Origin of the sequence: Marinobacter santoriniensis NKSG1, assembly GCF_000347775.1 — a bacterium.
Taxonomy (GTDB): domain Bacteria; phylum Pseudomonadota; class Gammaproteobacteria; order Pseudomonadales; family Oleiphilaceae; genus Marinobacter; species Marinobacter santoriniensis.
In genome coordinates, this window is the sequence record NZ_APAT01000005.1 from 1 (window position 1) to 56,501 (window position 56,501).

At 52.7% G+C, this 56,501-nt stretch carries 55 protein-coding genes and 2 tRNA genes (1 of these 57 running past the window's edge); 38 read left to right on the plus strand and 19 right to left on the minus strand.

Annotated features, from left to right (window positions below):
* Nucleotides 1-194: 194 nt before the first annotated feature.
* Both MSNKSG1_RS00720 and MSNKSG1_RS00725 read right to left on the minus strand, forming a co-directional pair.
* Nucleotides 195-530, minus strand: a complete 336-nt coding sequence (locus tag MSNKSG1_RS00720) for a hypothetical protein (protein WP_008937310.1) — start codon at nt 528-530, stop codon at nt 195-197.
* A gap of 108 nt (nt 531-638) precedes the next feature.
* Nucleotides 639-715: transfer RNA gene (locus MSNKSG1_RS00725), tRNA-Met, on the minus strand.
* A gap of 360 nt (nt 716-1,075) precedes the next feature.
* Here MSNKSG1_RS00725 and MSNKSG1_RS00730 point away from each other — a divergent pair.
* From MSNKSG1_RS00730 to MSNKSG1_RS00740, 3 genes are all read left to right on the plus strand, one after another.
* Nucleotides 1,076-2,323: an integrase family protein gene (locus MSNKSG1_RS00730; protein ID WP_040886504.1), complete on the plus strand. Its 1,248-nt coding sequence runs from the start codon at nt 1,076-1,078 to the stop codon at nt 2,321-2,323.
* Nucleotides 2,324-2,450: 127 nt separating this feature from the next.
* Nucleotides 2,451-2,774, plus strand: a complete 324-nt coding sequence (locus tag MSNKSG1_RS00735; RefSeq protein ID WP_008937312.1) for a hypothetical protein — start codon at nt 2,451-2,453, stop codon at nt 2,772-2,774.
* On the plus strand, nt 2,771-3,067 hold the full coding sequence (locus tag MSNKSG1_RS00740; protein WP_008937313.1) for a hypothetical protein: 297 nt from the start codon (nt 2,771-2,773) through the stop codon (nt 3,065-3,067). Before MSNKSG1_RS00735 ends, MSNKSG1_RS00740 begins: the two co-directional genes overlap by 4 nt.
* A gap of 794 nt (nt 3,068-3,861) precedes the next feature.
* Here the strand turns inward: MSNKSG1_RS00740 and MSNKSG1_RS00755 are convergent.
* A complete protein-coding gene (locus MSNKSG1_RS00755; protein WP_008937316.1) occupies nt 3,862-4,746 on the minus strand; it encodes a V-type ATP synthase subunit I domain-containing protein in 885 nt (294 codons plus the stop codon).
* A 481-nt stretch (nt 4,747-5,227) separates the two neighbouring features.
* Here MSNKSG1_RS00755 and MSNKSG1_RS19060 point away from each other — a divergent pair, with 481 nt between their 5' ends.
* From MSNKSG1_RS19060 to MSNKSG1_RS00785, 6 genes are all read left to right on the plus strand, one after another.
* Nucleotides 5,228-5,629 carry a hypothetical protein gene (locus MSNKSG1_RS19060; RefSeq protein ID WP_008937317.1) on the plus strand — a complete coding sequence of 134 codons (402 nt, stop codon included), beginning with the start codon at nt 5,228-5,230 and terminating at the stop codon, nt 5,627-5,629.
* 13 nt (nt 5,630-5,642) lie between these two features.
* Nucleotides 5,643-6,989: a relaxase/mobilization nuclease domain-containing protein gene (locus MSNKSG1_RS00765; protein ID WP_008937318.1), complete on the plus strand. Its 1,347-nt coding sequence runs from the start codon at nt 5,643-5,645 to the stop codon at nt 6,987-6,989.
* A gap of 200 nt (nt 6,990-7,189) precedes the next feature.
* Nucleotides 7,190-7,933, plus strand: coding sequence for a PDDEXK family nuclease (locus MSNKSG1_RS00770; protein ID WP_008937319.1), 744 nt, complete (start codon nt 7,190-7,192; stop codon nt 7,931-7,933).
* Between the two features lie 324 nt (nt 7,934-8,257).
* Nucleotides 8,258-8,734: a hypothetical protein gene (locus tag MSNKSG1_RS00775; RefSeq protein WP_008937320.1), complete on the plus strand. Its 477-nt coding sequence runs from the start codon at nt 8,258-8,260 to the stop codon at nt 8,732-8,734.
* A gap of 35 nt (nt 8,735-8,769) precedes the next feature.
* Nucleotides 8,770-9,495, plus strand: a complete 726-nt coding sequence (locus MSNKSG1_RS00780) for a hypothetical protein (RefSeq protein ID WP_008937321.1) — start codon at nt 8,770-8,772, stop codon at nt 9,493-9,495.
* Nucleotides 9,496-9,565: 70 nt separating this feature from the next.
* Nucleotides 9,566-9,985 carry a hypothetical protein gene (locus MSNKSG1_RS00785; protein ID WP_008937322.1) on the plus strand — a complete coding sequence of 140 codons (420 nt, stop codon included), beginning with the start codon at nt 9,566-9,568 and terminating at the stop codon, nt 9,983-9,985.
* Nucleotides 9,986-10,136: 151 nt separating this feature from the next.
* Here MSNKSG1_RS00785 and MSNKSG1_RS19675 read toward each other — a convergent pair whose 3' ends face one another.
* Entirely contained in the window at nt 10,137-10,307 is a 171-nt protein-coding gene (locus MSNKSG1_RS19675) for an integrase core domain-containing protein (RefSeq protein WP_406564587.1), read from the minus strand.
* A 1,075-nt stretch (nt 10,308-11,382) separates the two neighbouring features.
* Between MSNKSG1_RS19675 and MSNKSG1_RS00795 the strand changes: the two genes are divergently transcribed.
* The 9 genes from MSNKSG1_RS00795 (at nt 11,383) to MSNKSG1_RS00830 (ending at nt 22,366) form a co-directional block, all read left to right on the plus strand.
* Entirely contained in the window at nt 11,383-12,780 is a 1,398-nt protein-coding gene (locus MSNKSG1_RS00795) for a hypothetical protein (protein WP_008937324.1), read from the plus strand.
* Nucleotides 12,781-13,597: 817 nt separating this feature from the next.
* Entirely contained in the window at nt 13,598-14,281 is a 684-nt protein-coding gene (locus tag MSNKSG1_RS18790) for a Fe(II)-2OG oxygenase family protein (RefSeq protein ID WP_083870897.1), read from the plus strand.
* Nucleotides 14,282-14,285: 4 nt separating this feature from the next.
* A complete protein-coding gene (locus MSNKSG1_RS00800; RefSeq protein ID WP_040886506.1) occupies nt 14,286-15,245 on the plus strand; it encodes a hypothetical protein in 960 nt (319 codons plus the stop codon).
* Between the two features lie 142 nt (nt 15,246-15,387).
* Nucleotides 15,388-15,873, plus strand: coding sequence for a hypothetical protein (locus MSNKSG1_RS00805; protein ID WP_040886507.1), 486 nt, complete (start codon nt 15,388-15,390; stop codon nt 15,871-15,873).
* A gap of 109 nt (nt 15,874-15,982) precedes the next feature.
* Complete coding sequence (locus tag MSNKSG1_RS00810) at nt 15,983-16,615, plus strand: DUF2971 domain-containing protein (protein WP_008937327.1); 633 nt, start codon at nt 15,983-15,985, stop codon at nt 16,613-16,615.
* A 596-nt stretch (nt 16,616-17,211) separates the two neighbouring features.
* Nucleotides 17,212-17,778 carry a hypothetical protein gene (locus MSNKSG1_RS00815; protein WP_008937328.1) on the plus strand — a complete coding sequence of 189 codons (567 nt, stop codon included), beginning with the start codon at nt 17,212-17,214 and terminating at the stop codon, nt 17,776-17,778.
* A gap of 171 nt (nt 17,779-17,949) precedes the next feature.
* The gene (locus MSNKSG1_RS00820) at nt 17,950-18,762 is read left to right on the plus strand and encodes a DUF1837 domain-containing protein (RefSeq protein WP_152638682.1); all 813 of its coding nucleotides are present in this window, start codon (nt 17,950-17,952) and stop codon (nt 18,760-18,762) included.
* Nucleotides 18,759-21,203, plus strand: a complete 2,445-nt coding sequence (locus MSNKSG1_RS00825; protein WP_008937330.1) for a DEAD/DEAH box helicase — start codon at nt 18,759-18,761, stop codon at nt 21,201-21,203. The genes MSNKSG1_RS00820 and MSNKSG1_RS00825 overlap by 4 nt, the downstream gene beginning before the upstream one ends.
* A gap of 830 nt (nt 21,204-22,033) precedes the next feature.
* Entirely contained in the window at nt 22,034-22,366 is a 333-nt protein-coding gene (locus tag MSNKSG1_RS00830; RefSeq protein WP_008937331.1) for a hypothetical protein, read from the plus strand.
* A 2-nt stretch (nt 22,367-22,368) separates the two neighbouring features.
* Here the strand turns inward: MSNKSG1_RS00830 and MSNKSG1_RS00835 are convergent, their stop codons facing one another.
* Complete coding sequence (locus tag MSNKSG1_RS00835; protein ID WP_008937332.1) at nt 22,369-23,058, minus strand: hypothetical protein; 690 nt, start codon at nt 23,056-23,058, stop codon at nt 22,369-22,371.
* A gap of 196 nt (nt 23,059-23,254) precedes the next feature.
* On the opposite strand from MSNKSG1_RS00835, the gene MSNKSG1_RS00840 reads away from it, so the two are divergent.
* The 4 genes from MSNKSG1_RS00840 (at nt 23,255) to MSNKSG1_RS19540 (ending at nt 25,569) form a co-directional block, all read left to right on the plus strand.
* Nucleotides 23,255-24,064, plus strand: a complete 810-nt coding sequence (locus MSNKSG1_RS00840) for an HNH endonuclease family protein (protein ID WP_083870900.1) — start codon at nt 23,255-23,257, stop codon at nt 24,062-24,064.
* 347 nt (nt 24,065-24,411) lie between these two features.
* Nucleotides 24,412-24,741, plus strand: coding sequence for a hypothetical protein (locus MSNKSG1_RS00845; protein WP_008937334.1), 330 nt, complete (start codon nt 24,412-24,414; stop codon nt 24,739-24,741).
* 99 nt (nt 24,742-24,840) lie between these two features.
* Nucleotides 24,841-25,392 (plus strand): hypothetical protein, encoded by a 552-nt coding sequence (locus tag MSNKSG1_RS00850; protein WP_152638683.1) that lies wholly within the window; start codon nt 24,841-24,843, stop codon nt 25,390-25,392.
* A gap of 42 nt (nt 25,393-25,434) precedes the next feature.
* Nucleotides 25,435-25,569, plus strand: a complete 135-nt coding sequence (locus MSNKSG1_RS19540; protein ID WP_264622948.1) for a hypothetical protein — start codon at nt 25,435-25,437, stop codon at nt 25,567-25,569.
* Here the strand turns inward: MSNKSG1_RS19540 and MSNKSG1_RS00855 are convergent, their stop codons facing one another.
* From MSNKSG1_RS00855 to MSNKSG1_RS00875, 4 genes are all read right to left on the minus strand, one after another.
* Nucleotides 25,570-25,881, minus strand: coding sequence for a hypothetical protein (locus MSNKSG1_RS00855; RefSeq protein WP_152638684.1), 312 nt, complete (start codon nt 25,879-25,881; stop codon nt 25,570-25,572).
* Nucleotides 25,882-26,824: 943 nt separating this feature from the next.
* The gene (locus MSNKSG1_RS00865; RefSeq protein WP_008937338.1) at nt 26,825-27,241 is read right to left on the minus strand and encodes a transposase family protein; all 417 of its coding nucleotides are present in this window, start codon (nt 27,239-27,241) and stop codon (nt 26,825-26,827) included.
* Complete coding sequence (locus tag MSNKSG1_RS00870) at nt 27,238-27,552, minus strand: hypothetical protein (protein ID WP_201764932.1); 315 nt, start codon at nt 27,550-27,552, stop codon at nt 27,238-27,240. Before MSNKSG1_RS00870 ends, MSNKSG1_RS00865 begins: the two co-directional genes overlap by 4 nt.
* A gap of 112 nt (nt 27,553-27,664) precedes the next feature.
* Nucleotides 27,665-28,186: a hypothetical protein gene (locus tag MSNKSG1_RS00875; protein WP_008937340.1), complete on the minus strand. Its 522-nt coding sequence runs from the start codon at nt 28,184-28,186 to the stop codon at nt 27,665-27,667.
* A 1,116-nt stretch (nt 28,187-29,302) separates the two neighbouring features.
* Here MSNKSG1_RS00875 and MSNKSG1_RS19545 point away from each other — a divergent pair.
* On the plus strand, nt 29,303-31,777 hold the full coding sequence (locus MSNKSG1_RS19545) for a hypothetical protein (protein ID WP_008937342.1): 2,475 nt from the start codon (nt 29,303-29,305) through the stop codon (nt 31,775-31,777).
* A 365-nt stretch (nt 31,778-32,142) separates the two neighbouring features.
* Here the strand turns inward: MSNKSG1_RS19545 and MSNKSG1_RS19680 are convergent, their stop codons facing one another.
* Nucleotides 32,143-32,451 carry an MbcA/ParS/Xre antitoxin family protein gene (locus MSNKSG1_RS19680; RefSeq protein WP_008937343.1) on the minus strand — a complete coding sequence of 103 codons (309 nt, stop codon included), beginning with the start codon at nt 32,449-32,451 and terminating at the stop codon, nt 32,143-32,145.
* A 58-nt stretch (nt 32,452-32,509) separates the two neighbouring features.
* Here MSNKSG1_RS19680 and MSNKSG1_RS18615 point away from each other — a divergent pair, with 58 nt between their 5' ends.
* Nucleotides 32,510-33,220: a hypothetical protein gene (locus MSNKSG1_RS18615; RefSeq protein ID WP_008937344.1), complete on the plus strand. Its 711-nt coding sequence runs from the start codon at nt 32,510-32,512 to the stop codon at nt 33,218-33,220.
* Between the two features lie 392 nt (nt 33,221-33,612).
* Here the strand turns inward: MSNKSG1_RS18615 and ychF are convergent, their stop codons facing one another.
* The 8 genes from ychF to MSNKSG1_RS00940 form a co-directional block, all read right to left on the minus strand.
* Nucleotides 33,613-34,704 carry a redox-regulated ATPase YchF gene (ychF, locus tag MSNKSG1_RS00905; RefSeq protein ID WP_008937345.1) on the minus strand — a complete coding sequence of 364 codons (1,092 nt, stop codon included), beginning with the start codon at nt 34,702-34,704 and terminating at the stop codon, nt 33,613-33,615.
* Nucleotides 34,705-34,788: 84 nt separating this feature from the next.
* Nucleotides 34,789-35,379: an aminoacyl-tRNA hydrolase gene (pth, locus tag MSNKSG1_RS00910; RefSeq protein ID WP_008937346.1), complete on the minus strand. Its 591-nt coding sequence runs from the start codon at nt 35,377-35,379 to the stop codon at nt 34,789-34,791.
* A gap of 21 nt (nt 35,380-35,400) precedes the next feature.
* Entirely contained in the window at nt 35,401-36,045 is a 645-nt protein-coding gene (locus tag MSNKSG1_RS00915) for a 50S ribosomal protein L25/general stress protein Ctc (protein WP_008937347.1), read from the minus strand.
* A 152-nt stretch (nt 36,046-36,197) separates the two neighbouring features.
* Nucleotides 36,198-37,148, minus strand: a complete 951-nt coding sequence (locus MSNKSG1_RS00920) for a ribose-phosphate diphosphokinase (protein WP_008937348.1) — start codon at nt 37,146-37,148, stop codon at nt 36,198-36,200.
* 52 nt (nt 37,149-37,200) lie between these two features.
* A tRNA-Gln gene (locus tag MSNKSG1_RS00925) sits at nt 37,201-37,275 on the minus strand.
* A 19-nt stretch (nt 37,276-37,294) separates the two neighbouring features.
* Nucleotides 37,295-38,158, minus strand: a complete 864-nt coding sequence (ispE, locus tag MSNKSG1_RS00930; protein WP_008937349.1) for a 4-(cytidine 5'-diphospho)-2-C-methyl-D-erythritol kinase — start codon at nt 38,156-38,158, stop codon at nt 37,295-37,297.
* Complete coding sequence (gene lolB, locus MSNKSG1_RS00935; protein ID WP_008937350.1) at nt 38,155-38,796, minus strand: lipoprotein insertase outer membrane protein LolB; 642 nt, start codon at nt 38,794-38,796, stop codon at nt 38,155-38,157. Before lolB ends, ispE begins: the two co-directional genes overlap by 4 nt.
* Nucleotides 38,796-40,550, minus strand: coding sequence for a tetratricopeptide repeat protein (locus MSNKSG1_RS00940; protein WP_008937351.1), 1,755 nt, complete (start codon nt 40,548-40,550; stop codon nt 38,796-38,798). The genes lolB and MSNKSG1_RS00940 overlap by 1 nt, the downstream gene beginning before the upstream one ends.
* A gap of 234 nt (nt 40,551-40,784) precedes the next feature.
* Between MSNKSG1_RS00940 and hemA the strand changes: the two genes are divergently transcribed.
* From hemA to MSNKSG1_RS00960, 4 genes are read left to right on the plus strand one after another with little or no spacing between them, the layout of a single operon-like run.
* Nucleotides 40,785-42,074 (plus strand): glutamyl-tRNA reductase, encoded by a 1,290-nt coding sequence (hemA, locus tag MSNKSG1_RS00945; RefSeq protein WP_040886508.1) that lies wholly within the window; start codon nt 40,785-40,787, stop codon nt 42,072-42,074.
* A complete protein-coding gene (gene prfA, locus MSNKSG1_RS00950; protein WP_008937353.1) occupies nt 42,071-43,159 on the plus strand; it encodes a peptide chain release factor 1 in 1,089 nt (362 codons plus the stop codon). Before hemA ends, prfA begins: the two co-directional genes overlap by 4 nt.
* Nucleotides 43,149-44,012 (plus strand): peptide chain release factor N(5)-glutamine methyltransferase, encoded by an 864-nt coding sequence (gene prmC, locus MSNKSG1_RS00955; RefSeq protein WP_008937354.1) that lies wholly within the window; start codon nt 43,149-43,151, stop codon nt 44,010-44,012. Before prfA ends, prmC begins: the two co-directional genes overlap by 11 nt.
* Before the next feature lie 15 nt (nt 44,013-44,027).
* Complete coding sequence (locus MSNKSG1_RS00960; protein ID WP_008937355.1) at nt 44,028-44,774, plus strand: HesA/MoeB/ThiF family protein; 747 nt, start codon at nt 44,028-44,030, stop codon at nt 44,772-44,774.
* Nucleotides 44,775-44,823: 49 nt separating this feature from the next.
* Here MSNKSG1_RS00960 and phrB read toward each other — a convergent pair whose 3' ends face one another.
* Nucleotides 44,824-46,227: a deoxyribodipyrimidine photo-lyase gene (gene phrB, locus MSNKSG1_RS00965; RefSeq protein WP_008937356.1), complete on the minus strand. Its 1,404-nt coding sequence runs from the start codon at nt 46,225-46,227 to the stop codon at nt 44,824-44,826.
* 148 nt (nt 46,228-46,375) lie between these two features.
* Between phrB and MSNKSG1_RS00970 the strand changes: the two genes are divergently transcribed.
* From MSNKSG1_RS00970 to MSNKSG1_RS01015, 10 genes are all read left to right on the plus strand, one after another.
* The gene (locus MSNKSG1_RS00970) at nt 46,376-47,188 is read left to right on the plus strand and encodes a hypothetical protein (RefSeq protein ID WP_008937357.1); all 813 of its coding nucleotides are present in this window, start codon (nt 46,376-46,378) and stop codon (nt 47,186-47,188) included.
* A gap of 17 nt (nt 47,189-47,205) precedes the next feature.
* Nucleotides 47,206-48,126 (plus strand): mechanosensitive ion channel family protein, encoded by a 921-nt coding sequence (locus MSNKSG1_RS00975; protein WP_008937358.1) that lies wholly within the window; start codon nt 47,206-47,208, stop codon nt 48,124-48,126.
* Nucleotides 48,077-48,574, plus strand: coding sequence for an ATP-dependent zinc protease family protein (locus tag MSNKSG1_RS00980; protein ID WP_008937359.1), 498 nt, complete (start codon nt 48,077-48,079; stop codon nt 48,572-48,574). The genes MSNKSG1_RS00975 and MSNKSG1_RS00980 overlap by 50 nt, the downstream gene beginning before the upstream one ends.
* Entirely contained in the window at nt 48,571-49,476 is a 906-nt protein-coding gene (gene rimK / locus MSNKSG1_RS00985) for a 30S ribosomal protein S6--L-glutamate ligase (protein ID WP_008937360.1), read from the plus strand. The genes MSNKSG1_RS00980 and rimK overlap by 4 nt, the downstream gene beginning before the upstream one ends.
* Entirely contained in the window at nt 49,473-50,543 is a 1,071-nt protein-coding gene (locus tag MSNKSG1_RS00990) for a succinylglutamate desuccinylase/aspartoacylase family protein (RefSeq protein WP_008937361.1), read from the plus strand. Before rimK ends, MSNKSG1_RS00990 begins: the two co-directional genes overlap by 4 nt.
* 18 nt (nt 50,544-50,561) lie before the next feature.
* The gene (locus tag MSNKSG1_RS00995) at nt 50,562-50,987 is read left to right on the plus strand and encodes a secondary thiamine-phosphate synthase enzyme YjbQ (RefSeq protein WP_008937362.1); all 426 of its coding nucleotides are present in this window, start codon (nt 50,562-50,564) and stop codon (nt 50,985-50,987) included.
* A 249-nt stretch (nt 50,988-51,236) separates the two neighbouring features.
* The gene (locus MSNKSG1_RS01000; RefSeq protein WP_008937363.1) at nt 51,237-52,214 is read left to right on the plus strand and encodes a TAXI family TRAP transporter solute-binding subunit; all 978 of its coding nucleotides are present in this window, start codon (nt 51,237-51,239) and stop codon (nt 52,212-52,214) included.
* 85 nt (nt 52,215-52,299) lie between these two features.
* Nucleotides 52,300-54,486, plus strand: coding sequence for a TRAP transporter permease (locus MSNKSG1_RS01005; protein ID WP_008937364.1), 2,187 nt, complete (start codon nt 52,300-52,302; stop codon nt 54,484-54,486).
* A gap of 116 nt (nt 54,487-54,602) precedes the next feature.
* Nucleotides 54,603-56,381: a sensor histidine kinase gene (locus tag MSNKSG1_RS01010; RefSeq protein WP_051067750.1), complete on the plus strand. Its 1,779-nt coding sequence runs from the start codon at nt 54,603-54,605 to the stop codon at nt 56,379-56,381.
* On the plus strand, nt 56,378-56,501 hold the start of the coding sequence (locus tag MSNKSG1_RS01015; RefSeq protein WP_008937366.1) for a sigma-54-dependent transcriptional regulator. The gene runs 1,229 nt beyond the window's last position; only the first 124 of its 1,353 coding nucleotides appear in the window; it begins with the start codon at nt 56,378-56,380; its stop codon lies off the right edge, out of view. Before MSNKSG1_RS01010 ends, MSNKSG1_RS01015 begins: the two co-directional genes overlap by 4 nt.

Below are 56,501 nucleotides of genomic sequence, written 5' to 3' on the forward strand. Positions count from 1 at the left end.
TAGAAGGCTGGATCAAGCGCGCCTACATCCCGACCCACAAGATTGGTCGTCACCGCATGGTCAGCATTCCCCGTTTCGTGGAACAGATGAAGGCAGAGGAGATCTGACCTGATGCCATTCCACTGTCACGACCGCGCACCTGTCCCCGGATCACCTGGAGTCCGCTGTCAGGCTCTCGCCCTTGGCTGCGCTGGTTACTTCAGCGGCGTAACCCGACGTTTTGCGTCGCAGAAGAAGTCCTTTTGATTCTTCATCTTGCGGCGAACTGAGCCGGTTGTGTTTTTCATGTCGTAACCGAGCTGCCAGCACTGCACCGCAAAATGCCACTGTGCATAGCGTCGGCAACCTTTCCAGTCGAGCCCGCTGTATTCTTTGCAAACACTCGACGGCACGACCCGTCCGTTACTGGCGGTTTGGTAGCTAAAGCGATAAGCCTCGGGAGGGTTCTTCGCAAGTTCGGTTCCCGCCCAGGTAAGGGGAGGTGTGAGAACCAGGGCGAGGGTCAGAAATGCAGTACAGATTCCTTTCATTACAGCTCCATGTGATCCAGCCAGATCGGCCCGGATTTGTCCCTTTGACCACGGTGTAGTCAACCCATAAAAAAAGGGTCACGACGTGAATCGTGACCCTCTGAATACTGGTAGCAAGGGGCGGAGTCGAACCGCCGACCCCAGCATTATGAGTGCTGTGCTCTAACCAACTGAGCTACCTTGCCATGGCTCCATCTCGGGAGCGGGGCGTACTATATGTGTCCACCGATTAGGTGTCAAGAGCACACCACTCAGATCTATCTCTGAGTTGCCTGACCGGGTACGTCCTATACCCTACAAAGCCTTTGTAATCAATGATTAAGGACTGTTGGAGCCAACCAAAAAAACTTCATTCTAAGCCTCAAATCTTTACCATTCTGATCCATCATTGTCAGATTATTTCGCCTAGATTTTTTGGTTCCAACCCTGTTTTTTGATCGCAAATCGGATATTTTGGACCCCCGGTGGACCCCCAAATTGGACCCCCAGAAGCCCGTTTTTTGGAAAATTTGGACCCCCAGTGGACCCCCAGATCGGAGATTTGCATGAAAGAAAAGCTGACGGAAAAGCTTGTGAAGGATCTCGCGGCTACAGGCAAGCGATACGAGGTGCGTGACTCAGTTATGCCTGGGTTAATGGTGCGTGTCGCTGTGTCCGGATCCAAATCTTACTACTTTGATTATCGGTCGCAGGACGGCAAGCGCAACAAATACCGTATCGGATCCACTGATGCCGTAGCTCTCTCCGATGCTCGTGAGGTGGCCCGCAAGAAGGGTGGAGAGGTTGCACACGGAAAGAACCTCAACGCAGAGAAGAAAGAAAAGAAGCGTAAAGCTGAAGTAGAGAAAATCCAGAAGCTGGGCATCTTCATTGAAGAAGTATGGGAGCCCTGGAGGAAGGCAGAGCGTAAGAGAGCAGAGGAGGACATCAGCCGGCTGAAGCTGCACTTTGGCTCTTGGTACAAACTGCCGGTATCTCAGATCGATAAAGTTCGAGTTGGCAAATGGAGACAGAAGCGACTAGAGGCCGGGATTAGCCCAAGGACCATCAACAAGGATGTGGCCATATTGATGTCGGTGGTATCCAAGGCTACTGAGCATGGAGTCGTCAAAACCAACCCCCTCAAGGGATGGAAGCAGTTAAAAATCGACACGCGGGAAAAGGTGCGCTTTCTATCTGATAAAGAAGAAGAGCGGCTGCGGGAAGTGCTGGAGAGAAGAGAGGCTGATGCTAGAAAGGGAAGGGATAATCACAACTACTGGCTATATAAGCGCAGAAAGCCTCTGAGGCCCATGCTCACAGATCAGATGTATAGCGATCACATCTACCCGCTTATTATGCTTGCTATCCATACTGGGCTCCGGCCTGAAGAGCTACTCTCTATAGAGTGGAAAGACATCGATTTAAGACACAAGACGGTCACTGTGCGGGGTGAGATCGCTAAGTCAGGAAGGACAAGACATGTGCCGCTTAGCAGCGAAGGGTGCCAGGTGGTGCGTCGTTGGCAGCGTAGCAAAGATGGTCAGCAAGTCGGCCTGGTGTTCCCGGGTAAAACTGGAGGAATTATGGATCGGATGCCCAGGGCGGTCACTAAAACTATCCGAGAAGCGAAAATCAAAGACTTCAGGCCATATGATTTTCGGCATACCTTCGCATCACGTCTAGCCCTTGGGGGAATTGATCTAAATACGATCCGAGAGCTGATGGGGCATGAGGACATCAGCCAGACTCTGATCTATGCTCATCTTACACACGATCATCGGAAGGAAGCTGTGGCGAGGGTCTTCGGTTAAAAGAAGGACTGTGTTCCCGCTAATCGCTCAAAAGTGGGATTATAGTCCAACCGATTGAAATTAAACAAAATATAACTGACTGAGCTATACTCATACAGATCAATTTGAGCCAGTCAGGATCTGATGTATGAGTGAGAAAGAAGTCAGGATGGAGCTGTCGCACTGGAGCATCATCTCTTTTGAGCACAACGGCAAGCATGTCGGGAGAGTGCTTTTCGGGCATCCTGTTAATGACCCCGAGCACAGCTGGAATACGAGTCTCATCGTCTCAGTGGATGGAGAGTATGTGACCACTCAAAATTCGGTCTATCGTGTGGTCGGTGAGGGCTCAGAGGTTACGCTGCCGCTTAGCGATATCGAGTACATACGGGCCGGCATGTCGCCAGAGGCCTGTGAAGAAATGAGAGGCCTTGAAGGCGAGGGTTTCAAATTCAAGGGAGGGATATTTTGAGCACCAGGGCGTCTATATCAGGAAACGAGAAATACCATCTGTACACAGAGGAGTTGCTCTCAGACGATCCTCGCTCGGTCTTTTTGGATCTAACTCCGCCGCCGTCTTTCCAGGTCTCGAAAGAGGTGTATGGAGGCAAGATGATCGAGCAGCTGAGGGCGGAGATTCCGACTGAGGTCATGGATGAGATTGCGATAGCTTGGATCAAGCATCGGAAGCTTCAGAGTCAGCTCGGTATTGAGGGCGGTCCGGTCGGTGCTGAGCTGGGTAGTCCGGATAACCCATGGGAATGAGGGGGATTTGATGGAGAAGTCATGGATGGCGGGTTTTTGTTGCATGGGGCTATTAGCATCTCAGACTGTACTAGCTGACACCTATCTGTGCGTTGCAGAGGGAGCCGCAGGCGTGAGGCATACGGCTGATGGAGACATATCGGCCAGTGTTTATGATCACAAGAGTCTTCAGTTCATTCAGTCCAACTTGAGTGGAGAGTGGGTCGTAAAAGTGCCCGGTGACGATTCTGCGATTTTTGACTCCTGCGTGTCAGAATTCCTGTGCGAGAGCAGTAGAGGCGCTGCTGGGTCATTTTTCCGCACGACAGAAGGTCTTTTTTCGGCAACGATCATCCTAGGAGATGGCACGGCTTGGGATACTGTCGTAGCTAAGGGCTATTGCACAAAGCTGGACTGACCATGCCTGCAACCGAAGCACAGCTACAAGAGCACATCGAGAGCCAACGTGTCTATATCCGCGACTGGCACTACATCAGGCTCCTCTCTGACGAAGGATCACCAAGCCGGGGGCTACACGTGACTGGCATCATCGACAAAGCCCCAGAGCCCTTTGAGCCCGGACAGGCTTTTGTATCCAAGCAGGTAATGGAGCAATGGGAAGGGTGGTGCGCTACGTACTATATGCGTATTGAGCTAGTAGGATCTGGAGGGGATGATCAGGTCATGACTCTTGGTGAGCTAAGAGCTTTTGCGTCTGATAAGCAGTGCGGAGTATAGCTACATAAAACACAGCCAGAGCCCACCACCACACCTGGCTTATTTCCCGAGCGTAGCGAGGGGCCTGGTTACTGTCTTTATGACTTGAGACTGTCCGGATCAATTCCCAGCTGCCTCGCCTGTTCCTCAAGCTCTTGAGCTTCCTTTTTGAGCTTGATCATACGACGCAGTCGCTCTTGATATATCTCCAGCTCTTGCAACTCATCATGTTCGCTTTCTTTTTTATCATCCTTGGCATCGATGCCTGCCTCAAGCATCGACATCCTAACCTCTTTTTTAGTGATTTCCGCATTTACTTTGTCTAGCTCAGTACTGATCTGATCTGCATCATCGTACTTACGAATCACGCCCTTCGACTGACTGTGCTCAGGATTTCGCAGGGCCATCTTGAGCTGCCGTCTGTCGGTCTTGAGATCATGCAGCTCATGCCAAAGTCTCTCCTTCTCGGTCATCTCTGAGTACAGATCGAGCAGCTCTGACTTGGCTTTTGCGATCAGGTTTTCGTAATGCTTAACCTTCATTGCGCGAGACATCGGAGGTCGACCCAGGCCGGATCTTTGCTGAAAGTCAGACTCAGGGGCATCGATCGTATCGTCGATCTGTCTCTCGATGCGTCTGATGTACTTTTGAAGCGCTATAGCACGACCACCTGCTGGCCGACCTTTTCCTTTTTGCTGAGCATCAACAAAAGCTTTCACTTCGTCCTCAGGCATGCGCTTCTTGTGCTTCTTAGACTCGTAGTCACGCAGCTCTGCCAAAGCGTCTTGATATCTGTCCTTTGCACGCCGCTTCTGCGTCTCCAAAGGTACTGGGGGCCGACCTGTGTAATTTTTACCGGCTATGACTACATGCCGATCCTCTTCGCGCTGAGCGTACTCATCGGAGCATATCCACTCGTAATGTCGCCATGCCTTTGATGCGTCAGCGATCTTGCGCTCATACTCTGTGTACTTCCTCGCCATCTTTGTATCCCTGCCGCCAAATTTCAGTATCACTTATTATTGGTTAGTTTCTATTTTCTGTCAAATAAACGCGCTGCAAAATTTCAATAAAAGCTATACAAATGCGCAATCGATGTATTGCTTTAATTGACTCTACGCAGAAGCACAATATCTATGAAAGTGTTCAATTCTTACACACCTGGTCTGTGGCAGACCTTTCACAGTCTTGTCTGTACACTTGCTTCATGTTTTCTGGTCATTTTTTTACACAACGCGAGTGTGGAGCCCGCATAGATACTGGATTCTTTGTTTTTTTGTTTCTGTCAATCAAAAAAGCGAATGAAAACGGAATGTATATGCTATGGTATTAATTAAGTGTAGTAAAAGAAGGAGGCCAGCTATGTACCCAGTTACTGCGTAACTGTCTACTGGCTGGCTGCTCAAAGCCTTCGGCTTCTGCGCTGTTGACAACAATAATCACAAAAACGTCAAAGGTGAGACTATGACAACTGATAACAACAACACTCAAAATCCGTCTGTCGATATCGATGTAAAGCCGAAAAAGGGCAGGCCACCAATCCCACTCGATCAAAAGCGTCGCTCTTTCGTGATGCTGCGTCTTAACTCCCCTGAGATCGAACGCTTCTATACATTGAAGAAAGACCGGCAGTGGACAGGAGACGATGCGAGCTTCGCTCGTGACTTGATCTTGTCCAAAAGAAAGGGCCAGGGCTCGTCCGTCGATCTGCTTAAGCTGGAGGAAGTGCTGTCAGCTCTGTATCAGGGCATCCCAGATGTCATGAGCGAAAGCTATACGCAAGAGCAGCGCAAGTATGTCGTCGAGACTGTGCAAGCACTGCTTAAAGATGCTTTACGCATTATTTACCGTAGCAAAAAACAATAAAAAGGAGGTCGATATGATACACAAAAAGATGGCAGCGCGTGGGTCCAGTGGAGGGACTCTCGCCTATGTATATAGAGGGGATGGACACGAGCACGAAGTCGAGCATGTCTATCACATAGCGTCTCAGTGCATCTCAGACGATCCGATCGAAAGAGATGATGAGGGCAACATCAAAGATATCGACATCTCTGATATGGAGGCAGAGCTGGACCACCTTGGATCCAAAAATAACCGGTCAGACCTCAAGTTTGCTCATTACGTCATCTCTCTCCCGCCTGGTGAGTCGCTCAACAAAGAGCAATGGAAAGATGTCGTGCACACATATATGCAAGCCATGGGCTACGACAAAACCACAAAATGGACCTGCGCTCTGCACGCGGAAAAAGAGCATCAGCACGTCCATATAGTCGCTTGCCGAGTGCGCAACGACCCCAGAACTCAGGCTCCGGACGGCTCGAAGATCAAGGCATACAACCTGGTCAGCGACAGCAACGACTACGCGGTCGGGATGAAAGTCATGCGAGATATGGAGATCAAATACGGACTCTCACGCACGCCAGATCCAAGTGATACCTGGGGCAGGGATGAGCATCGCGCAGACTTTGAAAAAATGGTCAACGACGCAGAGGCCGGTCGTCCAACAAAAGCTCCCTGGAAAAGCCGGATTCTCGGGCGTCTACATGCAGCTGTCGAGCAGAGCAAGGGCAAGAGCTTCACACACTTCTTGGAGGCGTGCAGAAGGAAAGGCGTCGAGCCCATGGTCACAGTCAACGACAAGGGGTACCCGATTGGCATCTCATACAGCATGGATGGGCGGAGTGAGAGCGGGGCGAAGCTCAAGGGCACCCGCCTGACTTTTAGCGCACTCACAGGCCAAAAATACGATTCAGCAACCGAAAGCATGCAACCAACAGGAAAGAAATCGGAGGGCATTACCTATGCGCAAGAGAGAGATATTAAAGCGTGTCTTGAAACAAGACAGAGTCCGCGATCAATCGAAAGCTTCCGAAAATCAGAAGAAGCAAGGTCATCGCACCCGCACCAAAAAGCGTCATCAGAAGAGCGCTCAGGAGTAGAGCATAAGCACGAAGCGGCTACGAGCAGCGTCGACTGGTCAGATTTGGATGGCCCTATGACTATACACAATATGGCGTCTTGGAAAGGCAAGATCGACCAGGCGGCAAGCGAGGAAAAATCACGACTCGACAAGCAGCTCGAAGATCTCGAAGCCCGAATGCGTGAGTCACGCAGAGCACTTTTTGACTGGATAATGACGCCATCTCCTAAAACACTGGAACAGATCCTGGGCGAAGCTAAAAAGAAGGCCCTGGAGGATGACTTCGATATCAGGCCAAAGTGATTTTGATTTCAGAGATCACACAGAAAGCCCTGGCATCAGCTGGGGTTTTTATTGACATAAAATTAGTTTTACCTATAAATGGCAATATTTTTAATAGTTACTTTAAATAACTAGTTCAGAAGGTTATAATTTGATCAAGTGGATCGGAAAAGTGATTTGAATTATTGGGTTGTCACGAGAAATTCGAGTTTGATTTTGCGATGTTGCATGACCTGGACATCGAAAATCTTACAGAAAAGCAGATGCGGAGCGTGCTTAATAAGATGAAAGAGCACGCTATCGTTCGTGACTCAGCAAAAGCGTTAGCCTCAGCCTCAGCCTCAGCCCAAAGAGAAATCCTCAGACCATACGACCAAGTCGATATCCCCCAAGCTGACACCAAAACTAAATGCAGCTACGCAAGAGACCTCAAGAGAGCCCAGGATCTCACTGACTACAACGAATACCTCTCTCTATACCGCAACCCCTACCTGACCCGCTATTTCCCGCCTATTTCAAGGATTGGCAAGATCGATGGGCACAGAGTCGATAGCGCTCTCGAAGTCCGTGTCATGACAGGAGAGAGCCCACTTGCAAAGCTCAAACTGTACACACAGCGTCATGAGGTTCGATATACAAAACAGTGCCGATACGTCAGCGACGGACTCCTCCCAGGAACTCGCATCGCGGTTGAGATCAAAGGTTTTTTGAGAGATAGCGAGGAGGCGCGGAAGTATAAAGAAGTCTGCGAGCAAAACGACCTAGCCATTCTCTTCATCTTCTCAAGCCGAAACCTCGAATGCAGCTTTGCGACACCGAGGAAAGATGGCTCAAGGTACACGCACGAGGAGTGGGCTGAGCGTCAGATCAAGCAAGGTCTGAATATCGCATACACTTTTGAAGGCGAAATGCCTGATTTCTTCCGCAGCGCAAAATTCAAAAACTTCTATCGCCGCATACAATAGCAGAAAGTATCGCTCTGTAGATATATCAGTAATACTTACTGATCAAATGAGCATCACTTTCGAAATAGTTTTGTAATTTTTTGTAACAGAGAAAGTATCACTTTCCTTATCCAAAAGTTGACGTCCTGTCAAAAAAGCATAGCCAGACACCTTGCCATTACTGACATTCAATAAATTTGTTTAATAGGTAATTTTGCCCTAATTGTCAATATTTAGGAGGTTTTGCCATTTCTGACAAGACTGGCGACATAATATCGGCGTTGATATAGTGGAGTTAAGTGATTGATTAAAAACTATTTCCGTAAACTAAAAAGGTGACAAATTATGAAGTATCACGAATTCGAGGCCAGGGACGTCATGGAAAAAAAGAAGCTGACATGTAAAGTTGCTCCTGCCGATGTCCTTACAGGAAATCTCATCATCGAAGGTCTTGAGCTTAAGAAGATCGAGCAGATAACCGTCGATGGCAGCAGAATGGTCAACGCTTGTATAGAAGCAAAATTTGTGATTAGGAAAGATCGGAAAGATTACAAGGTTGTAGTGCCGATCGACGTGAGCAATGTCTCAGACGATGAGATCCGCCTCGACCTGGAAATTGCTGAAGATGAGATGATCGAAACCCCTGGCTGGATCTTCCGATCTGCTTGCACTGGAGAGATTATCGATTGCGACCTGATTTCTGAAGAGATCTACATCTCACGTCACGATGAAATCATTCGACTGTGCTATGCACACGAAAACTGGGACAAGCTGCGCCTCTGGCTCCGCAGCCAGTTTCGCAATCGACTTTCGAACCACTAACAATAACATATAATAAACAAAAAGGTTGACAACTTATGTACACAAAACTTAATTCCGACGCTGACCATGTAATCGTCCTCCAGACTAAGTGCAGGGTTGCAAAAGAGATCGAAGGCTTACGTGGTACTCGCAAGCTTTATAGCAATACCACTGAGGAAATTTGCCGCTTCGACTTGATCCTTGGTCCAACCGATGAGCAGCGCGAGCTACTGGGCGACGAAGCTGGCAAGATCGAAACTTGGGCTGACGAGCAGCACAAAAAGATCATGAAGGCCTTTTCTGCGAACCTGGAGCAGATGCTCGTAGGCGGCCGCCCGGTCATCGTTGGAACCAAACTTTCAAAAGAGATGGCTGACCATCCCGACTTCAACAAAGAGGCAAAAGTAGGGGAGTTCTCTGGAGTAATTGCTGGGGCTCGGGATGCGATGGATGTCTTACCTCATATCACTGAGCAACAAGAGGTTATACACGACACTCGTGAGAGAGCTACTCGCAGTCCTGCCGAGGTCTCTCATGCAGTGCGTGAGCTTGCTCTTGAGCTACTCGACTCTGTAGCCATGCGCGGTGATATTACTGACGCAGAAGCTTTTGAGCTTTATGAAGCTGAGCGCCAGCTGTACTACATCCTTACGCGTGGCATGGGGTATCGTGCAAAAGTGCTCGAAGACGCGTCTCGTAAGTCTGCCGAGCAGCTTTTTGGACAGTCTAAAAAAGGTGATAGAAGCAAGGCTCTGAAGCTGATCTCACAGAGACATCGTTGAGATAGTGTGGCAAATAATAGAAAAAAATCCAATATCAGATGGATGTGATAGATCTAAAAAGGTGAGAGACATGATAGAGCAGAGAAAAGAAATTTACGTACCAAACGGGATCCGTTTGTCCAGCTGGCGCTTTGAGGATGCTTGTGAGACTGGATATAGGCGCTGCTTGGACGGCGTTGAGGATGGGTTCACGATATATGCGATGTCACCCGACAAAGGGGATTCGTATGTATCTAGACTCGATGTGACTCTTGAGACTCGCAAAGATGGTCAGCGAGTTGTTGGCGATGTGCTAATCACATTTGACGCAGCAAAAATGGTCAACTTGCCGACGAATTTGCTTAGCAAAACGATTGCAGGACGAGGCTATCGATGGTGGCTTATTTGCGGCATGCTCAACGCCGGGGCACGACAATTTATCACTGACGCGCTCAAAGTGCTGTACGAGACTGATCACATCGATGTCCAGATCAAGGCTGACATCAGGTAAGTCCAGCTACGCTGGAATGGCCAGGTGGGGGACACTCAATGACGTATATCACAGGCATTAAAGCTCTCAGTATCTCGATACTTGGCCTCCGCTAAAGCATCATGCCCAGGATCTGCGCACTAACGCTTGGTGCTGGTGATCCTGACCCGCTTTAGTACCACTCATTGCCAGAAAAATCCGCCTGTAATTGCGGTTTTAGGTGACCTGAAGCAGAGTGTTTTCGGGCGTAGCCATAGGGTTTGGACCAGCTCAGTGCGGAGTGAGGCCTGACTTGATTATAGAGCGTTCTGTAAGAGTCACTCTTCTGTTCGGAATCGGTCAGTGACGGGAACTAGTTCTCGATCAAGCATTCCTGACGGAGTCTGCCGTTGAATGACCTCCCAAGTTGCATTTTCGCTGGGCTTGCCGGGCCGAGGAAAACAACTTCTATCTGTCTCTCATAGGACCACCGCTCCCTGACGTTGCCGGCCTGCTGCCTCAATCGGACGCCTCGACTGATCCGCTGTAAACAAAAGCGAACAGTCGCCCTGCGATCTCACACTCTCGGCCTATGCCCCTTGGCTTGTTGATAAGCGGATAGTCCGTCGGAAATTTTTACAACTTTTTTCAAGAAATAAACCGCTTTTATTTTATCTCCATGAAAAGAAGAAGGTTTTTTAAATCGGCTCATTTTATGCTTTTTCAGGTTTTACCTAAAACGGAAACGAAAAATGAATAAACTGAACTGCGCATTTAAAAATGATTGGGAGAAAATAGGTCAAAGGAGATACAGCAACCCGGGCTTTTTTTAACGTGAATATTTTAATATTTAAATGAAGCTTGCTTCCCCCCCCCCCGCCCGCAATTTCCGCGTAGTCGCTTGGAATATGGGGCATGGAATGTATGCTTCGGATACCGAATAATGATTTTCAAGGGTCTCGATTTAAATCCATTTTCAAATAACAAGGAACAGTAAATTTGAAATACTTTTTTATAGCATGTATCGCGACAACCCTATTGTCGGGATGTGCTCATACGATTACCTTAAAGCCAGATTCTAAATGGCACACTGTGTGGAGTGCTAATCGCCAAGATTCAGACATAAATATTAACGTCCAGAAAGATAATCATTGCGATGAACCTGCGTTAGCGCAAGATACCCAAATAAGATTGATTCGGTTAACTCATTTCATGGATCTTGATAACCTTCCTGACTCCCGAGAAGAGACAGAAGAATTTTACGCGGGCACTGAACACTCTGGCGTGCCATTAAGGCTACTTGATAGTGGCCCGTTAGACATGTCGCAAAATGGATCGACGTATCAGATTAGGATTACTAAAGGCATGGCTTTGGTCTCACGAACCAAAGAGAAATGTAGCGTGCTTTTGATTGAAAAGCCAAAAAAGAGGGACGATAAATGAGTGACAGCAATGTGATGGATGCACTAATGGGCAAACTATATGAAATTGTATCTGCGAAAGATACGATTACAAATGTAGAAAGGGAAGAACCATATGTATCATTTACCAGGCCTGGGATTCCCCTATCAGAAGATTCGCTTGATTTCGGTTTTGTAACTATGACGGCTGACCAGAATGCTCTGGCAGCTGACTTTTCAGAGCTTGTTAATGGTGTTCCGGTTCAATCATCTTTTTGGAATCCTACTGGTCGTAAAGTTTACGATGAATATTTTAAGATTATCGATCAACCTGTATTGCCTACAGTAACACTATCCAGCGATGAAGAAGCGCAACTCCTAAGAGCGAAGCAATTTCTTTTTCGAGAAGAGCAATACCAAGATCCGATTACTGGTGAAATGGTTACCACTTATGTCGAGTCCTTGATTTTAGAACGATATAAAGCTTACGAGACAGCCTGGGAGACTGCATTCACAAGCTATCAAACACAGCTAGAAGATTATTTATTGAGGCGAGATACAGATCCATTGGCAGCGGAAATCTGGGCCAGGAAAGGCCCAATACTAAAGCAGAAAGTCCAGCGAGCATACCAAGCGTGGGTTTCAGCTGGTAAAAATAGAGTAGAAGAAGTACAAGCGTTAATTGGAAATCTGGAAAGGCGAGGGCCTAATAGACTTTGGTCGGATCGCAGAGAGCGCTATAGATCTCATATTCGAGATGATTTCCAAGGGGGTAACTACCTCCTAACTAAATACTTTCCGCAAAAATTTTGGTCTACAGAAAACGGATCAAGTTGGATGGAGTTTAGTTTTCGGCATGATGAAGTTCACAAAGTCGACACTAGCAAGAAGGAAAGATATGGAGGTGGAACTAGCGGTTCATTTGGATTGTGGTCTTGGGGCGGGAAGATGCAGAGAGAAACCACTGATACGTATAGCGGCGCTGATACAAGTAATTTTAGTTTGAAGGTTGAAATCGCGAAGATCCCTCTCAGAAGAACATGGATGGATGCAGGAGTCTTTTCGAGTAGAGCATGGATGTTCGACGAAGAAATGAACCCTGAGTCTGAATATTTGAGTAATGGTGAAATTCCCCCGACAGGAACAATGGTCGCTTATCCTAGTTCAATCCTCGTTGCAAGAAATCTGGAATTAATCATTGATATGAGCAGTCAACAAAACAGCTATAGTCATGAAAAGATTACCGGTAGCGCCCGCGCAGGCTGGGGGCCATTCTCGGTGAAGGGGAATTACTATAAAGAAACATCGCGGCAGACGCATGATTTTGTTTCAGATCATAATGGTATCAAAGCGCCAGGAATGCAGATCATTGGTTTCATTAATCAGCCATTGCCAAAATGTCCAAACCCAGATGAAAATCTAAATTGGCCTCAATAGTACTAAACGCGATCAGCCGCCGTAATAAGGCTAACCAGTGAGACGCAGCAAAGCTGCGCCTCTGCTCGCGCCACCAAATGTAAATAGGATGATTCTGCTGCCCGACACTTCAAGAGAATTCGAGCTTGGTCTTGTTTTCTAGGAAGGCGCACCTACGTGGTCTTGTGTGTTCACTAACGAGGTTTTGGGCACAGAATGGGATGTGCATGTTCGATGCTGGGGTTCGTCGGTTCCGCTGGGATTTGTATAGACTATATGAAGCACTGAAAGGCCAAGAAACTCTGACTTCTGTCTCGCTGGGGCAGCTCTATAGTCGGCTATAACCGATTGTTGCTCTAGGCAACGTCTCGGTAATCGCGACTTCGGATACCATATTCCCACTTGTCGCTCGTCTCATTGGCATTTTGTCGAAATTGGATTCGAAATCGAAGCTCATCACTTGGGCCGGGCCCCAAGGCCTGCGTGAGTGCAGAAGTATGGTCTTTCACAAGTAACGGTCGCTTGTTCGCTCTGAATGTTCGCTTTGCGACCCAGGAGCACCTAAACAAAAGCGAACAATCGAGTCAGGGTTTTCCTCCAGTGCCTCCAATCTGATTACAGCCATTTCATCCAGTATGATTGGCGGAGCAAATTGCAGGCGCTGAATGATTACATGGCAGAGATGGCCATGTTCGGCTAAGCTGTTGTTTTATCAATTTATGTGCAGCGCGATTGATGGTTCAAAGTCAGTAATAATGACGCAGTCAAATTTCTGCAATGGTAAAGCGCGCTGCCCAATTGCTGTTGGGCCTTCTAGCCTCGAGTACGGTCGGTATAGATGATGAACATTCGCCAAACAATAGATTCGGCTGGCTTTCTCTTTCTGAGGAAATGGAGACCGGAACTAACGACTGCCCAAGCTGCTCATCTAATTGGTATTGCTGTGGAAATTGAAAGTTTTCTCCCTGCGACAGGAATACCTAATGTCCAGCTGCTATCACCGAAACGACAGGAGAATGCACCCGCGAATCACTACAGCGGTTCTTTTGGACTAGAGGAATTTCCTCTTCACTCTGATTTGGCTCATTGGTCCATTCCTCCACGCTATTTTGTTTTACGCTGCCTGCATGGATCACCGACCGCCTATACAAATCTGCTTCCAGTTAGTTCAATTTTTAGTGCTATTCCTGAGCAATATATGCGGAAGGCTGTTTTTATACCTCGAAAGCGGAGTCCAGCTGGCCATTGTTGCCCACTCCCAATGTGGTTTCGTCAGAAGAGAGATACGGGCGTGCGATGGGACTCTTTATTTTTGACTCCTTTAAACAGCTCCGCGAAAAAGGTGGCGCATGTTTTCTCAACGAAAAAATGGAGCAATTCTCTAAAAGCAGTAAATTTATTGGAGCCCGGTGACACACTGATTGTCGACAATTGGCATATGTTGCATGGACGCTCCGCTGTAGACGACGATTCAATAGATCGAAGAATTGAGCGCGCCTATCTAAGCGCCATTAAAGGTTAATAATATGAATCCTACTGTTGCTTCAAATACTTGGTCGGAAGAGGCGTTATTTTCGAAAGCACAGGTTTATATGGATCAAATGGAAAGCACTGCGGCAGAGGAATGGCAATTTGGTCTTTGGTCCGCGTTGTGCCTGGAGCTTTTGTCGCGGGCTGCTCTGGCCCACATATCACCAGTACTTCTTGCTGACCCCAGAAACTGGCGCAATCTCACACACGCACTTGGTAGCGCGCCCACGGCAAAAAAGTTTTCACCATCGTCTATCCCAACTAAAGAGGTGCTTGCACGTCTGTCCGAGCTGTTGCCGGAATTTACAGATGAGCTGGCTGGGTTCTGTAGTCAGCATGTAGAGCGCCGGAACGCTGAACTACATTCAGGTGAGGCGGTATTCGCTGGACTCGGAACAGCGGACTGGCTCCCTAAGTTTTACAAAGCCTCGCAGACCCTGCTTGAGTCAATGGGTAAAGAGCTTGCGGACTTTGTATCAGACCCGGTTAACGCAAAAGAGATGGTCGATTCGCTAGAGGATGCCGTTGCCAAATCTGTTAAACAAGACATAGGTGCTCATTCGAAGGTGTGGTCTAACAGGAATGAGAAAGATCGAGAGGAGGCCGCCCTTCAGGCATCAACTTGGGCCAGTCGTCACATGGGGCACCGCGTGCAATGTCCATCATGTGGTTCGCAAGCATTGCTTCATGGCACAGCCAGTGGTCCTGTTGCAACTGAGGTCGGCGAAGATGAGGTGGTTCAGAGGCAGACGATGCTGCCATCCTCGTTCGAGTGCATAGCTTGTGGGCTAAAAATAACCGGCTACTCCAAGCTGTCCGCGTGTGGTCTTGGAGATGTATTCTCTGAGAAAACAACCTATACCGCAGCTGAGTTCTTCGAACTATATACGGAAGAAGAGTTGGAAGAGGCGCGAGCTGAGATGCCTGAGTATGAACCGGATTTCAATGAATATTGAGGGAACTGTGGTGACTACTCACCAGTGCCAATAAAGCCCAACAAGTCATTGCAGTTCTTTATGGCCCTTACGGGCCTCCACCGGACGGCCTTAGCTCCGCAAAGGCCGCCGCTGAATTTTAGCATTAAGTCTGATTCGAATTATGAAAAAGTCAATAAATACATACGGGTACCTTTACAGCGCATCGGTGAGCACGGAGAATACGGGTCGAAATGAGGCCGAGGGCTCGTTTTATCAATACATGGCCTCTTTAGTATTTTCAGCGTTCACATTGGAGGCGTACCTCAACCATCTGGGTTTCCAGGTGATTGGGTACTGGAACCATATAGAGTCTCTCAGTCCAATCAAAAAATTGGATATATTGTCCGAAGTTACGGGTGCAAAGTTTGAAAAAGGCGCTCGCCCTCACCAAACGGTTGCTGAACTTCTCAGATTTCGTAATGAAATGGCACACGGAAAATCTCGATTCCCCTCACAAATCGGCGGTCCAGACGATCCTTGGTGGTTGGAATATTGTAACGAGGAAAATGCTAGTCGGGCCCGTGAAGCGGTAGAGCAGATTATTAATACGTTAAATCATGAATCCGGCGTCAAAGACCCATGGACCTTCAACCATGAGTCATACTGAGAATTTAACAAGGCTAAGCACGGCGACGGCTATTACATTGCGGCTTCGCCTACATTCCGTAGCCGCGTATGCTGGCTGGCGCTGGTTTAAGGGAGAAGGGTGACGATTCATGCGACTGTATAAATTTAGGGGGCCGTCCCAGATTGAGTTTACGCTCGACATCATGTTTAACGACCGTCTTTACTGTGCAGATTGGACAACGCTCAATGACCCCATGGAAGGTCAGTTCGTATACTCCCACAGGGCCACTGACGAAGTAGATCGTTCGGCCTATTTAGATGATATTCGAATGGAGAAAAAGAAAATCCGGATCTGTTCGCTGTCAAGCACCTATGACAGCCATTTGCTTTGGGCTCACTATGCAGACGGTTTTTCTGGAGTGGCAATTGAGGTCGATATCCCCGACAACCATCCAAGCTTGATGAAGATGGAGTATGGTGGAGTATTCGCCAATGTGAATTTTCAGGATGGTGATGTGCCACGCGAGACTGCGCGGCGAATATTTGCTTCAAAATACATTGATTGGAAATATGAAAAAGAATTCCGGATTTTGCACGGAGAGCACTTTTTTGAGCTGCCTAACCCCGTGAGAAGGATCATCGTTGGTCATCGAATGAATCCATCCCTTTTCGAAGCGCTACGAATAATTTGTGAGCGAAAAGATATTGAGATAAACCGAACGGGCATTGGAGATGAGGGGATAGATGCAGATCCGGTGCCGGCTCTTGGAGAACCTTGGTAAAGACCAATAACAATTCGCGTAAGGCAGACAGCCCTGACGGGCCGGCGCTTCGCTCCGCGTTAAATGCCAAACCTGAATGTTCGCTTTGCGACCAAGGGCTACTCTGGACCCAGCTAAACAAAAGCGAACATTCGCACCGTGTCTTGCAACCCTATTTCCCTGTCCCCGCGACGGACCGAAATTTATCCTTGCGATCTTAAAAACTCGGGCCAGAAACCTCGTTTTCATTTGGCAACTAGTCTGGCGTTAAAGTCCTTTGCTTTTCTGGAAGTCTAATGAAAATGCCCAGCCGTACGCCAAATTCACTGACTCTAATTAGCCAGTCGCTGCACATACTTTGACAAGGCAACTCTGTAGGTGGATGTTTCAAATTGGAAAAGCTGTTGTGGTTTTGATCTGACTAGCTAAACCTGACGGGATAAAGCCGCGTGCAAACTCTTCACAATACCCGTAGTCCGAATTTTGTTTTGGATTGACCCCTAACGGCCTGAAAAGTAGGCTGTATTGGGACTGTGAAGCGGTTCCGAACGAGGTGCTGGCGTTACGCTTTAAAAAGAATTCAAACTAATAAGCTGTTAAGACTCGGGTTGGTATCTATGGAATTTCATGCTTTCAAGAAGGTCAGGGACGAGTTTCAGGATCATGCCAAGACGCTGACTGAGGCTTGGCAGGACACTGGAAAACCTGTCAACGCACGCTTTCCGAGGGGATATATCCGGTCCTATTCTGAACTTCGCCCTCGTTGGCCCTATCTGGATGATGCGCACAAGACACTGGTATGTCAGGTGCTCCAACTTTGTGATGTTAACCGCTGGAATCTATTCATCTGGGACTTATCTGGTCCTGCTGGGGCTGCATCGGTCTGGCATGCCACCTTACCGGTTGTCGCAGTGATGGAAGTTCTCTGTCGCGAATTCATTAAAAAGAAAGGCCTGAGGCCAAAACAGAAGAACTTCTTTAGCTACATTGAGTTGTTGAAGGCAAATAAAATAATCAACGAAGCGCTCGCAGACAAAATACACCGTCTACGACGATACCGGAATATAGTGCATTTGAACGCAGATGAGACACCAGAAATTGAGGGTAATGGTCTGCCGGTGCATTGGAATCAAGCTTGTCGGGCACTTCAAGAACTCGAAGATTGCCTAACCAAGAACTTTTAATTCGTCGAGCACCTCCGACGCACAGAAGAGTGCCGGTGCACTTCGTCTTAGCTACGAGAATAGCGCGAGATGATACCTTTGAATGTCAATCACTTTTCTGATGACTGATTATCAAGCTCATGAAATACTAAATCTTCAGATTACAACCTGTTGTGTTGTTCGGCGCGGGCCATGGAAGCAGGGGGCGTGATGATTGCTGGAATAACAACGGAGAATACCGAACTTGCAACTGTGTGCAGGATCGAAATATTCACTGATGAGTTGAAGGCCGAAATCAGAAATAGATTGGCGGCTATATGTCATGGCAAAGACAAGGTCGAGGCCGGGAGTATAATTGCGTCATACAGAGAAACGCTGAAAGTGTTTCTAGATATCTACGCCAAAAAGTCCGAGGATACCCGAAAGGGAATGATAGGAGAGTTACTAACCCACATTCTCCTGCTTAAGGAATTCCCCGATTATGAATCCGCTAACCCATACTTCAATATGGAAGAGGCAAGCATAAAAAAAGGCTTTGATCTCATTGTCTTCGACCAAACTTGTAATGAGTTGAAAATTGTCGAAGTGAAATCTGGTGGTGCGGGACCGCATGCTTCTGATAGAGCGAATAAGGCGCTATTAAACACAGCGAAAAATGATTTGAAAGGAAGGTTAAACGACAACAAAATCCACATCTGGATGAATGCGATTAATGGAGCAAAAATTGCACTATCTGATGGAAAAATTAAAAACGAAATAAATCGCATATTGGAAGAGTGTTACATGGAAGTCGCTGATAAGTCTCCAGATAGCAAATCTAAGCGCGTAATACTAGTTTCCGTACTATATAAAACATGCGCTGATCCGATATCCATTGACGCAACGCATGAGAAAGCTGAAAAGATCATAAATGAGGAATTATTTAAAGAAGCGATCGTCTTTTCGATTCAAAAAGAAACCTGGGAGCATATCGTTGCATTCCTTGAGCAGGAGGCAGCAGAGTGAGTTCGATATCTCTTAAGACACTTCGTAATACCAACCTTTCAAAATTGTACTTTAAACTCTTGCGACGAGAAGATCTCGATAACCGGGAGCAAGAGGCAATACTTAAGATCGCGTTGCTGCTTTTAAATGCTGGCGATGAAAATTGTCAAGAGCTTGGGTACAGGATTGTCGTTCTGTATTCCAATCATTTTTCTGATTACAAACCTTTATATGATATTGCTATTAATAAGGGGTTTATACCAGTCGCTAAATCCATTGAAAAAGTGGAGGCATTATCCCATCATTTCCAGAACGATTTTTTCTCTCTGTTCCTGTCGAGTTTTTCAGAGACCTATCGATCTAATGGAATTTATCAAACTTCAGAGCAAGCCAGCCTGTCGCGCTATTTTTCGGAAGAAGCGGATCGCGGTGTTGCGGTTGTCGCTCCGACATCGTATGGAAAGTCTGAGTTGTTTGTGCGCTTTTGTAACAGTAATGCTGGCAAAACGATAGCAATTATCGTTCCAACAAAAGCACTCTTGTCTCAGATGAAACGCCGAGTTCTCCACGGTTCTGACGAGCTGAATCTTGATCGAAAAATTATCACGCATCCTGAGATGTATAACGAAGGAGATAGAGGGTTTATTGCTATTCTGACCCAAGAGCGGCTGTTACGAATTCTTCAAGATGATGCTGCTTTGGTCTTTGACTATGTCTTTGTAGATGAGGCGCACAACCTCCTTTCTGGTGACAGTCGAAATACACTTTTAGCAAAGGTAATCACTTTGTTGGGGCGACGAAGTAAGGATACGTCGTTTAGTTTCCTTACTCCATTCCTTGTGAATTCCCGAAACCTCCACACGCGATTTGTAGACCCCAGTTTTTCGGAGTTCCGTATCGGCGAGCACTTAAAGACGGAACGCTATTATGCTATTGATCTTAGGGATGATGGCGACCGATTGCTCAAGCTTTACGATCAGTATATGAATGAATTTACGGTGCTGGGTGCCTCGCATAAAGAAAATGAAGTGCAGTTCTTGCAGGAGAACTCCGGAAACAAAAATATTGTCTATTTGAACTCTCCTCCGCGGCTTGAAAAGCTCGCGGCCATGTTGTCGGCTCAAGAGTCGCCGATTGATTCCGATGAGTTGGATGCTGTCTGTGAGGATATTTCAGAATTTCTCCATCGCGACTATGGTTTGCTTGACTGTCTGAGAAAGGGAGTGATTTACCACCACGGTTCTGTTCCAGATGTTGTTAAGCTTTTCATAGAAGAGCTTTATTCGGTTGTCCCAAGTATCAGATATATTGTATCTAGCTCGACCTTACTTGAAGGAGTGAACATTCCTGCGGAAAAACTTTTCTTGTTGGAGTGTAAGAAAGGACGATCTAACCTAACGGCGTCTCAATTCAAGAATCTGGTGGGTCGAGTATGTCGTTTCGGTGAAATATTTAATGATTCTGAAGGCTCTCTGTATTTATTGGAGCCTGAGATATATGTTGTTGCCTCCAGATACGTTCATCGAAATGCTAATGTAGAGAATTTTCTAAGAGAGCGAGTAAAGGTCGATAAGAAAATTAAAGATGAGCTGAAAAATGTTTTACTCGAAAATACCGAGATAACGGATAAGAACGTGGAAGATTTGGAAAAAGCAGTTGAGGTATTGGAAAACCTCTCCCCTGGAGTTACCGGCAGGGAAATTAAGTATGTTGAAACGCTTGTTGGTAAGACCTGCTACCTAAACAACATAATTGAATTTCCGATCTTGGATTGTGAGTTTGAGATTTCAGAGTATTTGGACGAAGTGCGCGTGGATCAGCATTTGATTGATGGGCTCGAAGAACTTTTGGATGTTATTCATCATGGATTCATTGACCATATTCCCGATGACAGCTATAGAAATCTTCAGCGTTTAAGAGAGGCGTCAGCTAAACGTTTTTATCGAATGTTTCTTTCGTGGCGTATGCGGAACGCGTCTTTTAATGAGATGATCAAGCGTTTTCTGGATTACTGGGCGGAGATACCCGACCCGTTAGTTTATGTTGATAAATGGGGTGATACGTCACGTGATGGAAGCTACAGTGAGAGCTGGGTCAACATTAGCGAGAAATCCCATAAGGAACGTGTGAACCTAGCAATAGTTCGGATTAAGGAAGAGCAAGATTTTTTAGATAATCAGATAATGAAGTTTGTCGAAATATTGAATGACCTTGAGATGCTTGATGAAGATTTTTACAAAAAAATCAAATATGGGACAGCTGACGAAAAGAAAATTACTATGATGAAAAATGGGTTCAGTGCCGGACTCGCCTCACTCTTATTGCAAAAATATTCTAACTACGTTGAGGTTGATTCTGCGGCAAATATTGTTAATCTCAGAGCTGAAGTCCAAGAGATTATGAAGAGAAATAACGAGAGCCGAATCTTTATATTCGAGGCAGGATTCAATACGCGCGGATAATCACAATGAGCTTCGTAAAGTACCAAAAACCAAGAGAATATCAAGATTCGAAATCTTGCCAGATTTCAATGGCAGTAGTTAATTGTCCATGCAAACTACTGCATGCGGAAAAATTACTAGCTACGCTCGAAATTTTCCGGTGAGCGCTGCTTTATCACCCAACCCGAATGTCCGCTTTGCGACCACAGGACAATTTGTGGTTTCAATTTCCGGACACGCAATAGCGACATGACCAGCAGGCTGATCCATTGCTTAAATGTTGTCTCGGAGTCTTTCGCACTTAACGACTTCAGGCGTATGTCGGTAGATTAAACTCGATATACAAGGAAGGTCGGTAGAGCCTATCTTTCGAAATGGGTTGATTGTTAATACTCCTCATCCCTGGTCAGGGTAGTAGCCCCCCAAGGCCAATTCTGGATCCTACGCAGCTTTAAGATATATCTCACACGAACCCTGCATTGACAATGATAGGGTTAGAGCTGAGTCACTTGGTCAAGACGACTGGGACTCAACGCCGGCATGGATGCCAGGCAAATGCGACACCTGCCCAGTGGTGTGACGCGCCAGGGAGAGACTTGGCACCACCCGCGCTTGCCACAATTTGCCCCACTTTGATCGACGCACTATTGACCTAATGGATCAGGCTCACCAAAATACTGTCTTTATATACAGTATTGAGTCAGAGGCATTCCATCACTCTCCCCGAGAATCGGTTGCCGTACGCATTGTTTTCGAAAGCGTTAGGTATTTGCCGTCTAACAATACTGATTTGCCACTCTGCGTGAACGGGGATTAGCGGGCTGGGGATGGAGTTTCGTCGCCGACACAATATGGCATATGCCACCCTTCAAGCGTTTGCTTCGATGGAAACCGTCGGCATCGTTACAGAAGATGGTATTGAGCTTTGTCATTGGCTCGGCGTGGCAGACCGAAGAATTCTAAGATTAGTTCCGGAGTTAAAGTCGGTTCTATTGGATATCGAAGCTTGGCGAACGATGATTCTTGAACCTTACAAATGGCTTGGCCCAAGTGTCTACGTGGTAGGGGCTTTTATTGGAGATGGCAGAGTCGTTGGCGTCATGGAAGGACGACAGCCAATGGTTAGGGTTTTGTCGTCTAAACCGGACGCGCTGGGCCGGTCCTTCGGCTACGACACGGAATAGATCTAATTGCGGAACTCTGACACCTGGCGTTCCAGGTTAGCGTACATTGCCAGAAGATCGTCCTCGTTGAGCTTTCCTCTGGTGGTTTTCTCAGCCCTATGTTTTTCCAGCTGGCTTCGCTGTTCGGCGTAGACATGATGGAGCACGCTGGCTTGATAGTCGCAGCCCTCCCGATCGTTCAGTTGCTTGCGAAGCGATTTGAACTGATCAGGACTGGGAACCTGCTCTAGCTTTTTAGCGATGTCTTTGGGTCGGATATCGAACACTTCTCCCCAATGTTTTACGGCCTGCTCCCATGCCTGAGACAGAGATGCCCGCTCATCAATGTAGAATTTCGTGGCAGCGCCTCGTTTGTTTACGGAGAAATAGCAGGTTTCTTGTGCAGCACTTTTCCCGCTTCCGATCCCAAGCGTGATGCCCTGAAAGCCAACACCGCGACAGGGGAGGGTTGTGGGATGGTCTTTTCCAATGAAATCCAGATATTGAAGTGCTGCGGAGCGGGCCATGTAACGGGCCTCATAGTACTTGGCTCTGGTCTCTTGATATTGGTACCAGAGTTCTTGAGTAATTCGGGCGTTCGGCCTCTTGAGAGAGAAATACTTCTGATAGCGTTTGCCTCGGATGGTGGCAACAACTCGCCAGCCGTGGAAGCCAGAGGTTAGCTCCCCTTTTTCATAAAAGCTAATAGCCATGGATAGTCGATCTTTCCCGTTCAATTCACGTTAAAGATATAAGCAGACAAGTAAGCGTCACCGCTTTGTTCGCAGGCTGATGCCAGCTTGCTGCAACTGATAATGGTAAATAAACTTCTCAGCCTTTTTGGGCGGCAAATTCGTAACACCGACCGTTGGTTAGTCGTTGTCATTTCCTTGGAGTGGAGCATCGTCCATGAGGCGTCAGGATGCGGGGGATGATACGTTTGCACCCCAAGGCAAGTTTACACCCCAGAGGACATTTACACATCATGGTTTGCGTTTTAAGAATCCTGCCCCTCTTCTTTTTTTGGTGGTGGGGTTCGTCAGTGTTCCGGCTCATGCGTCCGTTATAAAAAAGTCAAACAGTGGCCTTTGCCATCCACCACAAAGCAGTTGGTATGAGCGAACCAAAAATTATCAACCCTACGACTCTCTTGATGCCTGTTTGGAGTCAGGCGGAAAATTACCAGATGGTGTCTCTTTGGCATCCGTTCAACAGGGCGAGCAGCAGCAAGGCAGGCTACGAAGCTACGAACGGTCTGCGTTCGGGCGTGGTTGGGATGACGCCGACGGAGACTGTCAAGACAGCCGTGCTGAGGCATTGGTTGCCCAATCCACAGCCAACGTCCGTTTTGCAGACGAAAGTCGCTGTAGGGTGGTTTCAGGCCGCTGGATCAGCCCTTTCACAGGCAAGGTCATCCAGAACAGCAGCGAGATCGACATTGATCATGTGGTCCCGCTGAAGTGGGCTTGGACGCGTGGAGCAAAGAACTGGGCGCAAGCTAAACGAGAGCGGTTTGCAAACGATATGGCTAATCTCTGGCCCGTCGAGCTAAGCCTTAATCGAAGTAAGGGTGCCCAGGGGCCGGATGAATGGTTGCCACCGTCAGGCCAGTGCGGTTATGTGGCAAGGTTCGTTCGTATCGTGAAACAGTACGATCTTAAGCCGACAAAGCCGGAAATTCGATGGTTGAAAGCGTTCCTGGAGGGCTGCCGCAGCTGACTCCCTGCTAAACTATCTTTCGAGGCAATGATTCTCACGGAAGGAATGAACGAGGTGGAAAGGAAACGGTTTACTGAGCAGGAGTTGCGGGAAGATTTGGATGCGGATTCGTCGCATACCTAAGAGGTCGCTCAGCCAAATATCAAGGGCGTTCACCACTGGAGCGACTGAGAGGTTCAGTTCAACCGCTATGAGCGACCTTCCGATCCCATTTGGGACGAATTCTTTGACTCCAGTGAGCAAGTTTTAGAGGATTTCATGGTGGACCGGGGTATGTCGACCGTTTTCCGGCGCGGCTGCGCCTCCAAACCGGCCTGTTACGCCAGCGTTATGTGTTGGGAGCTGGGATGAAACGGATCTTCGCACCATTCATTTTTCTATTGAGCCCTATCGCGTTGACTAGGCCCTATGATTTTGGCGATAGCTATGAGGGGTGGGACGATAGTGTAACTTTGCTGGAAATGGTCGGCGGCTTGATCGCGTGGGCTGGTTTGATTTGGCTAGCCCGCTGGGTCTTTGAAAAGTGGACACTGGGTTGGTGGGGAGTTGCAGGCTTCTATTTGATGCATGTGCTCATGTTTTACGTTATGAGCGGTTTATCTCAGCCTCTGTGGTCGATAGCTATTATTTCGGTATTCGCTACAATTTTTTCACTAGTGGTGCTCAATGAGCTTTGACTTATGCACCACATAACGAAGCCAGTCACGGCGAAGGCTACTGCATTGTTGCTTCGCCTTCATTTCTTAGCCGCATTATGGCAATGCAAGAATAGGTTTATGGAAGAGTTTATAAAGTTTGAGGAAATCATTGAGCCAGATGAGCGACATGGATTAATTGACCAGTTGACCGGAACCAGGTTCACGCTTGAATCTTTGTATCGGACTCTCGATGGCATAAAGCTTTTGGACTCCGTTCCAGAGGAGATCCAGTCTCAATTTAATGTCACGAAAAACTTAGCTATCTATACGTGGTACTCCTATTCTCTAGATCCAGTTGCACAGCTCAAGACCTATATTCTTATTGAGCACGCTTTAAAGCTAAAGTTTGAAAAGGATAATTGGCCGTTCCCGAAGTTGATCAAAAAAGCCATTAACCGTGGATGGGTCAAGGACAGCGGTTTTTCACACATAGAGGCGTGCCCGCAGGACAACACAAAATATGTTCGGAAGATGATTGAGGTTCTTCCGAGTTTGCGGAATTCAGCGGCCCACGGTAGTAACGGCCTTCACCAGCATGCCGTTGGCCATATTCAGATATGTGCAGAGTGGATTAACCAAATCTTCAGTCCCGACCACGACCATAACCAAGTACGTGAGGCTGGCGCGTGAGACGAGCCCCTTCGTATTGGCGTTATGTGATGAGCCATCAGGATGAATGAACAAGGCCAGGCAATCCCTCATCGAATTTTTGATTCTTCTTGGGATTTTCAGCAGGCGCTTTCTGCTATGACAGTTGTATTGGAAGAATGCGACTTTTGGCTTCTTGCCTTTGTGGCTGTGCAATGATCAGAACCAGTCGTCTAAATGCTTACGCAGACCTCGTGGCATATCCTCTATGTCGCAGCAATCGAATGCGTTAATAGCGTCAGAAACCGCATTCGAGCCGTGCTCAATCTTAAGATCATCGATATAGTCGTCCAGCGATTGAAAGTCACTTACAACGTTGTCCCACCACTCGAAAGTTTCGGCGTCAGCGACATAGTAGCCATAGCCATCACGCTCGGAAAACTGACCGTCAATTAGTGCGCCTTGATTACCGATAAAACCTGTGACCCAATTTTCTCCAGTCTTGTGGTCGATCAGCTCAAGAAACTTCATTTCGTTTGTTTCTGATATGAAAACTTGCATCTCATGCGCCCTCTTTTCATTTTTTATCTTTTGTTGCTTTAAGAGTTTTGGTTAACTCTATATTTACTACTATAGCAATAGGTATAACCTGTCGCAATTAAATGCAATACATATAAGCCCATATCTTTAAATGAGTTTTATGCCAAAACAACACCTCTGAAACCCTTGTCGTTCTGATTAATATGTCTGACATAATTATTAGATGGAATTCAAATTCGGTCAAAACCCCAAAATGGAGTTACAAGCAGTTACATTAAAGTTTCTAGATTTGCGCAAAAAGTGTGACGCTGATCAAGTTTGAGGCATGGGGTGCGATATTTTCGATAATAAGATCCTGAAATGCGATGTTTTCGATAATAAGATCCTGAAATGCGATGTTTTCGAGAATAAGAGATTTAGCGTTATTTGGATGACCTAATTGTTAACAAAATGACGTTCTACCAAGCCTTGACTCCTATTTTTTGAAAAAAATCATTTTGTCTTAAAAGGGCCTTTAAAATAATAGGTTGCAGCGACTTTGAAGGGGGGTGTTCGGGGCCGAACCACCGGCTTGATTTGTCTACAAAAGATCATCCAGCTCAGCCTCAAGCTCATCGTCTGTGTAGTCGTCGTAGTCGAGCACTACTGACAAGCTGTGAGATCGCTGCCACTTCAAGAGCTGCGAGAGGGTGTCGACTTGGTCGTCGTGCTTTGATTTGGGGAAAAGGATGATTTCCTGTTCAAAGTCATAGAGCCAGTAAGACTTATCTGGGAGCAGGTCAGTAGCGCACAAAGCAGAGGCGGTCCGTTTCCAGCTTGTGCTTCAAGACGGCTTTGACCCGTGAATCTTGTATAGCCTGGTCAGACATTAAAACTTTTCTTCCAGGCTCTTCGAGATGGCCGCAGCGGCTTCTGGGGATAGGTCGAGGCTGGTCTAAGTCTGCTGCTGTATCGGACACCGCCGGGGCCGCTGATTTCGCTTGATGACTTGTCGCTCCAGTCGAGGTGGTTCTTTGCGATCAACGCGGCGAAGGCTCTCGCGCTCGATGTACTGGATCAGCCGGTTGGTCATCTGCCGCTTGTCGTCTTTGTGCGGCACGGGCTCCAGAAACGTCCTTCGGCAGGACTGGCAGCGATAGCGACGGCGGTTAAGCATGATACCTGCTCGTTTGCCATGGGCGGGGGTATCCATAACCACCTCATCACGTCGGCCAAAACCAACGATTTCAGAATGATTGCAGTGGGGGCAATGAGTAGGCGGTTTGGAAACTTCGGCGTGTACCTGGTGATCGTGCTCCAGTTCGGGCACCTGGATCACCTTGTAATCAGGCCAGTTGAGTATATTGGTCATGCACGTCCTGGTTGATGGCTAACTGTCTGCCCCGCCTTTTCCTCGCCAACAACTTCGGCGATTAGATCATCGGCAACCGGATCGGCTTCGCCGCCATGCTGACGGTGTGCCTGGTACCAGCCAACGATCAGCCCAGAAACGTTGTCCTCGGGCGCATCACGAAACATCTCTATCGGCAGGCCACTGGCCTCACAGATACGCTCTATTACGGCCCAATCGAAGCTAACGCCCCCATCGGGGTCGCGTGACAGGTGTAGATCGGAGAATTTCAGATCGTCGGGGATGGCTACCTTGGCCATTTGTTGCTGCATGTGTGCCTCCACGGCGTCAACTATCCAGTCGGTAAGTCGCATCCCAGCGGCTCGGCTTGCGCGAACCCAGCAGCCTTTTGTGGCCGCTGGTACTCGCAGATGGATTAGGGAATCAGGCTTCATCTTCCAGCTCATCGCGCAATTCCTGACGGCGCTCCTGCATGAAGTCCTCCAGGTCGCTATCCAGGGTGTAGCCGTTGCTGTTGGCTTCCGCCTCATACTCGGCAACCAGTTCGGTAATACGCTCGTCGGTGGTGCTAGCTTCAATGTCTGACTGAATGCCCTCATACGCCCAATCAGCGGTCGCTTGGTTGCTCATAGGAGCGTATTTGCTTGGCTTGTAGGTCTCCACAACGTCTTCGTCGTCAGATTCAAAGCTGTCGCCGTTGGCATCCGAGTCGCGTACTTCACCGAACTTCTCAGTAATCGCTGCGCGGGCTTCCTCGATAGTGGTGTACTCGCCGTGGGCGTAAATGGCCCAGTCATTGGTGGTGCCGCACCAACCTTCAGTGCGCTCTTCGTGACTGCTGTTGGCGATTGCAGGGGAGGTGCTGATCTCGATCTTATCGACATCAACGTACTGGTCTTGGGTTTGGTTGGGGCCAACGTAATTGGTTTCGATGACGTAGTACATGATTTTGCTCCTATCAGGAATCCCGGTTCCGCCGGGGCGGTGCAAGCTGAACTCCTCAGCTCTTGAATCTAATATTTGGGCATCTGGCTTTTCCGTCAACCCTAAAATCCGATTTATTAATGGAATTACATATAGCGAAGAGCAACCGCTAAATCCGGATACCCCTTTTTTCTTGCCGCCATTAAGCTGCTACTTCTTTATATGCTACTGAAAGTCGATCAAAGAGATATCGAGCGATTAGAATTGCATCAGACCGGCCGTCTTTGAGCCCGTCTCGGGGCTCGAAGAGTGGGGCGTCTGGGTATAGATGAAGACACGTATCTGCGATCTGCTGCTTGCTGATGCTTTGCTCTCCCTTATCTTTCTTCAAGCCTAAATGCTTCTGCCAGGTCTGGGGTACTTCGAGCATTAGATCATGAACGAAAGCTGTGGCGAGCGTTACGACACCCTCCCTAAGCCTTGCCCAAAAGTGAAAGTTGACGGGGCACCTTGGCCGGGGTGACTGGACACAAGCTCGATGCAGATATGCTGGGAGCCTTCCTAGTGCTCTGTGAGAGCATATCTATCTGCAAAAACCCGGGTTCTGATCGTCACGCACGGCATGTCGATGACATCAAGCAGTTCGGCTTTGCCATTGCGCCATTTTTTCCGGGGTCGATGCCGACGAACATAATTCAATGAGTGAGTTAGTGTGGCAGTTAATGCATCAATTACTCGAAAGGCGGGCAATTTTGGTGATACAACAATCGATGTTGGCAGCCAACCTCACCTGGTTGTTTTCCCCGACCGTAGGGAGGGGACCATATCGAGTCGGTCCTTTGTACAAATTTTTCCGAGAAATTAAATTTGTATATATAGAGAAAAGCAATTTCCACCGAAAATTTGTAAACCCACTCTCCCAAGGGATTGGGGCGAGATCTGACTTGATAATGTCTTGCTCGCTGCGCTCACAAAAGTATCCAGGTTGCTGGGTCTGTGGGGTGCTATCCGCTATGAATTACTGTCAACCTTTTAGAGATATAATATCAAAAACAAAATTAAAGTTTGATGAGGGGGTAAATGAATGTGCTAAAGTATGTGGTGTGAGTCGATAAAAAATAGAAGTAGGAAACTAAAATGGAACATATCAAAATTGTATCGGACTACTCCGACCGTATTTTCGAACTTCAGAAAAGGGCCAGACTGGCAAACGATGACCTGTCATTCGAGTTGGTCTCTGAAGCTACATACAACGATTTCCCAGCTTTAGACCAGGGCGCTAAGCGCCGTGTGCACGTTACCCTGTCAACTGGCGATAAGGTGGATTTCAGCGAGATAGACGATCTCTTGCAGCGTGCCCTGGTTCTCCGCAGTTATACAAAGTGCAAGAGCGATGAAGACTACGCAGACGACAAGATCGCAGATATCGTAGCGGACCGCTGGAAAGTGTCTTTTTTCGACGCAGACCTTAAAGACCTCGCCGCCAGATTAACTCCTAGAGCTGCTCAGAAAATACTGAAGAAGATCAAAGCTCGCGAGATCGCAGTGCGTATGAGTCACAGTCACACGCACACGTATAATGGTGTAGATGAATACAATAGCACGTACACGGATTTATTTACAGAGAGCGCTAAAGTAATAGTATTCAATGGACAAATGGCATCTGGAAAGACTGTAGCGATGCGGTCTATCTACACCGAAGCCCGCGCAGCTGGTGCCAACCCAATTTTCCTAACGGGCAAGCGCACAATCGCATCAAACTTCTTTGGCGACTCGCATGATGACCACTATCAGGCAGGGACTCATAAAGATCGCAAAGGCGTGATAGGCGTAATCAATACTTTGGTCGGGCAGCAGTACGACGAAGACCGAGCTAAGTGTGAGATCGTCTTTATCGATGAGCTTGAAGACCTCTTTTCACACATCGCAACAGGCACAATTGGCGTCGACTACGAAGACCGCATCGAAGCCATGAAAGTCCTGGAAGAGCTGCTCAAGAGCGCGAAAAAGGTTGTCGTAGCTGACGCCATGCTGACGAACCAAAGCATCGATCAGCTACTAAAAATGGCACGTGGCCAGGCCAAGATTCTGAAGACCAAGCCAGCGCCAGCCCCAACTATCTCTTTGGGTACAAAAGGCGAAGTCCTAGGCGTCACTCGGGACCGTATGAATGCAGGAAAGAGGTCCGCGGTCTTCATGGATTACAACCCTCGGGCCTTCAGCGAAGTTGCTCATGCGCTGTCGCATGAGACAGGTAAAGAAGCTCTAATGCTCAACGCCGAGTTTTTTGAAAGCTCCGGCAAGAGCGTCAGCGAAATCGACAACATTGTCCTGAGCACTGACGCCTCAGTCATCAGCCCGGTTATCAATGCAGGCGCATCTATCACTCTGCCAGACTTTGATGAGATCTCAGTGCTCGCCGGCCGCACCATCACGCCAACAAGCGTGCTCCAATCTGCTCGACGTTTCAGGGCCGCTGATAAGATCCATCTCGCTTTCCGGTCGGGGCGCTCAAGCTTCCGCGTGACTGATCCTGTGTCGCTTATCGCAAAGATGATCAGCGAATGTGAGAACCCAGTCGAGGAAGCTCAGAAGCTATACGCAACCGAGCATGGCAAGTTCCTGGCTGACTACGCAGCTCAGAAAAACCGCCAGTTCCGACACTTTGAGCAGTCAGTGTTGATCGCGGCTGAACAGATGGGCTTCACCATCGAGCGCCCATATATCTCAGAAGAGATCAAGACAGACGGTCAGAAGTCTGCAAAAGCTGGTCGCAGAAAGAATTCAGAAATCCAGAAAGATGTAGCCCACAAAACATCCGAAAAACTACAACAACAAACGAAAGAGGGCATTGATATGGGCGTAAGTGAAGAAAGGACTTTTGAGCAGGAAGTGGCTGCTCGAACGATATTCGGCATGCAGACTCTGAGCATCTCTATGCTGACTGATCAGACTTACCATGAAATTTTCTCGATGGGCATCGATCAAGTCGTGTCTATGCGTAAGCGCCTTTCAGGAAAAGATGCCGTCTCAGAGCGCATGGATATCGCCGGCCAGCGTGTGATCCAGCTGCTTGAGGATGCCGGAGTTAACCTGACAGATCTGTCCAACTCATACGTGACGACTGAGTCAGCCGAGTATGCTTACGGCAAGCTAATCGAGCCTGTGGCGATCAATGACAAGGCAACAATGTCAGGCCTGGAGCTGGTCAAATTCTTCTTTTCGGATGCACGGACTAACGTTACTTGCAAGTTTCGATCGGTCGTTATTAAAAACATCCTGCGCGAGCTTGGCTACGACCTGACAGCAACTGGCAACGGGCGCAATCGCTACTACACATTATCCGACCTGGTTAAGAAGATCGATATCGACGGCATCAAGGAAGACTGCAACATCAGCAGGATCACGGGCAAGTACGAGCAGCTTGCTCTCACGAAGAAGGCCCGGGCGTATCCAGTCAAGCCAGAGGTCATCCAGCCACTGATAACGGCAGACGAGATGCGTCTGGCTGGGAGTATTGATGTGAAGAACCAAAAGGCCAAGGAAGAGGCCGAGAAGGCGGGGGAACTACGACTGGGCTCCGGCTTACGGCTAAATTACTTGACCAGGTAATGCTTCAGCGGTGCCAAAGGAAGCATACTTTCTCTCACGCATAAAAAAAGGCCCCATCCATGAGGCCCTTTCGAGTCGAGTCTTGCACCAGATCTTTGAGGGGTGTGAGTCGTCAAATAATCGTAGGAACTACTTTCAGGCTCGACAATTACATTGTATCAAATTTGACCGAAAATGCAATATATGCTAAACAAAAAGGTAGGCAAAAATAGCTGATTTCTTAACGTTTTTTGTAACTAATGCCAATATTTCTCGATAATCTGGAATTTCTCGGACAACGATGGCTCTTCTGGGACCAATTTGGGCCCAAAAAAGCTGACAGCTTGCCCAGATCGGAACCCGCGTTTTTGATCGCAAAGCTGTGATTACTGCTCCTGACCTGCTAGGTATCTTCGAATATCAGCTAGGCCGCCATTCAGCATGACCTCCAGAGCCGTCTGACCTCCAAAGGCTCGGTTCGGTCTGCGCACCCACGCATCAGCTTGCTGGTCAGTCTGAAATATCGTGCGCAGAGACTTATAGATACCGATGACGCAGGAGATCCGCTCAAGCTGCTCACCATCGCCAGTGCCGAGCAGGGTGGATGTCTCGTGATCTGATAGACCCCAGGCATTGCAGACGTTGCGTGCGACCCTGAGGGCTGTCTCTGTGTCTTGTGAGGTATAAGTAGCCATGCAGAGAGTGTAGCGCTTTTATATTATGCTGACTTGCTCATGAGAATTTGGAGATGTCGTGCATAAGGATCTAGTCGCAAAGTTGAGAGCCGATTTTCCTTTGCTAATGCACCAGGGCGAGGAGAACTCCTTTACCCGTTTCGGCATTGAAGCTGGCCTCGGATGGTTCCCGATCATCTATGAGCTTTTTGCGGTTTGCGAAGACATCCAGCAGCGCACAGGAAAAGCTGTTCAGATCAGTCAGATCAAAGAGAAATTCGGAAGTTTGCGGCTCTATGTCAATCTCCCAGTCGATTTGATGGAAGAGGATATCATCGAGGCTATTTTTGAAAGCCTGTCCACAAAGATCTGCGACATCTGCGGCGAACCAGGCAGCCTCGGCTCTATCGACGGCTATTGGTGCACGAGATGCCCTGATCACCGCGATATGAGCAGCTACTCGGTAGATGATGAGCGAGACCTTCTAAAAGCCACGAGAGACAGGTTTATCGACTACACGAGGGAGGGCCTGGACACATACGGCATCTGCTATATCAGAGCTGAAAGATCTGGAAAGGATGACGGCAATGCAGCTCTCAAAGTCTACAAGCTACCCGACCGCATCCTCAGTCTCAGAGATAAAAGCCTTATCGAGCAGTGCGACGTCTCTGAGCACGCTGGATCCCCCGAGTCGCTCCAAGAGATAGTCAGAGACCTCAAATCGAAGCATAAGCTACTGGGCTGCTCTGACGGATCAGACGAGGGCAGGGCTGTACTCGATAGGTTGTAATCAAAAGACCTTTGGCCCCAATTTAGATTGATTCCAACAGCCAAAAACAGGGTGCTGCACAGACACTTGATCAAAAATGTTGGACCCCCAGTGGACCCCCAACTTTTATTGATCGCAAATAGGCATTATTTTCAGGCACAAAAAAAGCCCAATCATTTCTGACTGAGCCTTTCTAAGTAGCTGTTTTTGGTAGCAATCCCGCATTTTCTGAGACATGGAGTCGAAGAGAATGTGGGCGGAGTCGAACCGCCGACCCCAGCATTATGAGTGCTGTGCTCTAACCAACTGAGCTACCTTGCCATTTCGTTCTGGGCAACGCCCCAAACGAGGCGCGTATTTTCAGTATTTGGGCTCATTCTGTCAAGGCTTTGGGCCCAAATTTCCGAGAAAAATTATACGTTAAACCGGAAATGGATAACGTCGCCGTCCTGCACGATGTAGTCCTTGCCTTCCAGGCGCCATTTGCCGGCATCCTTGGCGCCGGCTTCGCCGTTGTACTGGACGAAATCGTCGTAGCTGACCACCTCGGCGCGGATGAAGCCACGCTCGAAGTCGGTATGAATGACAGCGGCCGCCTGGGGCGCTGTGGCGCCAATCTTGATGGTCCAGGCGCGGACTTCCTTGACGCCGGCGGTGAAGTACGTCTGCAGGCCCAGGAGGCTGTAGCCGGCGCGGATTACCCGGTCCAGTCCGGGCTCTTCCATGCCCATTTCTTCCAGGAACATGGTTTTCTCTTCGTCTTCCAGTTCGGAAATTTCAGCTTCCAGCTTGTTGCAGATGGGCACCACCACCGCGTTCTCGGAGGCGGCGATTTCTTTCACCGTATCCAGGTGCGGGTTGTTCTCGAATCCGTCTTCGTTGACGTTGGCGATGTACATGGTGGGCTTGACGGTCAGCAGGCACAGCTCCCGGATCAGGGCCATCTGGTCCTTGTCCAGGCCCATGCTGCGGACCGGCTTGCCTTCGTTCAGGACCGGCAGGAGTTTTTCGAACATCTCAAGCTGGGCCTTGGCTTCCTTGTCGCCGCTCTTGGCAACGCGCTGAACCCGTTTGATGGCCTTTTCCACGGTTTCCAGATCGGCCAGGGCCAGCTCGGTGTTGATGACCTCGATGTCGGCCGCAGGGTCCACCTTGTTCGCTACGTGAATGACGTTGCCATCTTCAAAGCAGCGGACGACGTGGGCAATGGCATCGGTCTGGCGGATGTTGGCCAGGAACTGGTTGCCCAGGCCTTCCCCCTTGGAGGCGCCGGCCACGAGGCCGGCAATGTCGACGAACTCCATGGTCGTTGGCACGACGCGTTCGGGCTTTACGATCTCCGCCAGTTTGTTGAGGCGAGGGTCGGGCATGGCCACCACACCGGCGTTCGGCTCAATGGTACAGAAAGGGAAGTTTTCCGCGCCAATGCCGGACTTGGTCAGTGCGTTGAACAGGGTGGATTTGCCGACGTTGGGAAGGCCGACGATGCCGCAGTTAAATCCCATGGGTTGCCTCTGCTGGTACTGAAAATTTGTCGCGGATTATACCGGTGTATCGGTATGGGTGCGAGTAAGGGGTAATGCCGTTGTTCAGGGCGTTGGCTTGAAGCTGTGCAGGCGGTTCATGGCCGCGGCCAGTTTGCCTCCGGCGGCGTCTGGCAGGACGCGCATGACCTCGTCGAACACGGCCTCGAGTTGCTCGGATTCCTGTTTGCCGAGACGGCCAAGAACGTAGCCGGTGACCTTGCGGCTGTCGCCGGGGTGACCGATGCCGAGTCGCAGACGCTGGAATTCACGGGTGCCGAGGTGGGCAATGGTGTCGCGAAGCCCGTTGTGGCCGCCATGGCCGCCACCTTTTTTGAGTTTGGCGATGCCCGGAGGCAGATCCAGTTCGTCGTGGGCGACGAGAATCTGTTCGGGGGCAATCTTGAAGAAATCCGCCAGCGCCTTTATGGCAAGGCCGCTACGGTTCATGAATGTGGTGGGATTCAGCAGGTGCAGGTCGAGACCCTGCCACTGAATGCGGGCATAGAGCCCGTGGTATTTCTTGTCGGGACGGAGCGTCTGGCCCGCATCGCGGGCCAGCGCTTCGACGAACAGGGCGCCGGCGTTGTGGCGGGTATTCTCGTAGTCGGATCCGGGATTTCCCAGACCCACCACCATGACAATATCCTGTGCCATTGACCGTCGCCCCGGGAGTGCTTACTCCTCGCCGCCTTCTTCGCCTTCCTCGGAGCCTTCCTCGGAATCGTCAACCTTGGCGCCACGCGGCTTGTGAATCGCCACAACCGGCAGGTCGTGATCTTCACCCTGCTGCAGAGCGGCAATCTTCACGCCCTTCGGCAGTTTGAGATCGCTCAGGTGAACCACCTGATCCATGTCCACTTCGGCCATGTCGACCTCAATGAACTCGGGCAGGTTCTGCGGCAGACAGATGACTTCCACTTCGTTGATCTGGTGGTTGGCAACGCCGCCCTGGAGCTTGATGGCCGGAGCTGTTTCTTCGTTGACGAAGTGCAGCGGCACGTTCACGTGGATCTCGTGATCCTTGTCGACGCGCTGAAAGTCGGCGTGGGTCAGGATCGGCTTGTACGGGTGACGCTGCAGATCCTTCAGGATAACGCTCTCTTTCTTGCCCTGGATATCAACGGTCAGGATGTGGGAGAAGAACGCTTCGTTTTCCAGAGCCTTTTTCAGCTCGTTGTGCCAGATCGCGACCGGAGTGGCGTCTTTGTTGCCACCGTAGATGATGGCCGGGATCTTGCGCTCCTCACGACGCAGGCGGCGGCTCGCACCTTTGCCCTGGTCGTCGCGAGGAAATGCTTCAATAACAAATTCCTGAGACATGGTTTCTTACCTCAATCGTCATCTGAACGGCCCGCGACCAGGCTTGGAACAGATGATATTTTTGAAAAACCGGAGTTTTCTCCGGCTGACGAAAAGAGTCGGGAGCCCACGCGGACTCCCGACTCGGAAACTGTACTGCTGGGCTTTTCGACTCAGTCGTGCCCGAACATGGCACTGATGGACTCTTCGTTGCTTACGCGACGAATGGATTCCGCGAGCAGGCCTGCCATGTTGAGGGGGCGGATTCTATCACAATTCCGGGCTTTGTCACCAAGCGGAATGGTGTCGCACACCACCAGTTCGTCGAGTTCCGACGCTTCGATATTCTCAATGGCCGGACCGGACAGGACCGGGTGAGTGATATAGGCGACCACTCGGGCAGCGCCGCGCTCTTTAAGGGCATTGGCAGCCTTGCAGAGGGTTCCGGCGGTGTCGACGATGTCGTCCACCAGGATGCAGGTCTTGTCCTGAACGTCACCGATGATGTGCATGACCTGGGAGACATTGGCCTTGGGGCGACGCTTGTCGATGATCGCCAGGTCGGCGTCGTCGAGGCGTTTGGCCACGGCGCGGGCGCGTACAACGCCACCCACATCCGGGGATACCACGACAAAGTTGTCAAAGCGCTGCTTCTCGATGTCTTCGAGCATGACCGGGGTGGCGTAGATGTTGTCCACCGGGATGTCGAAGAAGCCCTGGATCTGATCCGCGTGCAGGTCGACGGTGAGTACGCGATCCACGCCGATGCTGGAGATCATGTCTGCGACGACCTTGGCGCTGATGGCTACCCGGGTTGAACGTACCCGGCGATCCTGACGGGCGTATCCGTAGTAGGGGATAACCGCGGTAATCCGTGTGGCGGAAGCGCGACGCAGGGCGTCAGCCATCACGATCAGTTCCATCAGGTTGTCGTTGGTGGGGTAGCAGGTGGGCTGGATAATGAAGACGTCGTGGCCTCGGACGTTTTCATTGATCTCGACGGTGGTTTCGCCGTCGCTGAAGCGGCCGACGGTGGCCTGACCCATGGGAATATGGAGTTTCTTGGCAATGTCCTGGGCAAGGGCCGGATTGGCATTGCCAGCGAAAATCATCAGTTTGGACACGACAGCATCCTTCTCAGTATCGGCGTTTGATTCAGAAGAAGCGGGAGAAAGGTGGCTGGGGTGGCAGGATTCGAACCTGCGCATGACGGGATCAAAACCCGTTGCCTTACCACTTGGCGACACCCCAGTATCGTGCTTTTTTGGCATCATTTCAGCTCTGTCAGCTTTTTGTGTAGAGGTGATATGTTCACCCCTTTAGCTACGAACCCCGTGATGCCGGAGGGTTTGCTTTCCCAGATAATCCGGGCTGCGGATTCTGTCGGGAAACGTCCAAAAATGCAAGCCCCGGTTCCGGTTAATCTTGCAGGTCCGAATTGTGAAAGCCATTCCAGGCTTTGATGAACCTCTGGATACAGTTTACGAACTACATCCTCACAGTCGTTTCGGTACCTCGAGGCGTCTCCCTCAAAAGCGGGCGCTATTTTGATTTTTGGGGTGTCCCTTGTCAACCCTTCCTCGGAAAAAATCTTTCCGGTGTTGATGTTGCAGGCGGGCTTCAGGACCAGGAACCAGTCCTCGGGTGGGTCTACCGGTGTAAGGCGTTCGCCCACACCTTCGCCGAAAGCGGCATGGCCGCGAACGAACACCGGAACGTCGGCGCCCAGTCCCAGACCGATCTCTGCCAGCTGATCCAGCGAAAGCCCGAGTTGCCAGAGGTGGTTGAGCCCCAGCAGGGTGGTTGCGGCATTGGAGCTGCCGCCGCCGAGGCCCCCGCCCATGGGCAGGCGTTTCTCGATGTCGATGACAACGCCGGGAAGGGGGCGGCGGCTATGGGCCGCCAGCGCTCGCGCAGCGCGAATGATGAGGTTGTCGTCGTCAGGTACGCCCGGTACCGGCTGGGCCAGGCGGATGTCCGTCTGTTCCCCGGTCAGGGTAAAGGTGATGTCGTCACCGTAGTCCAGAAACTGAAAGACCGTCTGAAGTTCGTGGTAGCCATCGTCGCGTCGCCCTACGATATGCAGGAACAGGTTGAGCTTCGCCGGTGAGGGCAGGGTCAGGGAAAGGCTCACGGGCGATCCTCCAGCGACTCCCATTGCGCGACAACCATGCGTACCCGCTTTTCACCCTTGACCGCGGTGATTCGTGCGGGCAGTGCGGGCAGGTCTGGCAGGAAGCGCTTCCAGCGGTCGTAACGGATTTCCCAGCCGGACTGGCGAATCAACGCCAGTTGCTGCTGAGCATTGAAGAGCAGCCGGGCGTTTCCGTCGGGCGCCGGTAGTCCGCGAATCCACCAGGACAGGCTCTTCAGCGGAAGCTGCCATCCGGTGGCGGCGGTCACCAGGGCTTCCGGATCCGATGAGCGATAGGTGTCGCCACCAGGTAGTGTGAGTTCCATATAATCCGGACGACCTTTCAGCAGGGTGCTGCCCATGCCCAGAAACGATGAGGACAGGGCAAGGTCGTAGGATTCGCCCGACTGGATCCAGTGATTGATGAGGGCCGTTCCACTGTCGGATGGCTGGCGCACAGCCAGTTTTCCGGTCAGGCGCCACTGGTTGAATCCGGACACCTGCCGGGCCCGCGCATTCCAGCTGGCGGGCGGCTGGTCGGTCATGCCGTCGGGCAGGGGCTCCAGACGGATGGTGGTACAGGCCTGGATCAGGATGACAAGGGCCAGTACCGGAAGTAACCGGAGGTGCCACCACATTACGGGTTTCCTTCACCCGTCAGGCGGTTGATGGTCTCGCGCAGGATCTCGTGATCCTTGTCGCTCTCCAGTCCCTTTTTCCAGACGATGCGGGCCTGCTCTTCCTCGCCGGCCATCCAGAGCGCTTCACCGTAATGCGCCGCCACTTCCGGATCCGGGTAGGCTTCCCACGCCTTTTTCAGGTACTGCAGGGCGGGCTGCAATCGGCCTTCCCGGTAGAGCACCCAGCCCATGCTGTCGAGGATGGCGGGGTTCTCCGGATCCAGTTGCAGGGCGCGACCGATATACTGCCGTGCCTCTTCCAGCCTGTCGGAACGGGTCGTGAGAATGTAGCCGAGGGCGTTGAGGGCCACTGCGTTGTTGGGTTCGGTCTCGATAATCTGGCGCAAATCCGCTTCCGCTTTTTGCGGCTGGTCCATGCTGTCGTAGAGCATGCCCCGTGCGTAGCGGATCTGGGCATTGTCCGGGAAGGCCTCCAGTGCCTGCGTTGCGCTGTCGAGCGCGGCTTGTTGCCGGTTTTCATCCAGAAGCAGGTTGACCTCCAGAAGCCAGAAATTTTCAGCCTGGGCAGGATGGCTCTCCCGCATGGTACGGATCCGGGTCAGCGCCTCATCCACCTTGCCCTGTTCGGCCAGCAGTGCACTCGCCCGGGCCAGGGCGGGGAAATAGTAGTTGCCCTGACGCACGCCGTCGTAGAACCCGATTGCCTGGTCCGCGTTGCCGTCCTCTTCCTCGATCCTGCCGAGATAGTAGTTGGCCTCGTTGGTATGGTGCCCCTGCTCAAGCAGCTGGGTCAGCTCATCCTTGGCCAGATCCTTCTGGTTGTTCTCCAGGGCGACCAGGGCGTGTGAAAGGAGCAGCCCCGAGTTGTCCGGGTACAGGTCCACCAGGCGCTTGAATTCGTCCTGGGCTGCCTGCAGGTCGCCCTCGTTGATCAGCATGCGGCCATAAAGGGTGCCCATCTGACGGCTGTTGGGAAACTTGCGGGTGTTCCGCATCAGGTAGTCCAGCGCCTCTCGTTTCTTGCCGGTCTCGTACAGGAGATCTCCGCGCAGGACGATGGCGGGCTGGAAGTTTTCATGCTCTTCGAGCAGAGGGTCCAGTTGTTTGAGTGCCTGGTCTGGCTTGCCGTTGATTTTCAGGAGCAGGGCAATGCTGTAGTCCAGTTCCGGAGTGTCCGGGTGACGCTTGGCCAGGCGCTGGTAAAGTGAAAGCAGTTCTTTCTGCTGCTCGGCCGGGAGGCTGGCGGCCATGGCGGCAAGACTGTCGAAGTCCGCATCGCCGCCCTGGTTCATGATCTGCTCCATGTGGTCCAGGGCCGTCTGAAGGTCGTTGCGTTTGACCGCCTGTATGGCTGCGATCCGGTGGGCCTGCAGGTTTTCCGGGTCCACCTCCAGCCAGAGTTCGGCAAGCTGGGTCTGGGCGTTGTCGCCGTTGAGCGACTGGGCAATGCGCATGGCCCGCTCAATGACGCCTTCATCCCGGGACTGTTTGGCGGCCTTGAGGTAGTTCACCAGGGTGACGTCATACCGTCCACGCTGGGCAGCGATCTCACCGCTGAGCAACAGATAGAGAACGTCCGGCTCAAAGTCCGCATACTCGATCGGCTTTTCCGGTGCGTCCTTTGTGCTGTCTGAGGCAGATGAATCGGAAGCGGGTTGCTTCGATGAGCCGGTCAGGCTGGCGCAGCCCGGCAGGCCGGCGAGGGTGACACCCAGAATGAAGGTGGCCAAAAACGGTGCGGATTTGTGCATGCAACTTCCCGTTACTTGTCAGCGACGCTTGATAATGACCCGGGCTTTACCCGCGAAATTGAGGTAGATCGGGTACCGGCCGTGGCCGAGCCCCTATAATGGCATAAGCGTCTGATCTTGCCCAATCGGTCCGCACTTGCCGAAGGTCCGCGGTATTTGGGTGGCAGGCAGCGGCGTGCGTCGTTAAAATGTCGGTAATTTAACCTTTATAAGAGTAGGGTTTTCAGGTCCGAAATGGCACTGGTTACACTGGGAATTAATCATCGAACCGCACCGGTCGAGCTTAGGGAGCGTATTGCGTTCACGCCTGAGCGAATGTCCGAGGCGTTTGCCGAGTTGCGGGCAGCTTCTGGTGCCAGTGAGGCAGCCATCCTGTCCACGTGTAACCGGACAGAGCTCTACCTTGCCGGTGACGACGACTGTGCGCCGGCGGTCCTGCGTTGGCTGGCGGGTTTTCACAACCTTGATGCGGCCGACCTGGAAGAGGCGCTTTACGTCCATCGGGATGCCGAAGCGGTTCGCCACATGATGCGGGTCGCCGCAGGCCTGGACTCCATGGTTCTGGGCGAGCCCCAGATCTTCGGACAACTGAAAGACGCCTACGCCCTTGCGAAAGAGAACGGCGCGACCGGCTCGTTCCTGTCCCGTCTGTTCGAACATACGTTCTCGGTCGCGAAACGTATCCGGACCCATACCGCGATCGGCGAAAACCCCGTATCCGTCGCCTATGCGGCGGTCAATATGGCGCACCACATTTTCTCTGACATGTCCCGTAACCGGGCCCTGCTGGTTGGTGCCGGCAAGACCATTGAGCTGGTGGCCCAGCATCTCGCCGAAGCCGGCGTCAAGGATTTCCTGGTCGCCAACCGAACGCTGGAACGCGCCCAGGTGTTGGCCGGGACCTACGGTGGCAAGGGCATTGTCCTCTCGGAGATTCCCGGCCACCTGACGGATGTCGATATCGTTATTTCCTCCACCGCCAGCCCGCTGCCCATCCTGGGGAAAGGCGCTGTGGAACGTGCGCTGAAGAAACGCAAGCGTCGTCCCTATTTTATGGTCGATATCGCTGTTCCAAGAGACATTGAGCCCGAGGTGGCATCGCTGGATGACGTCTACCTGTACACCGTCGACGATCTTCGTCACGTGATTGAAGAAAACATCCGCTCCCGGGAGGGCGCTGCCCGGGAAGCCGAGAACCTCGTTCTGGACGGCGTTCAGGATTTTCTCCGTCAGTTACGTGCTCTCGACGCGGTGTCTACCCTCAAGCAGTTCCGGCGACGCGCCGAGACCCTTCGTGACAACGAAACCGAGAAAGCCCTTCGGGCCCTGCGCAACGGTGCCGATCCCGAAACCGTTTTGCGCGGTCTGGCCCGGGGCCTGACCAACAAGCTTCTCCACGAACCGTCTGTGCAGGTGCGCAAGGCCACGACCGAGGGCCGCACGGAGGTGACCGAGTGGCTGCGTGAGTTGCATCAGCTTGATGCGTTGGACGCCGACACAGTCACCACACCGGAAAAACTATGAAGTCATCCATTCAGTCCCGCCTCGAACAGTTGGTTGACCGGTTCGAGGAGGTCAGCGCGTTGCTGAGCGATTCCGCCACCATTGCCAATCAGGACCGATTCCGGGACCTCTCCCGGGAATTCGCTGAAATTGAGCCCGTCGTCCATTGTTTTCAGGCCTGGCAGCAATCTCTGGCGGACATCGAGGCTGCCCAGGAGCTGACCCGTGATGCCGATGCCGACATGCGGGAAATGGCAGAAGAGGAGCTGAAAAGCGCCCGGCTGAAGAGTGAAGAGCTCGATGAAGAACTGCAGCGCCTGATGCTGCCGAAGGATCCGAACGACCGGAAGAACGTATTTCTCGAAATCCGGGCCGGTACCGGCGGTGACGAGGCTGCCATTTTTGCCGGCGATCTGTTCCGGATGTACTCCCGCTATGCCGAACGCCGCCGCTGGCAGGTGGAAGTGCTCAGTGAGAACGAAGGCGAACACGGTGGCTTCAAGGAAGTCATTGCGAGGGTCGCCGGCGATGGCGTCTACGGCGCCCTGAAATTTGAATCCGGGGCTCACCGGGTTCAGCGCGTACCGGAAACCGAGTCCCAGGGCCGCATCCATACCTCGGCCTGCACGGTGGCCGTGATGCCGGAGGCGGACGAAGCCGAGGCGGTCCAACTCAATAAATCGGATCTCCGGGTGGATACCTTCCGGGCCTCTGGCGCCGGTGGCCAGCACGTTAACAAGACCGATTCCGCCATCCGTATCACCCACCTGCCCACCGGTATTGTGGTGGAATGCCAGGAGGAGCGGTCCCAGCACAAGAACCGGGCCAAGGCGATGAGCCTGCTTGCCTCCCGTCTGCAGAATGCCGAGACCGAGCGGCAGCAGAAAACCATGGCCGAAACCCGCAAGAGCCTGGTGGGTAGCGGTGACCGCTCCGAGCGGATCCGGACCTACAACTTTCCCCAGGGCCGTGTCACGGATCACCGTATTAACCTGACCCTCTACAAGCTGGACGAAGTGATCACCGGTGACCTGGATGCCGTGATCGTTCCGCTCCAACAGGAACACCAGGCCGAATTGCTGGCTGCATTGGCCGATGACCAGTAGTCCTTCGCTGGCCTGTGAACGTCTGATTCGTGAAGCGGCGGGCCGCATCAAGAGTGATACGCCGCGGCTGGATGCCGAACTTCTCCTCAGTCACGTGACCAGCTGGAGCCGCACGCGATTCCGGGCCTGGCCGGAGCAGGAGGTTTCCCCGGAGCAGGCCGAAGCTTTCGGGCGTCTGGTGGATGCCCGCGTTGACGGCACCCCCATTGCCTATCTTCTTGGACACCAGGAGTTCTGGTCGTTGTCACTCAGGGTTTCCAGGGCTACCTTGATTCCCCGTCCGGATACCGAGTGTGTGGTGGAGGCGGCCCTTTCATTGCCCTTGCCTGGCCCGGCGCGCGTGCTGGATCTGGGCACCGGCACCGGTGCCATCGCGCTGGCGCTCGCTTCAGAACGCTCCGCCTGGTCGGTTCGTGCCTGCGATTGCGTGCCCGAAGCGGTGGAGCTCGCCCGGGAAAATGCGCGCTCGCTGGGGTTGCCGGTGACTGTCGAGCTGAGTAACTGGTTTGAGGGTCTGACGCCGGGTACGTTTGATCTGATTGTTTCCAATCCGCCTTATATAGAAGAGAGCGATCGACACCTCTGTGAGGGGGACGTACGCTTTGAACCATCCAGCGCACTGGTTTCGGGCGTGGACGGTCTGGAAGATATACGGACCATTCTGGACGATGCACCCCGGTGGCTGGCGCCGGGTGGCTGGTTGCTGATGGAGCATGGGTTTGACCAGGCAGAGGCGGTGAGAGCCTTGTTCCGGTCCAGAGGGTTTGAAGCTGTCGAAAGTCGTCAGGACTATGGTCAGCGGGATCGAATGACGCTGGGTCAATGGCCGGGCGATTCGGACACAACTCAATAGAACGGGGAGACGGGTATGCTCAGCGATGAAGAGCTGCTGCGCTACAGTCGACAGATACTGATGCCTCGGTTTGACATTGCCGGACAGGAGGCCCTCAAATCGGCACGAGTCCTGGTGATCGGTGCCGGTGGTCTGGGTTGTCCGGTGGCCCTCTACCTGGGCGCCGCGGGTGTCGGCCACCTTACCCTTGTGGATGACGATGAAATTGAGCTGGCCAACCTCCAGCGTCAGATTGGCTTTGAGCAGAATCAGTTGGGCGACTCCAAGGCGGAGAGCCTGGCGGATCGGGTCCGGCGTATCAATCCGCTCGTGTCGGTGACTGCCATCAACGACCGGCTGTCCGGAGATGCGCTCAAACGCCGGGTAGAGGAAAGCAGCCTGGTGCTCGACTGCAGTGATAACTTCGCGACCCGCTTTGCCCTGAACCGGGCCTGCGTTGCCGCCCGGATTCCGCTGGTGTCCGGTGCTGCCATTCGTGGCGAAGGCCAGTTGTCGGTCTATGACCGTCGGGTGGAGGAGAGCCCCTGTTACCACTGCCTGTACCCGGAGCAGGGCAATGAGGATCTGACCTGTTCCCAGGCCGGTGTGATTGCGCCGCTTGTGGGTATGATTGGCGCGGCACAGGCGATGGAGGCCATCAAGGTGATCAGCGGCGCCGGCAAGCCGCTCATTGGCCGTTTGCTGGTGCTGGATGCCTGGCAGATGCAGTGGCGGGAAATGAAGCTGGCTCGCGATCCGGATTGCCCGGTTTGTTCTGACTAGCTGTGGGCGGATTGACAGGGTTGGAGCAGATCTGTCTCTGGCTTATGAGTTAGTCTTTTAACGCCTGGAACCTGGCAATGGCCTCCTTTCGGCTTTCCTTCAGATCGACAATGGGTCTGGGGTAGCCCTTCGGGATCACGCCCCCCTTGGCCCCCGGATCATGAATGCGTTTGGCATCGAGTTTTGACAGCTCCGGCACCCACCTCCGAATGAACTCGCCCCGGGGATCGAACCGTTCACTCTGGGTGACCGGATTGAATACTCGAAAGTAGGGCGCGGCGTCAGTGCCGGTCGAGGCGCTCCATTGCCAGCCACCGTTATTGGATGCCAGGAATCCGTCCACCAGTTTCGACATGAAATAGACTTCGCCCAGGCGCCAGTCGATGAACAGGTTCTTGGTCAGAAACATGGCGGTGATCATTCGCAGGCGGTTGTGCATCCAGCCGGTCGCATTGAGCTGACGCATGGCTGCATCGACAACGGGAACGCCGGTTCGCCCTTCCTTCCATGCGTCAAAATGGTCTCCCGGTGCGTTCCACTCCAGCGCCTCCGTTTCCGGCTTGAAGGCCCGGTGCATACTGACCCTCGGGTAGTGATACAGGATGTGGATGTAGAAATCCCGCCAAGCGATCTCGTTGGTCCAGGTAACCAGTCCTTCCTGATTGCCTCCGCGGCCCTGGGCCTCCCGGGCCGCAAGCAGGCACTGGCGACCCGACAGTACGCCGTTGGCCAGGTAAGGCGAGAGCTGACTGGTGCCATCCACGGCGGGAAAGTCCCGCTGCTCCCTGTAGGTTCCGGCCCGGGTTTCAAGAAAGCGCTCCAGCTGGTCGTGCGCGGCGTTTTCACCGGTTTCCACCAGAGCTGGTGGTGCTTCCCTGAATGGGGCAGGAATCGCGTCTATCTGGCTGGGGCGGATGGCATCGCCCCGGGCAGAGGGAGACGGATAAGCCGTGGGTGCGGTTTCGTCGATCCAGCTCCGCCAGCGCCGGGAAAAGGGGGTGAACACGGAATAGGGCTCGTTCTGTTGCGTCAGTATCTCGCCAACCGGCGCGACCGTCTGGTCCCGGTATTTACAGATGGTTAACCCGAGTGCGTCGGCCTTTGGTTTGAGGCTTTTGTCCCGGCGTCTTTCATTGATGCCGTACTCTTCATTGAAATGAAGGTGAGTGATCTCGTGTTCCCGGCAGAGGCTGATCAGAACCTCCTGGCTCCGGGTGAAATCGTCTGCTTCAAGGAAGGTCATGGGAATGCCCAGCGCTGCCAGATCTTTTGCCAGGGCGTTTGCGTGGTCAATGACGAACTTGACCCGCGCAGGGGACCAGTCGTGGGTTTGCCACTGCCCGGGGGTCACGATGTAGCATGCCCTGACCGGCTGACCGGTTTTGCAGGCGGCGGTGAGCGCCGGGTTGTCGGCGACGCGCAGATCGTTTCTGAACCAGACCAGTTGTGTCATTGAATTTCCTGTTTCCCCGGGCTGCCCCGAATACGGGTAATTACAGCCGCTGTTTCAATAAAATCACCAACTTGTGTATTCGCTGGGGCGGCGGGTTTGGATTATAGTTAACCCCGATCAATGGCGCTTGAACGGGAGTGAGGAGCGGATGATTCAGGAATCCGAAAATCGGCGGGATGGCGCCTGGCGGCAACCCTACACACTGGAATCCGGTCAGACCCAATATCACGAACTAGGCCACGTCCAGCTATGGGTAACGCTTCTGGATCTCGAGTGGCAGGTGCGTTTGAGGACGCTTGAAGCACAGGGTGACCCCTCGGCATGGACCGAGCGCGTAGGGCATGTGTTGCCGTCCCTCGATGTGCCGCTCCAGCGATTTATTCGCCCGGAAAACGACGGCGGTACCATCACGTTCATGCCGGCAGTTGCCAGTCTGCCGACCGTAATACGGCCGTTCCAGCCGATGACGATCCCGGCGGGTGGGCGTTGTGTCATCTATGTCGGCACCATGGTCTGGATGAAGGTCTGCGTGGGGCCGAACGAGACTCCGCTGACAGAAATCCCGCTTTCTACACCACTGATGACCTGGGTGGGCCGGAACACCATGGAGGGCGAGTTGTGCTATTCCTCGTCAACGTTTGCCCGGCTGGTACTGGAGGCGGTTCCCAAACGCCCCTGGCGGGCGGTGACGCCGGTAACAATCATCAACCGACGGTCAGAGCCTTTGCTGCTGGAGCGTTTCAGCCTTCCGACACCATTGTTGTCGTTGCATCAGAATGATCGAGCGCAACTGTGGACGCCGGGGGTGACTGTGGAATGTGAAACCGATATGAATTCCGCAAGCCTTCGGGTCGACACGACCTTGCTGCCGGCCGCCGGCCATTGTCGCAAGGTTGGCGACGCCCGAGAGAAAAGTTCCCGGGGCCGGCTGGTGCGGGCGTTTGATCGAATGTTTGGCTAATCGCAGGAGCGTTCATTTTGCTGGAGGATATCAAGACAGGCCTGGTGTCTGTGATCGACGGCGTTGCCTGGGCCCAGTGGTTCAGTGCACTGTTCCTGCTGATCCTGGGCCTGGTGGTGGGGGCGGCCGCTGCGCGCAGCGTTGCCAGCGTGATGGCGGAGCGGACGTCGCGGCATCATGCGCTGATGGTTCGGCGGCTGGTGTTTTATCTGATCGTCACGCTGTTTGCGATCGCGGCGCTGAGAGAAGCCGGGTTTTCCCTGGATGTCGTGCTGGGTGCCGCAGGTATCCTCACAGTCGCCATCGGCTTTGCCTCCCAGACGTCGGCGTCCAATATGATCAGCGGGCTGTTCCTGCTGGTGGAGAAACCTTTCGAAGTCGGCGACGTGATCGAGGTGGACGCAACCATCGGAGAGGTGGTCGGTATCGACATGCTCAGCGTAAAGCTGCGGACGCCCGACAACCTGTATGTGCGGATACCGAATGAAACGCTGATCAAGACCCAGGTCATCAACCGCTCCCGTTTTCCGATCCGTCGTCTCGACCTGGTGGTCGGTATTGCCTACGCTGAAGATGTGGAGCGGGTGGAATCCCTCTTGTTGGCCCTCGCTGAACAGGAGCCAATTTGCCTCGAGGAGCCGCGGCCTTTCGTGCTGGTGACAGCGTTCGGTCCTTCTTCTGTGGATCTGCAGTTCTCGGTCTGGGTCCCTCTTGACAAGGTTCTCGAGGGGCGTAGCAGAATGATGGTTGCGATCAAGGGCATGCTGGACCTAGAGGGTATCGAGATACCTTTTCCGCATACCAGCGTGTATGCGGGCACTCACTCCGAACCCTTCCGGGTGCAGCTGATCAGCCCGGAATCCAGCCCCGAAAAAAAGGATACATCGGATGCCGAAAGTACCCAGCGAGTCAGCCCCGAAGGACAAGCCGGTCAATAAGGACAACAGGGTATGTCTTGGTTGGCGGGAATGGGTTTCCCTGCCCGATCTGGATATTGCCCGGATCAAGGCCAAGATCGATACCGGCGCCCGGACCTCCTGCCTCCATACGTTTCGAACCGAACCTTACACCGAAAACGGTGAGCGTCGCGTCCGGTTCTGGGTGCACCCGGTCCAGAACGATCTGCATCACGTGGTTGAGTGTGATGCAAAGGTTCTCGATGAGCGCAACGTATCGGATTCCGGAGGGCACAGGGAATTGCGGCTGGTGATCGAGACGACCGTGGTGGTGGGCAACCAGAGCTGGCCCATTGAAATGACGCTGACCAACCGGGACTCGATGCGGTTCCGGATGTTGCTGGGCCGAACCGCCATGGCGGGTCGCTCGGCAGTTTACCCCGAATCTTCCTATCTTGCCGGCGAACCGGTTTTAAGGACTGACACATGAAAATTGCGGTACTGTCGCGAAACAAGAATCTGTACTCCACCCGGAGACTGGTGGAGGAGGGAATCAATCGCGGCCACGAAGTGCGAGTGATTGATTGCCTGCACTGTTCCATGAACATCACCTCCGCCGATCCCAGGATCAGTTACCACGAGGAAGATCTGGAAGCTTTCGATGTGGTCATTCCACGAATCGGTGCCTCGGTGACATTCTATGGAACCGCCGTGCTTCGACAATTCGAGATGATGGGCGTGTTCCCGGTCAACGAATCCGTGGCGATCACACGCTCACGGGACAAGCTCCGTTCGTTGCAGTTGCTGGCTCGCAAAGGCGTTGGTATGCCGGTCACCGGTTTCGCGAACAAGCCCGACAACGTGCCTGAACTTCTGAAGATGGTGGGTGGTGCTCCGGTGGTCATCAAGCTGCTGCAGGGGACCCAGGGTATCGGTGTGGTCCTGGCTGAAACCCGCAAGGCTGCGGAGAGCGTGATCGAGGCCTTTATGGGCCTGAAAGCGGACATCCTCGTTCAGGAGTTCATCAAGGAAGCCGGTGGCGCCGATATTCGCTGTTTCGTGCTCGGCGACAAGGTCATCGCGGCCATGAAGCGTCAGGGAGCCGAAGGCGAGTTCCGTTCCAACCTGCACCGTGGTGGCACAGCCTCACTGGTACGCATCACGCCCCAGGAACGCCGTACCGCGATTGCCGCCGCCAAGGCCATGGGTCTGAATGTGGCGGGTGTGGACCTGTTGCGTTCGAGCCGTGGCCCTCTCGTGATGGAAGTGAATTCATCGCCGGGACTGGAAGGCATCGAGAACGCCACCGGCAAGAACGTGGCGGGCATGATCATTAACTGGACCGAAAAGAACCAGAAGCCCTGGAAGACTCGAACCAAGGGGCAGGGATGAGCAAGGCGCGAGCACCCTTTGAAATCGCCGGGGTACAGATCAAACCCGGTACCCGGCAGACGGTTGAAGTACCCGTTGCCAAACTCTATACCCACACGCCACTGCACATTCCGGTTGAAGTCATTCATGGTCGCCGGGACGGACCGGTACTCATGGTGTGCGGTGCGATCCACGGTGATGAGATCAACGGCGTGGAGATTGTGCGCCGGGTATTGACCAATTCTGCGCTCCGGCATCTGCGGGGTACCCTCGTCGCGGTACCCATCGTGAATATTTTCGGGTTCGTTCAGCGCACCCGCTACCTGCCGGATCGGCGCGACCTGAACCGGTGTTTTCCCGGCAGTGAGACCGGGTCGCTCGGTGGGCGCATTGCCTACCTGCTTCGCACCCAGATCATGGAAAACGTGACCCACATTATCGATCTTCACACCGGTGCGATTCATCGCTTCAATCTGCCCCAGATACGGGCCGAGCTGAAGAATCCCGAGACGATTCGAATGGCGGAGGCCTTCGGGGCGCCGATCATTATCAACGCCGGGCTCAGGGAAGGCAGCCTGAGGGCTTATGCCGATTCGCTGGATATACCGGTCATCACGTTTGAGGGCGGTGAAGCCCTGAGGTTTGATGACGTGGTCATTACCAGTGGCGTGAAGGGCGTAATCCGGGTCATGCGGGAACTTGCAATGGTGCCGGCGAAGAAAGGTCCCAAGGCTCCCCGGAAACGGTCGGAAACGGCGGCGAACTCGCAATGGGTGAGAGCCGACATCGACGGCATCATGCGTCCGGTTGCCCACCTGGGCCAGAAAGTCCGAAAAGGGCAGCGGCTGGCGATGGTTGCCGATCCGTTTGGTGAATCGGAAACCGCGGTGACGTCGCCCTGTTCCGGCATCGTGATCTGTGTGAACAACCTGCCACTGGTGAACGAGGGCGAGGCCATCTATCACGTTGCCCGTTTCGACGAGCTCAGTGAAGCGGAAAAAGCCATGGATTATTTTCGCAGTTCCTTTGAGGCTGAAACGACCGAAGCGGTGGTTCCGGTCCATCCCTGGGACGACTTGCAGAAGTAGTGACGAGGAGACACGGCAATGATCTGGGATCAGGCCCTGATTGAACTGGCCCCGCTACCCCGCGGATTCCACCTGGTCACCAACGAAGTGCTGGCCCAGGCGCCCAGTCTCGCAAATTGCGAGGTCGGGCTGCTGCACCTGTTCATCCAGCACACTTCCGCATCCCTGGCCGTCAATGAGAATGCCGATCCGGATGTGCGTGGCGATCTGGAGCGACACTTCAATGTGATGGTGCCGGAGCATTCCCCCCACTTCGTGCACACCATGGAAGGCCCGGATGATATGCCGGCCCATATCAAGAGTGTATTGATCGGTCCGTCGCTCACCCTTCCCGTCAGCCACGGTCACCTGGCTCTTGGCACCTGGCAGGGAATCTATCTCTGCGAACACCGGGACCAGGCCGGGAGCCGCCGAATCCTGGCAACGCTTCAGGGTCGCTGGTAGCCGCAACGTCTTTTCCGAACGTGCTCCGGTTCTGATATGACCGATGGGTGGAATTCCACCCATCAGCGCCTTCCCGGTGAGTGGGTATCCACCCGTTTTCCGCTCATTTTTTCCTTTTAAATTCAGTAACCTTCCGTTTTGTAAGTAATTTCCGAAGCTGGTCTGCCCTTTGCTCCCTGATTGGCAGCGTCGTCCTTTGCGGCGTGTAAAGCACCCGATAACCAACACAATGATTCAGGGAGCCTTTTTATGAATTTCAAAGCGATTCTCGCTGCTGTTGCTGCGACTGCCGTCATGAGTGGTCCTGTCAGTGCCCAGGACAAATCGGACTGGCCCGAAAGTTTCACGGTGGGTACCGCCAGTCAGGGCGGAACCTATTTCGCGTACGGCTCTGGCTGGGCCAACTACATGGCCGAGAAACTGGGTATTTCCGGTGGTGCGGAGATCACCGGTGGTCCGATGCAGAACATGGCGCTGGTCCATACCGGCGACCTCAACTTCGGTCTGACGACCCTCGGTCCGGCCCGTGAATCCATGGAAGGCAAGAGCCCGCTGGCTCCGGGAATGAAAATGGACAACGTCTGTGCCATGTTCCCCATGTACCAGACGCCCTTCTCGATTACGGCCCTCAGCGGTTCCGGCATCAAGACCATCGACGACATCCCGGATGGCGCAACTATCGGCTTCGGTCCGGCGGGTTCTACCTCCGACACCTATTTCCCCAAGATGATGGACACGCTCGGCGTGAAGTATGAGCGCCGCAACGGTAGCTGGTCGGATCTGGCCGGTCAGCTTCAGGACGGCCTGATCGATGTCGTCGCGTTTGCAGCGGGAATCCCGATTCCGGCGGTGAGCCAACTGGAAGTCCAGACCGATATCAACATCATCGGGATGAATGAGGCTCAGCTGAAAAAAGTGACCGACGCCTTCCCGGTCGCGGCGTTCACCATTCCGAAAACCACCTACAAGTCTCTCGAGCAGCCCTCACAGGTGGTATCCATGTGGAACTTTGCGGTGGCGAACTGCGACGTGTCGGACGATCTGGTCTACCAGATGGTCAAGCTGACCATGGAACACAACGACAAGATGATGTCCATTCACAAGGCAGCCCGTTCCTCTGTTCCTGAGAATTACAGCAAAAACAACGTCCTGCCCTGGCACCCGGGCGCGGCGCGCTGGTTCAACGAAAACGGTTATGAGATTCCGGCTGACCGGATCCATCCGTAAACGTCGCCGAGGGGGCCTGACGGGCCCCTTCGACAGGCCGGCACCATTGCCGGCCCGGCCTTTCCGCTAGCAGGGTGTATCTACCATGACAACCGAACACGAGATTCAACACGAGCCCCGGGTGACCGAGGACCAAGACCATATCCTGGCCCATAACGTGGATGAGGAGCCTGTAGAGCCCAATCGCCGGCTGTTTGATGGGTGGTTGCTCAAACTGGTCACCGTGATGACCATTGCCTATTCCTCCTTCCACCTCTATTCACTGAACATCGAACCCATGGAAACCTGGTCGTTCCGGATAGTCCATGTGGCCGGAGCCCTGGTGCTGGGATTCATGCTGTACGCCGGTGCCCGGTTTGCCTCTGACGATGATCGGGTCGTCCGTCACCGCTGGACCACCTGGGCGGCCGGGATAGTGATGCTGCCGGCGCTGTACGCGCTCTATCAGGGTTTCGCTTTCTATCAGATGCTGCAGGGCGGAGCCATGCGTGTCGAGCCGGAAGTGGAGGCATGGCACTTTGGCTGGCCGCTGATCGTCGCGACGGCTGGCGGCATCGTGATCAGCTGGTTCCATCAGCGCGGCCGGGCAAGGTTCAGTGCGCCGGATCTCGTGTTGATGGTGTGTTCGCTGGCGGTCGCCGCCTATTTGCTGGTGATCTACAACACGCCCCTGCGCATGTCGACCGGTACGTCGTTTGCGCCCATCGGCATTTCGTTCGCGGCGGTTGCCGGCACGGCGCTGATTCTGGAAATGACCCGTCGGGTCGCCGGCATGGCATTGGTCATCATCGGGCTCGTTTTTCTGGTTTACGTGTTCACGGGTGAGTATCTGCCGGGCTTCCTCGGTTACCCCGGGCTGACGGTTCAGCGCTTCTTCAGTCAGGTCTATACCGATGCGGGTATCCTTGGGCCGACCACGGCGGTGTCGTCCACCTACATCATTCTGTTCATTATCTTCGCGGCGTTTCTGCAGGCCTCGAAAGTCGGGGACTACTTCGTTAACTTCGCGTTTGCGTGCGCAGGCCGCTCCCGTGGGGGGCCCGCCAAGGTTGCCATATTTGCCTCCGGCCTGATGGGCATGATCAACGGTACGAGTGCCGGCAATGTCGTTTCGACCGGTTCACTGACCATTCCGTTGATGAAAAAGGTGGGCTACAAGAAGCAGACCGCGGGTGCCGTAGAGGCTGCGGCGTCAACCGGTGGGCAGATCATGCCGCCGATCATGGGCGCGGGCGCGTTCATCATGGCCGAGATCACCGGTATTCCGTATACCGAGATTGCCGTGGCTGCCATCATTCCTGCCATTCTGTATTTTGCGTCTGTCTACTTCATGGTGGACTTCGAAGCGGCCAAGACCGGGATGCGCGGGATGCGGGAGGATGAACTGCCCAAACTGTCGCGCCTGGTGAAGCAGTGCTATCTGTTTATCCCGATCATCATTCTTGTGGTCGCCCTGTTCCTCGGGTATTCGGTGATACGGTCGGGCACCCTGGCCATGGTGGCGGCCGCCATGGTGAGCTGGCTGTCTCCGAACAAGATGGGCCCCCGTCAGATCCTGCATGCGCTGGATATTGCCTCGGTGATGGCGATCCAGATCATTGTGGTCTGCGCCGCCGCCGGCGTGATTGTGGGCGTCATCTCTCTGACCGGCGTGGGCGCACGCTTTTCGTCCATGCTGCTGGATATCGCTGCCCACAGCGATCTGCTCGCCCTTATTTTTGCCATGTTCATCTCAATCCTTCTTGGCATGGGTATGCCCACAACCGCCGCCTATGCGGTTGCCGCATCCGTTGTGGCGCCGGGCCTGGTGGACCTTGGTATTGAGCCACTGACCGCCCACTTCTTCGTGTTCTATTTTGCGGTGGTGTCCGCAATCACGCCGCCGGTGGCCCTGGCCTCCTACGCGGCAGCGGGTATTTCCGGCGCCAATGCCATGGAAACATCCGTGGCGTCTTTCCGGGTCGGTATTGCCGCGTTCATTGTGCCGTTCATGTTCTTCTACAACAGTGCACTGCTGATGGATGCCCCGTGGTTTGAGGTGGCTCGGGCCCTGGTGACAGCCACCATTGGTGTCTACCTGTTGTCCGGGGGCGTCATGGGGTGGTTTGGGCAGATTGCCGCCAACTGGATGATCCGGCTGGTTCTGATTGCCGCAGCCTTGCTGATGATCGAGGGCGGTGGCTGGACCGATCTGGTCGGTATTGTCATGGGTATGGCGGTCCTTATGGTTCAGCGCAAGCGCAGGGAGCCCGAGGTTTCCATCGCCTCCTGACAGGCCCGCGTCCGGCCGGCGGGACCGATTGTCCCGGGCCGGCCGGAACGTTACGCTAGACATTTTCCACTCGGCGAAACCTATCTGTGCGACTCGGTATCCTTCTGGCTTTCCTGATGACTCTGGGCCTCTCCTGGCTGCTCGGTGACTGGTTCGGTTATCGACAGGTGGAGCAGGAAAGTCTTGAGCAGTCGTTCCGGTATCGTCAACTGGTCGCCAACGAGCTCAACCGTTATCTGCCCATTCCCGAACTCATGGCACAGCATCCGTTGATGGTGCGCGCGCTGCGGCATCCGGACCAGCCGGAGGTGATCCTTGAAGCCAATCAGAAGATGCAACGGATGGCGGGTATCGTGGGTAGTTCCGATGTCTATCTGATGGACGATTCGGGATTGACGGTGGCCGCCAGCAATTTTGGCCGGCGGGACAGCTTCGTCGGCCGACGTTTCGCCTACCGGCCCTATTTCAGTGACGCGATAAAGAGCGGGGACTCCGCGATCTACTTTGCTCTCGGCTCTACTTCCGGTGTCCGGGGTCTGTATTTCTCACACCCGTTACGGGGTGACGACGGCGTGATACTCGGCGTACTGGCCATGAAAGTGCAGGTGGACGACCTGGAATCCCAGTGGCACCGGCCGCTCAATCGCGATGGTGCGGAGATGGTGGTGCTGGACAGTGCAGGCATCAGCTTTCTGGCCAGTCAGCAGGACTGGCTGTATCGGGATTTTTCGGGTCGACGTGAGGAACAGCAGGCACTGGAGATCCGACAACGGTACCCGGGTCGCCAGCTTCGTGCCATGAAGATCCATGACCTGGGTCGCCCATGGGGGGTATCCGAGAAGTCCCGAAAACTCAGTGTCGAGACCAGCGAGGGAACACGGGAGTACCTCAGCGTGACGACACCGTTGCCAAGACTGGACTGGTCATTGAGAGTCATGGTGTCCACCGCCAGGGTTCTTTGGACGCGGATCGCCTTTGTTATTGGCGGTGTCGCCGTTTACCTGGCCATCCTGCTTGCCTGGCTGTATGTGAGAGAACGATACCGTCGTGAAGCAGAGCTGGCCCAGAGAGGGGAGCAGCTAGAACAGCGCGTTGCTGAGCGAACAGCAGACCTGGAACGGTCCAACCGGCAACTGCGGGAAGAAGTGTTCGAGCGGGAGCGGGCCCAGCAGGAGCTCAGGGAAACCCAGCAGGAGCTGATTCAGGCTGCCAAGCTGGCGGTGCTCGGGCAAATGTCGGCGGGTCTGAATCACGAGATGAATCAGCCGTTGACGGCCATTCAGACATACGCGAGAAACAGCCGGCGTTTTCTGCAGAAGGGGACGACGGATATGGTTGACGCCAATCTCGCCGAGATCATCACCCTGTGCGACAAGATGGCCGAGCTGACCCGTCAGTTCAAAGTGTTTGCCCGCAAGTCCGAAGGGCCTCCCACGAGTGTCGACGTTCGCCTGGCGGTGGACGCAGCGCTCAAAATTGTTTCGGCTCAACGGGGTGAGGGAACGCCACGGATACGGTGGCACCGTCCGGGGAGCCCGGTCATATGCCACGGGGACCTGATTCGCATCGAACAGGTAATGGTCAATCTGCTGGCGAACGCCGTGCAGGCCGTGGACGGGGTTGACGGTCCGGTGATCTCCGTCGACATTGAAGAGGACGACGGAAACTGGCGATGTGTGGTCCGTGATAATGGAACCGGGCTGCCCGCCAACTCGGAGCAGGTTTTCGAGCCCTTTTTCACCACCAAATCGGTCAAGCAGGGACTGGGGCTGGGGCTGTCGATTTCGCGTCAGATTGTCGATGCGCTCGGTGGGACGCTGACCGGCTTTAATCGTCAAGACGGCCCCGGGGCCGAATTTGTTGTCACTCTGCCAAAGCGTGAGGTCATGGAATGAGTCAACCCTCGGTCATTTTCGTGGACGATGATCCCCACATCCTGCAGGCCATGGCCCAGACGCTGGCGCTCGAGGATATACCGGTGGCCTGTCATCCGGATGGACCGTCCGCCTTGCCCG

What these genes read in the sequence shown, in the direction of transcription:
- prmC (WP_008937354.1), top strand. Translation starts at nt 43,149, where the DNA reads ATGACCAGTAGTCCTTCGCTGGCCTGTGAACGTCTGATTCGTGAAGCG.
- phrB (WP_008937356.1), bottom strand. Translation starts at nt 46,227, where the DNA reads ATGACACAACTGGTCTGGTTCAGAAACGATCTGCGCGTCGCCGACAAC.
- MSNKSG1_RS00815 (WP_008937328.1), top strand. Translation starts at nt 17,212, where the DNA reads ATGGAATTTCATGCTTTCAAGAAGGTCAGGGACGAGTTTCAGGATCAT.
- MSNKSG1_RS19540 (WP_264622948.1), top strand. Translation starts at nt 25,435, where the DNA reads ATGAATGAACAAGGCCAGGCAATCCCTCATCGAATTTTTGATTCTTCT.
- pth (WP_008937346.1), bottom strand. Translation starts at nt 35,379, where the DNA reads ATGGCACAGGATATTGTCATGGTGGTGGGTCTGGGAAATCCCGGATCC.
- MSNKSG1_RS00995 (WP_008937362.1), top strand. Translation starts at nt 50,562, where the DNA reads ATGATCTGGGATCAGGCCCTGATTGAACTGGCCCCGCTACCCCGCGGA.
- MSNKSG1_RS00820 (WP_152638682.1), top strand. Translation starts at nt 17,950, where the DNA reads ATGGAAGCAGGGGGCGTGATGATTGCTGGAATAACAACGGAGAATACC.
- MSNKSG1_RS00800 (WP_040886506.1), top strand. Translation starts at nt 14,286, where the DNA reads ATGAATCCTACTGTTGCTTCAAATACTTGGTCGGAAGAGGCGTTATTT.
- MSNKSG1_RS00830 (WP_008937331.1), top strand. Translation starts at nt 22,034, where the DNA reads ATGGCATATGCCACCCTTCAAGCGTTTGCTTCGATGGAAACCGTCGGC.
- MSNKSG1_RS00835 (WP_008937332.1), bottom strand. Translation starts at nt 23,058, where the DNA reads ATGGCTATTAGCTTTTATGAAAAAGGGGAGCTAACCTCTGGCTTCCAC.
- MSNKSG1_RS00940 (WP_008937351.1), bottom strand. Translation starts at nt 40,550, where the DNA reads ATGCACAAATCCGCACCGTTTTTGGCCACCTTCATTCTGGGTGTCACC.
- MSNKSG1_RS01005 (WP_008937364.1), top strand. Translation starts at nt 52,300, where the DNA reads ATGACAACCGAACACGAGATTCAACACGAGCCCCGGGTGACCGAGGAC.
- ychF (WP_008937345.1), bottom strand. Translation starts at nt 34,704, where the DNA reads ATGGGATTTAACTGCGGCATCGTCGGCCTTCCCAACGTCGGCAAATCC.
- MSNKSG1_RS00855 (WP_152638684.1), bottom strand. Translation starts at nt 25,881, where the DNA reads ATGAAGTTTCTTGAGCTGATCGACCACAAGACTGGAGAAAATTGGGTC.
- MSNKSG1_RS19060 (WP_008937317.1), top strand. Translation starts at nt 5,228, where the DNA reads ATGACAACTGATAACAACAACACTCAAAATCCGTCTGTCGATATCGAT.
- MSNKSG1_RS00755 (WP_008937316.1), bottom strand. Translation starts at nt 4,746, where the DNA reads ATGGCGAGGAAGTACACAGAGTATGAGCGCAAGATCGCTGACGCATCA.
- MSNKSG1_RS00780 (WP_008937321.1), top strand. Translation starts at nt 8,770, where the DNA reads ATGTACACAAAACTTAATTCCGACGCTGACCATGTAATCGTCCTCCAG.
- MSNKSG1_RS19545 (WP_008937342.1), top strand. Translation starts at nt 29,303, where the DNA reads ATGGAACATATCAAAATTGTATCGGACTACTCCGACCGTATTTTCGAA.
- rimK (WP_008937360.1), top strand. Translation starts at nt 48,571, where the DNA reads ATGAAAATTGCGGTACTGTCGCGAAACAAGAATCTGTACTCCACCCGG.
- MSNKSG1_RS00785 (WP_008937322.1), top strand. Translation starts at nt 9,566, where the DNA reads ATGATAGAGCAGAGAAAAGAAATTTACGTACCAAACGGGATCCGTTTG.
- MSNKSG1_RS00850 (WP_152638683.1), top strand. Translation starts at nt 24,841, where the DNA reads ATGGAAGAGTTTATAAAGTTTGAGGAAATCATTGAGCCAGATGAGCGA.
- MSNKSG1_RS00845 (WP_008937334.1), top strand. Translation starts at nt 24,412, where the DNA reads ATGAAACGGATCTTCGCACCATTCATTTTTCTATTGAGCCCTATCGCG.
- MSNKSG1_RS19680 (WP_008937343.1), bottom strand. Translation starts at nt 32,451, where the DNA reads ATGGCTACTTATACCTCACAAGACACAGAGACAGCCCTCAGGGTCGCA.
- MSNKSG1_RS18790 (WP_083870897.1), top strand. Translation starts at nt 13,598, where the DNA reads ATGATGAACATTCGCCAAACAATAGATTCGGCTGGCTTTCTCTTTCTG.
- MSNKSG1_RS00840 (WP_083870900.1), top strand. Translation starts at nt 23,255, where the DNA reads ATGAGGCGTCAGGATGCGGGGGATGATACGTTTGCACCCCAAGGCAAG.
- prfA (WP_008937353.1), top strand. Translation starts at nt 42,071, where the DNA reads ATGAAGTCATCCATTCAGTCCCGCCTCGAACAGTTGGTTGACCGGTTC.
- MSNKSG1_RS00765 (WP_008937318.1), top strand. Translation starts at nt 5,643, where the DNA reads ATGATACACAAAAAGATGGCAGCGCGTGGGTCCAGTGGAGGGACTCTC.
- MSNKSG1_RS01010 (WP_051067750.1), top strand. Translation starts at nt 54,603, where the DNA reads ATGACTCTGGGCCTCTCCTGGCTGCTCGGTGACTGGTTCGGTTATCGA.
- hemA (WP_040886508.1), top strand. Translation starts at nt 40,785, where the DNA reads ATGGCACTGGTTACACTGGGAATTAATCATCGAACCGCACCGGTCGAG.
- MSNKSG1_RS00795 (WP_008937324.1), top strand. Translation starts at nt 11,383, where the DNA reads ATGAGTGACAGCAATGTGATGGATGCACTAATGGGCAAACTATATGAA.
- MSNKSG1_RS01000 (WP_008937363.1), top strand. Translation starts at nt 51,237, where the DNA reads ATGAATTTCAAAGCGATTCTCGCTGCTGTTGCTGCGACTGCCGTCATG.
- lolB (WP_008937350.1), bottom strand. Translation starts at nt 38,796, where the DNA reads ATGTGGTGGCACCTCCGGTTACTTCCGGTACTGGCCCTTGTCATCCTG.
- MSNKSG1_RS00775 (WP_008937320.1), top strand. Translation starts at nt 8,258, where the DNA reads ATGAAGTATCACGAATTCGAGGCCAGGGACGTCATGGAAAAAAAGAAG.
- MSNKSG1_RS00875 (WP_008937340.1), bottom strand. Translation starts at nt 28,186, where the DNA reads ATGTACTACGTCATCGAAACCAATTACGTTGGCCCCAACCAAACCCAA.
- MSNKSG1_RS00735 (WP_008937312.1), top strand. Translation starts at nt 2,451, where the DNA reads ATGAGTGAGAAAGAAGTCAGGATGGAGCTGTCGCACTGGAGCATCATC.
- MSNKSG1_RS00970 (WP_008937357.1), top strand. Translation starts at nt 46,376, where the DNA reads ATGATTCAGGAATCCGAAAATCGGCGGGATGGCGCCTGGCGGCAACCC.
- MSNKSG1_RS00960 (WP_008937355.1), top strand. Translation starts at nt 44,028, where the DNA reads ATGCTCAGCGATGAAGAGCTGCTGCGCTACAGTCGACAGATACTGATG.
- MSNKSG1_RS00980 (WP_008937359.1), top strand. Translation starts at nt 48,077, where the DNA reads ATGCCGAAAGTACCCAGCGAGTCAGCCCCGAAGGACAAGCCGGTCAAT.
- MSNKSG1_RS00720 (WP_008937310.1), bottom strand. Translation starts at nt 530, where the DNA reads ATGAAAGGAATCTGTACTGCATTTCTGACCCTCGCCCTGGTTCTCACA.
- MSNKSG1_RS00810 (WP_008937327.1), top strand. Translation starts at nt 15,983, where the DNA reads ATGCGACTGTATAAATTTAGGGGGCCGTCCCAGATTGAGTTTACGCTC.
- MSNKSG1_RS00865 (WP_008937338.1), bottom strand. Translation starts at nt 27,241, where the DNA reads ATGACCAATATACTCAACTGGCCTGATTACAAGGTGATCCAGGTGCCC.
- MSNKSG1_RS00990 (WP_008937361.1), top strand. Translation starts at nt 49,473, where the DNA reads ATGAGCAAGGCGCGAGCACCCTTTGAAATCGCCGGGGTACAGATCAAA.
- MSNKSG1_RS00915 (WP_008937347.1), bottom strand. Translation starts at nt 36,045, where the DNA reads ATGTCTCAGGAATTTGTTATTGAAGCATTTCCTCGCGACGACCAGGGC.
- MSNKSG1_RS00870 (WP_201764932.1), bottom strand. Translation starts at nt 27,552, where the DNA reads ATGCAGCAACAAATGGCCAAGGTAGCCATCCCCGACGATCTGAAATTC.
- MSNKSG1_RS00730 (WP_040886504.1), top strand. Translation starts at nt 1,076, where the DNA reads ATGAAAGAAAAGCTGACGGAAAAGCTTGTGAAGGATCTCGCGGCTACA.
- MSNKSG1_RS00805 (WP_040886507.1), top strand. Translation starts at nt 15,388, where the DNA reads ATGAAAAAGTCAATAAATACATACGGGTACCTTTACAGCGCATCGGTG.
- MSNKSG1_RS00770 (WP_008937319.1), top strand. Translation starts at nt 7,190, where the DNA reads ATGTTGCATGACCTGGACATCGAAAATCTTACAGAAAAGCAGATGCGG.